Source organism: Thiomicrospira sp. (assembly GCF_014859555.1).
In the GTDB taxonomy this organism is placed as follows: Bacteria; Pseudomonadota; Gammaproteobacteria; order Thiomicrospirales; family Thiomicrospiraceae; genus Thiomicrospira.
Map to the genome: position 1 here is coordinate 1 of NZ_JACUTY010000008.1, position 52193 is coordinate 52193.

Below are 52193 nucleotides of genomic sequence, written 5' to 3' on the forward strand. Positions count from 1 at the left end.
TCAATCTCAATCTCAATCAGGATATTACCAGGCACTTGAAGGATTAGTTAACCAGGATCAAGCCTTTTATTGCGACTGCACGCGCAAACAGATTTTTGCACGCGACCCGCAAGGCCTGTACAAAGGTTATTGTCGTGAGAGAAAGCTAACGGCCTCAGATCGACACGCCGTGCGCTTTAAATCCCCCAATCAGCTTATGACTCTAACGGATTTAATTCAGGGCCAGGTTGAGCTTAATCTGGCTAGCGCATTAGGAGATTTTGTATTAAAGCGGCGCGATGGTTATTTTGGTTATCATCTGGCCTGCGTGGTGGATGATTTAGCGCAGGGTGTAACCCATGTCATCCGAGGTTCAGATTTACTTGAAGCCTCCTTTGCACAAACCTTAGTTTGTCAGGCGCTGACAGATACACAACTGCAGTATGGTCATCACCCCGTCGCCGTCAACTGCGCGCAGGTTAAATACAGTAAATCGGCTCACAGCCCCGCCATTGAACCGAAACAAGCGAATGAGCAATTATGCGAAGCATTGAGGTTTTTAAATCAATCTCCACCGCAATATTTAAAGCAGGCTAACTTAAATGAGATTTGGCATTGGGCCATTATTAACTGGAATTTAAGCCTTATTCCACCCAAAGGCAAAATTGAAACATGAGTATTACCCAAGCAAACCAAGCCTTAATTAATTGGCTAAGTTATGCGCCCAACTATTCAGACAGTGGTGAACAAATTCAGCGCATTGAAACACATATTTCATGTGTTTTCCTAACTGGTCAGTATGCTTATAAACTTAAAAAGCGCGTGAACTTTGGCTTTTTAGACTTTACCCAGTTGAGCCAACGACAGCATTTTTGTGAAATGGAGGTGGAATTAAACCGCCGCACGGCCCCTCAGCTTTATTTAAGCGTTGTGCCGATCTACCAACACCCAGAACACCCAGATCAGATTAGTTGGGCACCACAACCAGGCCTGGTGGTGGCCGATTATTTAGTTAAGATGAATCAATTTGATCCCGAAATGGTCCTCAGCCGTTATTTGCTGCATACGCCCTTATCCGATTCACAAATCAGCCAATTAGCCAACGCAATCGCCCGACTCCACCAACAGGCCGAATCGATTCCGGCTGGCGACTTCTTAGGTTCACCGGCTTGTGTGCTCGAACCTATGACGGACAATTTTCCCTCTTTACTGGCGTTATTAGACTGCCCCCAACTTAAAACCACTCAGGACGATTTTGACTGCCAGACTTTACGAGATCGACTCAATCAGTTAGAACTTTGGACGCGTAACCAGCACACTTTGTTAGCGCCTATGATTGAACAACGCCAACAACAAGGCCATGTGCGTGCTTGTCATGGCGACCTGCACCTAGACAATATTACGCTGATAAACGATCAGCCGGTGTTGTTTGATGGGATTGAGTTTAACGATCAATTTCGTTGGATTGATACCTTAAGTGATTTAGCTTTCTTGTTGATAGATTTAGATTTTCGACAAAAACCTGCCTTAGCTTTATCAATTTTAAATCGTTATTTACAACAAACCGGTGACTATGCTGGCCTGGTTTTATTGCGTTTTTATCAAACCTATCGCGCCCTAGTACGCGCCAAAATTACCGGCTTGCGTTACCAGCAACTCGACCCGACTTCAGCTGAAGCACGTTATGTTTTAACCACGATGGTGGCTTATATTGATTTAGCCGAACATTATGCTTACTTACATCAAGCCAGCCCAACCTTGTTTATTATGCAAGGTATATCGGGCTCGGGCAAAAGCTATTATGCCGAACAAATCCACCAACAAGTCGGCGCTTTGGTAATCAGCTCTGATCGCGAACGTAAACGCCTTTATGGCATTCAAAACACCACGCGTGTATCGGATGCTGAAAAATCGGCTTTATATAGCCCACACATGAACCAAGCAACCTATCAAGCCTTGTACCAGGCCTGCCAATCGGCTTTACAGTCCGGCTTGAGTGTGGTGGCCGATGCGACGTTTTTACAAGCCAAACACCGCGAGCGTTTTATCGAAATGGCTGAATCTGCTCAACGCCCGTATTTAATTATCAGCCTAGAACCCGATGCCGATTTAGCCGAGCAACGCATTGCTGAACGCGAACAGCTTAATCTAGACCCTTCTGATGCGGATGCGCAAGTCATGCGCCGCCAACTTGACCAGTTTGAAGCACCTTTAGCCTGCGAACATAGCCTCAGTATTAAGATGGGTTCAGAATTGCCAAGCCTTAAGGATTACCTAAATCAGCCGATAACGCCTTTAGTTAAAGAAATAATCGGATAAATTATATGTTTTTAAATCCATTGAAATGGGTGATGATTTCAAGTTTAGTGTCAATCAGCTTTTTATCGACACCCTATGCCCTCGCCCAAACACCGCCCCAACAAGCCGAGTTATTGGGTATTAAGCTGACCGAGGCCGACATGCAATCGGTACGCACACATTTAGCTAATCTGGGTGGATTTAAACAAGATCGCGCCACCGCTGACCATCGTAATATGGATAAATTTTTTGCTTACTCCAATTTACGCGACAGTTATTACGTGCAATTTCGTTATGATGCCAATGGCAAAGTAGTCTCCGCCAAACGCCTTCTGCGGCGCTCAGGCACACACTTTAATAACGATTATCGCGATGTGGAAACCCAACAAGTAGCGCGACAACTCATTCAAACCTATGGTCAACCTAATCAAGTTATCCGTAAAAGCTTAAATGGCTTACCCAGTTACGCCTCGTTTGTTTGGCAAGACGACCAAGTTAGGATTACAGTGGACCGAGTGGGCAGTGATCGCTACGCACCGATATTTATTGAATATGAAGTTACCACGGATCCTTATGTGGCTAAACAAGAAGAAAATGAAAACCAAAACCCAATCAATAATGTGCTTTAGAAAATAACTGGAAAGCGCGATAAGCACTTGTTTTCAAACCCAAGCAGTTTTAGTATATTAAATTAGAAGTGAATAAAACACCTGCCAGAGCGGCAAGCTTTAACTAAAGGATACGCCATGAATATTTCTGGATCGGCGATGCACAATGCCTACACTGGCATTCAAACGGGGTTCAAAAACCTTGAATTAAATAGTCAAAAAATTGCCAGCCCGAATGTGCCCGACAAAGCTGAACCGCTGATTATGCATAAGCTGGATGCGAATCTGGTGGAAACCTCAGCCAAAGTGATCAAAACCAGTGATGAAATGCTGGGCACCTTACTTGATGTCATGGCTTAATTTCTAACCAAACCCTGCAAACAAATCAATAACCACCAGGCCTGGTGGTTAGCTAGCACTTAACAAATAACTCTCCGGCTTGCCAAACAAGTAGCCTTGCAAATTATCAATTTCGAGATGTTTTACATAGTCGTATATACTTTCATCCGCCACGAATTCCGCCACGGTTTGAATATTGAGTTTGCGTGCAAAGTTAATAATGGTTTCAGTAATAACTTGGGACGATTTATTGTGTTGAATATCGCGAATAATCGAACCATCAATCTTAATAAAATCAATATCTAAACGCATAATGTAAATAAAGTTTGAATAGCCAGCGCCAAAGTCATCAATTGCGATTTTTACTCCGTACTGCTTCACTTCCCGAATGAAGTGATTCACCAGGTCGTAGTTTTGAATCCCTTCGGATTCAACGATTTCAAAAATCACACGTTCAGCAAAAAGACATGCGCGCACTTTGTCAACAATCCAAGCACTGGTGATCGGGTCGACAATATCCTCAATCGATAAATTAATCGAAAAGCATTCCGGCTCATCTGCAAACTTTGCAAAGGCTTTTTCTAGCATACGCCGAGTTAATTGCGGATAAAGCTTAAGTTTTTTGGCGGTTTCCAAAAAGTTATAAGGTGCGACGATTTGACCATCAGTCTCAACAATGCGAACCAAGCATTCATAATAATCAACTTTTAAGGTTTTCGCGTTGACCACCGGCTGAAAAAACGGCACCAAGCGATCTTCTTCCATTGCGCTACGTAAGCGTTTAATCCAGACTAAGTTATTTTCATAACTCTGTTTAATGTTTAAACTCGATTCGTAAAACACAAAGGGTTTACGTTGTTTTTTCGCCATTTTAAGCGCCATATCAGCCGCCACTAATGCATCTTTTGTCTGGTTATTGAGTAAGTCTGAAGATGCTAAACCAGCCGTTAAGGTTAGGTTAATTTGCGCCACACCGACTTTAAAGCTGCGAGCCGATACCACTTCCAGCAAACTTTGTACAAACTGCTCCAGTTTTAAACGCGACCAATCGTTTTTAATCACAATCGCGAACTCATCCACCGGCAACTTATATACCTGAGCGGGTAAACCTAAAGTCAATTCGACCAGCTTACGCGCCAGTACTTTCAATAACTTATCGGCCAAATAATGGCCATAGAATGTATTGATTTCGTTAAAACTGTCGATATTAAATAAAATAATGTGTTCTGATTGATTTGAGGCTTCTGCGTCGGCTAACAGTTTAATTCGATTGGGCAATTCGGTTAACGAATCATAATGCAACCGATGACTTAAGGCTTGGGTGGTTTCCATTAAAGGGGTCACATCATGGCTAATATTAACCAACTCAATGACCTCACCAGATTCATTGCAAATCGGAACAATACAGGCTTCGATATAAAATATACTGCCTGTTTTGGTTAACATGGTAACCATGCCATTCCAGTATGTGCCGGTTAATACCATTTCGGTGATTTCGGGCACGGCTTGCTTTGACTCGGCTGTCCACAAAAACGTACATTCCTGACCAATTAATTCTTCTCGGCTATAGCCAGAACGCTCGCAAAGTGAGTCATTGACTTCTATAACACGTTTATCCAATCCGCACTTACTCACCATACTGCTGACATCAATCGCTTTTTTATAACTGGATAACACCGCCATCTGATCATTTAGAATCTGGGTGCGCTCAGACACAATATCTGATAAATATTGGTTGTAGTGTTCGAGTTCTTGGGAGGTTTGGGTAAGTTTATTATTGAGCTGATGGATCGGGGTTAGGTCGCGCACGCTGATAATTAAACCCACCTTGCCCTCATCGTCCACGAGGGTTTGCACGTTTTTTGAAATGTTTAGCAAAACGCCATCCGCGCGTTTAAAAATGGTTTCTTGGCCCTGACAGTAGCCTTTGGCATGTATTTCGGTTTGACACTCGGCCAAAATATTCAAGTCTTCTAAATGAGTCTTAATGTCACTGCCCACTAAGTCAGATTCGTCATACCCCATCAACTGGCAAAAAGCCGGGTTCACGTAACTAATCTTTAAATCACTATTAAGGGTAAACACACCGTCTGGAAAGTTTTCCATAATGTGTTTGAGAAGGGTCAAACTAGTCTGAGCTTGTGGTTGAATCATGATTTGGCAAGGCCTAAATATATTTTATACAACGTGAATTCATATTAACCTCAGTCAAAATAGGGGGCAAACAAATCTACTATCACCACAATCACTAATAGCCAGATAAGTTTATTCTCGACTAATCGGATAATAAAAACAATTTTATTCGAATAAAAAACGCATAAATAATACTAACATAGTTTAACTCAAAATGGTTCGCCCAACCGGTTAGGTCTGTTAAAATGCAGTGCCTAATAACTAACTGATCATTACCCATGCTGAAGCCGCCTCGTATTACGCAACGCCCTTTAAATGCCACTAGCTTTGAAGCGGCTAAAGCCCTTGGTTTAACTGATCTGCAAGCACGACTCGTTGCTCAGCGTTTAGAATCGACCGATCAAATTGAAGCGATTATTACGCCACAGCTTAAGCACCTGCAACACCCCAATCAACTCAAAAACTCACACCAAGCCGCGCAATTAATTGCCGATGCGATTCAGTCGGATGGGTTAATAGTATTGGCTACGGATTATGACACGGATGGGGTCACCTCGGCCTGGGTGGCGAATCGTGCGTTAATTGATCATTTTAATGTGAATCCAGCACGTATTATTCACCTGATAGGTGAACGCAAAAACGGCTATGGCATTACCGATGCAATGTGTGATGAAATTTTAAGTTTAGAGCAGAGTGTCGATTTAGTGATATCGGCCGATCAGGGGTCAAGTGACCAACCGCGCATTCAGCGTTTGGCGCAAGCGGGTATAAAAGTGTGTGTAACCGATCATCACAACATCCCCGCCGAAGGCCCGCCGGCGAGTGCTACCTGTACCGTTAATCCACAACAAAGCGGTTGTGAATACGACAAAACCATTGCGGGTTGTTTTGTTATTTTCTTGGTCATGACTCAGGTTCGTAATGAGTTGATAACGCGCGGTATTTTACCCAAAGAAGCGCCCTCTTTAAAAGATTTAACCTTACATGTTGCACTCGGCACCATTGCCGACAGCGTGAGTTTAAAAAGCCCAAATAACCGCGCGATTGTGTTGGCCGGCTTGCAACAAATTAATCAATTCGAACACCCCGCATGGCAAGCCTTTCGTAAACTAAATAACAATTCAGATCGGCCTTACAATGCCGAGTTTTTAGCCTTTCAGGTCGCTTCGCGCATTAATGCCGCCAGCCGTGTCAATGACGTTACCCAGGCCTTTCATTTTTTAAATGCCGACCATGTCGACCAGGCCTGGTTACATCTTCAACAACTTGAAACCGATAACCAAGAACGTCGCCAACAACAAGAAGGTTTAATGCGGCAAGCCATGCAAAAAGCACACGACTTGTACCATGATAAACGCTTTAGTTTAGCGATTTCCTTAGAAGGTAACGCGGGCATTCAAGGCATTGTCGCCACCCGTGTGGGTGAGAAATTTGGTTTACCTTGCGTGGCGATGACCGACTTAAATGATGGTACTTTAGCTGGCAGCGGACGCGGCATAGTGCCGGAATTTGATTTAATTCGTGCCTTTAATTGGATTGAAGACCAACACCCTGGTCTATTTTTAGCCAAAGGGGGGCATAAAGGTGCGGCGGGTTGTCAGATTAATCTGAGCGATTTTACGATCTTTCAGCAAGCGCTAGAAGCCGCCGCACAGCAACAACTGGGCGACACCACCCCTACACCATTAATTGAAACCGATGGTGAGCTTGAAGGTCATCTATTTACGCCAGAATTAATGGATGAGTTAGAACGACTCGAGCCTTATGGTCGAGAATGGCCGCAACCCCAGTTTAATGGGCGGTTTAAAGTTTTAGATATCAAACAGATTGGCCAAGCCCAAACCCATTTAAGTTTGCGACTCGTACCTGAAAACAGTCGCACGCCGGTTAAAGCGATTTACTTTGGCGCACTCGATGATAGCCAACAAACCTTGCCTTACAAACAAAACGATTGGATTGAGTGTGTTTATCAGCCGACTCTAAACCAATATATGGGACGCACGTCCCTGCAACTGCGTTTGCAGTTCGCCTTTAAGGTTTAATAACCCGCCTTTTGATCTATTCAGGCCATAAAAAAACCGCAGGAAAATCACTTCGCCTGCGGTTTTTGATATCAAATAATCTGTTCGACTACTTAAAGAAGCTCAAAATCTCGGTTTCAATATTCTGTTTATCAATGACTTTAGCCTGTGTGGCCGGCAAATCAAATAAACGCGAAATTTGCTGTGGAATCGGGATTTGACCTTTATCGGCTATGCGTTTTAACGCGTCGATATCGGAGGTAATCTCACCACCAAACAAGGTTTTGGCAATTACTGGTGAAAATTTAGTCCACTCTGCAGTTGAATAAGCAATGGTTTTGAGCTTTTGATCTCGTTTGGTATCGTACACTTTTAAACAGGTTGCAGTATGTGGGTCCATTAAATAGCCGTCTTCATAGGCTTGTTTAATGTAATCTTGACCTTCTTGGTCGGTACAAAAGTCGGCCGCGAAAATACCTTGAACCGTCGCTAACTCATCGGTAGTTAGTTGATAAAACTTATCTTTATCCAACGCCAACATAAGTTGTTTGGTGCGCTCAGCACCGAATAAATCAAACAAAATACGTTCGATGTTAGATGATTTCAAAATATCCATCGCTGGAGAAGTTGTAGCTATCACACCACTCTCTCTTAAATCGTATTTACCTTGTTCAATAAACTGGGTTAAGACATTGTTTTGATTAGAAGCGATTAAAATTTTCTCAACCGGTAAGCCCATTTTATAAGCGTAATAACCCCCTAACGCATTACCAAAGTTACCACTTGGTACATCTAAATAAACCTTATCGCCCAAGCTAATTTCTTGCTGACGTACCAGCTCTAAGTAGCTGTGGATGTGGTAAATGGTTTGGAAAATAATACGACCGAAGTTGACCGAATTAGCCGCCGAAACCTGCACACCCTGCTGCATTAAAGTATCGCGGAAACTGGTTGAAACTAATAAAGATTTCAGCGCGGTTTGGGCATCATCAAAATCGCCTTTAATGCCAATCACTTTTAGGTTTTCACCACTTTCAGTCACCATCTGCAAGCGCTGTACGTCTGAGGTGCCGCCGTCTGGATACATACAAACCACTTGTACATTTGGTTTGTTTCGGAAAGTATCTAATGCCGCAGGGCCTGTGTCGCCACTGGTCGCCGCTAAAATTAAGAATTTTTCGTTGCGTTTTTGCGCCACTGCGGATAACACCGTGCCAAACGGTTGCAACGCCATATCTTTAAACGCACGCGTTGGGCCGTGATAAAGCTCACTGACAAACAAATCATCACGCACTTTAACCACTGGCACGGGGTTTGCCGGATCATCAAACTGATCATAAAGCGCAAGTGCTTGATCAATCACAGGTTGGTCAATGTCGACTTCAAATTCAGCCAATACCGCTTTCGCCAGAGTTTTATAATTTGAATTTAAGTGGGTCTTTAAAAAATCCAACCCCAGCACCGGTAAGCTTTTGGGTGAATAAAGTCCGCCAAACGAAGACATCGGACTTAAAATAGCTTGTGAAAACGTGACTTCTTTTGGAAAGTGACCGTCGTTACCGCGTGTTTCTATAAAATTCATGAGTTCTTGCCTTGCGTGCTGACGAATTCGCCAGATTTCAAAATAATGCGCGGATTATACCAAAAACCCGCTCAATCGCTAAATTCATGTGATCTAAGTGCTTTAGACTAGGATTTAAGTGGATTGCGCCAGCGTCGCCAGAAACGGCGTAAATGTGAAGGTTCAATTAAAAAACCTTTGGTGTCGCCTAAGTCAATAAATAGAGAGTGAATACGAGCTTGCTTAAGATCCTCCAACAAGCCCTGCATCCAGTCTTTCTCTAGCTTTAACAGCAGTTGATTATCTGTAGTCTCTGTATCTGGTTCCATTAACGGCTTTAAATCCAGCGTAATCAAATGCGCTTGTTGTGTTCTATCCAAGCACCAGGCCTGGTGATCACTTGGGGTTTTCTGAAATTGAGCTTGAGCTAAATTTGCTAGGCCTTTTAAATAAGCATGATGACCCCAAATTTTCGCTTGCGGGCGCATTTGAATAGTATCCAGCTTAATTTGACCTTCGCCCCACACCCAAACACTGTTAATTTCAGCTTGGCCAAGTTCGCGCCGCGCCAGATTAACCGGATGCTGATAAAACAACATTTGAACTTCATTCATCAAGGTTCGCCAATAAGAACCAGCATGGCCGCTTGGGTAAAGCCCGTGTAAGTTGCGATAGTTGGCTTGTGCCAAATCGGTGGTTTGCAGATCCACCGCTTGCGGTAAACGCATATACCAGGAATCATTAGCGCCCCACTCCAGCTTGACGCCATCTTCGGCGAAATGTTGGTTAAACGCGTCTAACAAGGCTTGTGATTCGACTTGTGTAATGTCAAGATCTTGAGCCGAAACCAATACCAAGGTATCGCGATCTGGAATCATCTGAACCGGATCCACTTTTAACCAAAAAGCCTGCGGATCGAAGTCGGCCAGCTCGACCGAGGCCATAGTGGCCGCGGCACTGAGTGTTTGTGGTTGGTGAAACAGTTGACTTGCTCTTTCTATAAAAGAGTAGGGTTTAAGCGGATAAACATCGGCTTTATTTAGCAACGTTTGAAAAGCGGAGCCCGACCACCAGGCCTGCTGGTCGGGTTTAAAATGATCTAATAAACCAGGAATCCATAAGGTCACGGCCTGGTTGGTCATGTTTGAACCCCTCAAAAATCGCTAACGCGGATTTTGGTGATTTTGCCTTCGACGTCATCCAGACCTTCCAGCACCGCCAAGGCTTCACCAAACTGACCTTCATTAACCACATTAGTGGTTAACACCACCAAGGCAAACTCAGGCTCGTCGCCGATAGGTTCTTGATGCAAATGTTCAATACTAATATCGCAGTCCGCTAAGGTTTGCGACAAACGCGCCAACACACCCGGTTGGTCCTTAACCATAAAACGCACATAAAACGCGGTGTCAATATCATCAATCGACATAATATTCGCGTCTTTGTATATTGCATCGGCTTGATAACCTAGGCCTGGTACATGGGCGTCAAATGGCGCATCCCAGCAACGAGCTAAATCCATCAAATCCGCCATGACAGCCGAAGCGGTTGCTCCGCCACCGGCCCCAGCGCCGTAATACATGGTAGAACCCACATGGTTGCCGTGAATCAATACCGCGTTCATCACACCATTAACATCCGCCAATAAAACTTTTTTAGGGACTAAGGTTGGATGAACACGTAATGAGAATCCATTATCGTCGCCCCGACTCGCAATACCCAAGTGTTTGATTTCATAACCAAATAGATTGGCAAAACGCACATCATCGCCACTAATATGACTAATACCTTCAGTATAAACCCGCGAATAACTCAGTTCGATACCAAATGCGAGTGACGCTAGAATCGTTAACTTGTGCGCCGCATCAATACCTTCGACATCATAAGTCGGATCGGCTTCGGCATAACCTAAATCTTGAGCGGTTTTTAATACGGCTGAAAAATCGGCATTAGGCTTTTTCATTTCGGTCAAAATGTAGTTGCCTGTGCCGTTAATGATGCCCGCTAACCAGTCAATCTGGTTACCGGCTAAACCTTCACGTAAGGCTTTAATAATTGGGATACCACCCGCTACAGAGGCTTCGTAATAAATTTGCACCTGATGCTTTTCGGCTAACTCAAACAGTTCGTTCCCGTGTAACGCAATCATGGCTTTGTTTGCGGTCACAATGTGTTTGCCGTTTTTAATCGCTTGTTCGACCAAATCACGTGCCAAAGTCGTGCCGCCCATTAATTCAACGACAACTTGAATATTTGGGTTTTGCACGACTTCAAACGGATCATCGGTTAACGGAATATCACGCGTATCAATTCGACGAGGTCGATTTAAATCTCTGACTGCAATACTGCCAATCTCAAAACGCTTACCTAAGCGACGTTCAATTTCGGTTGAACTGGTACGTAAAATATTAACTAATCCACTGCCAACCGTGCCTAGCCCTAAAAGTCCTAGTGTTATTGCCTTCAAACTATACTCCTTGGATCAAGCCGTCTTTTTTGAACATCTCACGAATTCCCCGAATGGCTTGACGGGTACGGTGTTCATTTTCGATTAAACTGAAGCGCACATGACCATCGCCATAAGTACCAAAACCAACGCCCGGTGACACGGCGACCTTTGCTTCAATCAAGAGTTTCTTTGAGAATTCAATTGAACCTAATTCACGGTAGGCTTCTGGGATCGGTGCCCATAAAAACATGGTCGCCTTTGGATAGTCCACTTCCCAACCAATCGCGTTTAAGCCTTGGCAAAGCACATCACGACGTAGTTTGTACATATCACAGATTTCTTGCACACAATCTTGTGGGCCTTCTAAGGCCGCAATCGCCGCCACTTGAATCGGTGTAAAGGTGCCATAATCCAAGTAAGATTTCATACGCTTAAGCGCATTCACTAGGGTTGGGTTACCAACCATAAAACCAACCCGCCAGCCTGGCATGTTATAGCTTTTTGATAAAGTATAAAATTCAACTGCAATATCTTTTGCACCTTCAACTTGCATAATAGAGGGCGCAACATAACCGTCAAATACAATGTCGGCATAAGCCAAATCGTGAATAACCCAAATATTGTGCTCTTTGGCAATTTCAATCACGCGCTCAAAAAAGGCCAAATCAACCGTTTGAGTAGTTGGGTTACCAGGAAAGTTCAACACCAACATTTTGGGTTTGGGCCAGGAATCTTGAATCGCTTTTTGCAACTCTTCAAAAAAATCGACGTTCGGCGACATTTCAACATGACGAATATCCGCACCCGCAATTACAAAGCCGTAAGGGTGAATCGGATAAGCCGGATTCGGCACTAAAACCGTATCGCCCTGCTCAACCGTCGCCAAAGCCAAATGCGCCAAGCCTTCTTTTGAACCAATTGTAACCACGGCTTCCTTGTCGGGGTCTAAATCCACGTCAAAACGGGTTTTATACCAGTTACAAATCGCCTTACGTAAACGTGGAATACCCTGCGATACCGAGTAGCGATGCGTGCCTTCACGCTGAACCACTTCAACTAATTTGTCGACAATGTGTTTTGGTGTGTCCTGATCCGGATTCCCCATGCCGAAGTCGATAATATCTTCGCCTCGACGACGGGCCTCGGCTTTTAACTCGCCAACAATATTAAACACGTAAGGTGGTAGACGTTTGATTCTTTGAAATTCGCTAGTCACGAAAAGGCCTTTTCAAGATTGCTGCAAAAATTGCGAGATTGTTTAAAAAACTGATGGTCAAAATGACGTTATTAAGCCGATAAATGATACAGAATCTATTAGATTCGTCAATTGAATTTCGGGTAAAACTAGGATTAAATAGAGACTTCACTTATAAAAGAAGCATCCAATGAAATTTACGGAACATCGCGACCCTAAAATCAACATGATTAACGGCTATGCAGCAGGCCTAGTATCCGTTAATAACCAGGATTACCAAACCAGTTGCATTATTACTCAACAAAATCTCAATCCAGATTGGTCGGTCAAAAATTTGGACGACTTGACCCCTGAAAAAATACAGCAACTTTTAGACTTTTCACCGGAAGTGCTGATCTTAGGTACGGGTGAAATTCAGCAGTTTCCCTCAGCTGAGATTTTTGGGTTATGTGCACAACATGGCGTCAGTTTAGAAGTTATGAACAATGCCTCAGCTTGTCGAACCTATAACGTGCTCACCACCGAAGATCGTGAAGTCGTGCTGGGATTAATATTTAATTAACCTTTGAAACCGCTTTAAATAAACTTAAAAACCAGTTACAAAACAAAGAATTGGCACAAAAACTTAAGTCATTCTATGGCTGCTTCAACAAACCTTCAGCCGCCACTTTTCGACCATGTAAACGTGCTTCAAAATACAGCTTAGGTAAACCTGTTGAACCGGAACGGCCTAAGTTGGCAATCACCTCACCCCGCTTAACGATTTGACCTTCTTTAACCTGTAAACGCTGATTGTGGGCATAAACGGTTAAATAACCATTTTCGTGACGAATAATCACCATTAAACCAAAATTACTCACACTATTATCGGCAAACACAACTTCACCGGCATCCACACTTTTGATTAAACTGCCGGTTTCAGAATAAATATTCAGGCCAGAAATGCCAGCCGAATCCTTCACATAATCAAACTTATCAAAATGTTCGACCGGCCAAACCCAATCTGGCTTTTGCACCGTAACTGAAGTCTGAGCTTTTTTATCAGGCAGATTTAACTCCTGACCTGGATACAATACATAAGGTGGAAAGATACTGTTCTTTTTAGCCAGTTCATTAAAGCTAACCTGACAACGCACCGCAACTTGGCTTAACGTATCGCCTCTAGCGACAACATAATGACCGCCTTCACATTTGCCAGCACTTTGATTTAAAGGGTTGGATTGAGCCGTTTGCCCCGCCTGAAAATAACTGCGGGGCGCTTGGCCACAGCCAAATAAACTAATGGAAATAATTCCAACCAATAACACTCTAAACATCGACATTACCTGAATACAATATACATAATCACTAATACCACAAAGGCCCAACCTAGCCACTCAACCCAGCGCCGAATCAGCGGTTCATAACGCGGGCCGCCCCATTTCATTAACCAAGCCACCAAAAAGAAGCGTGCGCCTCGGCCTACGAATGAGGCCAATAAAAATGGCACCAGCGCCATCCCAGTGGCGCCGGCACTAATAGTAAACATCTTATAGGGTAAAGGGCTAAAACCGGCGACAAATACAATCCAGACACCGTAAAGGTCAAAAAACTCCACAATTTGGTGATAGTGATGTTCATACCCGGCCGATACAATAAATGGCCACACCGACCCCAACAATAACATGCCAATCAAATAACCCAGCAAACCGCCTAAAGTTGAAAAAATCGTCGTGATCCAAGCAAAACATAATGCTTTATTCGGCTGCGCTAAACTCATCGGCATCAACATAACATCCGGTGGAATCGGAAAAAATGACGATTCGGCAAAACTCATGCCACTTAAATACCAAGGGGCTTTGGGGTGTTTAGACCAACGCAGGGTTAAATCATATAAAGGGCCAAATAATCTCACACTTCAACCCCGGTTTTTAATGGTACAAACATCACTTCTCCTAAAAAACTTTCTTTGATGCCGGTTGAGGTTTTTTCATAACCTTTTAAAACCTGCACTTCTTTACCAATTGGCAACACCAAACGCCCACCCTCGTTTAATTGATCCAGCAAACTTTCTGGTAACTTATCGGGGGACGCCGCGCATAAAATTGCGTCAAACGGGGCTTTTTGCGGCCAACCCCAATGGCCATCACTGATATCAAACTCAATATTCGTTAAACCTAATTTTTGCAAAACTTGCTGAGCGCGAATTTGCAATGGCGCAATCCGCTCAACACTATAAACCCGCTCCGCCAACAATGACAAAATCGCGGCTTGATAACCCGATCCGGTGCCAATATCCAACACCTTATGCAAAGGTCGACCCGCCCGAATCCAACGGGTCATGATCGCCACCACCCAGGGTTGCGATATGGTCTGACCATAACCGATCGGTAAAGCCGTGTCTTCGTAAGACTGCCCGGTCATGGCTTCATCGACAAATAAATGTCTTGGTACGATACGCATAACCTTTAGCACCTCGGCATCTTGAATGCCCAAAGCCATTAAACGCGCAATCAATCGATCTCGAGTACGTTGCGAGGTCAAGCCAACCCCTTGACACTGTTCAAACTCTGGCGTCGGATAAATGGGTTTTTGAGTTAGGTCTATTGCGGGCGCGGCCATTTTTTATCAATCCATTGGTGCATGGTATTCAACATCGCGTGATGAGTTAAATCAATTTGCAAGGGTGTAACTGAAACATAGCCCGATTCCACCGCATGAAAATCGGTGCCTTCGCCCGCATCCGCGGCACTGCCAGCCGGCCCGATCCAATACATCTTAACGCCTCTAGGATCGATGCCTTTTACAACCGGCTCAGAAGCATGACGTTTGCCTAGACGCGTGACTTTGACACCTTTGATTTGCTCAAAGGGTAAATCCGGTACATTGATATTTATGATCGTGTTTTGGTCTAAATCTTGAGTGTTCAAATCTTCTAGCAAATTCGCCACGATTTTGGCCGCACTAGCAAAATGTTGCTCACCACAAAGCGATACCGCAATCGAAGGCTTTCCTAAAAACCGCCCTTCTGTGGCCGCGGCAACGGTGCCTGAATATAAAACATCATCGCCCATATTTGCGCCACTATTAATACCCGACACCACCATATCGGCACGATAAGACAAAGCGCCATTAATTCCCAAATGCACGCAATCGGTTGGTGTACCGTTAACACTATATATTTTTGGTTGATGTTGGGTAATGCGCAATGGGTCTAACAAGGTCAGTGAGTTACTGGCGGCACTGCGATTGCGATCCGGCGCGATTAAAACCAAGTCGTCAACCGATGCATGATTAATTAATGCATCAAACAAGGTTTGAATACCTGGTGCAAGATAGCCATCATCATTCGATAACAAGATGCGCATAGACCTTATATCCTTTAAAATAGAATTTGAATTACAAGGAATTATAAAGTGTCTAAGCTGTCAGAAGAAGACAAATTACTGTTTGCGCAAGCAATGGAGGGTGCGGTACCGATCAATACTTCGGAAAAAGCAACATTAGCACGCCCAAAGTTAAAAGCCAAACGACCTAAAACATCCCATATTGACCTGATTGAAGCTAACAATGTTGAGTCGGTTGAAGCCGTGAGCGCACATCAAAGTTTGTTATTTCATGAAAAAGGTTTACGTCTACAAGATCTCAGTCGATTACGCAAAGGCGAGTTCAGCATTCAAGCACGGTTAGACTTGCACGGCGATACCGAAGAGGTTGCGCAGCCGCGATTATTACAATTTATTCAACAAAGTTATTTAGCAAACTACCGATTTGCTTTAATTATTCACGGCAAGGGGTATAACTCGGATATCGACTACCCTGTACTAAAAAACCTTGTCAATCAAACCCTTAGAGCTTTACCGCAGATAGTAGCCTTTTGCAGCGCACAACAAAAAGATGGCGGAACCGGAGCAGTTTATGTGCTGCTTAAAGCGCATTAAGGTTTTAAAGAATATAAAGATTGAACACAAGCACCAGGCCTGGTGGTTGTGATTGAAAGTGATTAATCGTTGTGAATACGGTTAATGGGTTGAGGGTTTTCAATAACCGGCGTGGCCGATTGATCGGGTGACGGCGCCACTACATTAGTGGGTTTAATTTCTAATAACTGAACAAATACTTCATCTTTTGCCACCATACCCAAACGTTGACGGGCAATGGTTTCGACTGCGGTATCACCAGATTGCAAATCCAGCACTTCTTGTTTCAGCAAAGCATTCGTGTTTTGACGTTCATCAACTTGAGTTTCAAGCTCAACCAAACGCGACTGTAATGAAAAAACCTCGCCCAAGCCTCCATTAGAAGACAATAGGCGAGCTAAAGATAAAAACAGTAAGACGGCGAGGATAATTAAAAATACTCTCATCCGTCTTTACCCGATTACTTTAGGTTATAAAATGCAGACATACCAGGATAAACCGCCTTGTCACCCAAAGCCTCTTCGATACGAATCAATTGGTTGTACTTAGCAATACGATCCGAACGTGACATAGAGCCGGTTTTTATTTGACCCGCACCCGTCGCCACGGCGATATCCGCAATAGTCGCATCTTCGGTTTCACCCGAACGATGTGAAATAACCGCTGTGTAACCCGCATCTTTCGCCATTTGAATCGCACTCATGGTTTCAGTCAAAGTACCGATCTGGTTTACTTTGATTAAGATTGAGTTCGCAATGCCTTTATCGATGCCTTCTTTAAGAATTTTGGTGTTGGTTACAAACAAGTCGTCGCCGACCAACTGAACTTTTTTGCCCAGTTTTTCAGTTTGCATTTTGAAACCATCCCAATCACTTTCGTCAAAGCCGTCTTCGATTGAGATAATTGGAAAACGTTCACACCAGTCGGCATAAAAATCAACCATTTCAGCACTGGTTAAAGTACGGCCTTCAGAAGCCAATACATAGTTACCGTCTTTGTAGATTTCACTCGCGGCCACATCTAACGCAATCATAATATCTTTGCCCGCAACATAACCAGCTTGCTCGATCGCTTCTAAAATAATCGTAATCGCTTCTTCGTTAGACTTAAGGTCTGGTGCAAACCCACCCTCATCGCCCACGGCAGTATTATAACCCTTGTCATGCAATACTTTTTTCAAGGTATGGAAAACTTCGGCGCCGTAACGCAACGCTTCTGACAGACTTGGCGCGCCAACTGGTACAATCATAAATTCCTGGAAATCCACGCTATTATCTGCATGTTCACCACCATTAATGATGTTCATCATCGGAACAGGCATACGATAATCGTCATTTTTTAGGTATTCAAATAAGGCCTGACCTTTTGAAATAGCCGCCGCTTTCGCTACCGCCATAGACACGGCTAAAATCGCGTTTGCACCTAAACGGGCTTTGTTATGTGTGCCGTCAAGATCAATCATAATCTGGTCAATTTTGGCTTGAGCCGTGGCTTCTTGGCCAATTAAGGCCGTGCGGATTTCAGTGTTAATGTTATTGACGGCATTTAAGACGCCTTTGCCTAAATACTTAGACTTATCGCCATCACGTAATTCAATGGCCTCACGTGACCCTGTTGATGCGCCTGACGGAGAAGCTGCGCGACCCATAGATCCACATTCTAAAATCACATCTGCCTCAACCGTAGGATTACCACGTGAGTCGATGATCTGGCGTGCTTTGATTTCTTTAATCAATGACATCTTTTCAACCTTTTCAATAACTTAAAATTAAACTTACTATAAAACCACATCAAAAAAGCAGTATAAAACCTGCTTATTTACATCAAATCGTTTTCAACAAAACCGTATTTTTTAACCGTATCATCTAGCGCTTTTAGCACCTCCAATACCGGCTTTAAATTATGCAACGGCCACATATTTGGGCCATCGCTTTTAGCGTTAACTGGGTCTGGATGGGTTTCCATGAACACACCTGAAACGCCAGCGGCGATCGCTGCACGGGCTAACACGGGTACAAATTCACGCTGTCCACCCGATGTCGAACCTTGACCACCCGGCTGCTGAACTGAGTGGGTTGCATCAAACACGACCGGACAACCCGTCTGGCGCATAGACGCCAAACCACGCATATCTGACACTAGGGTATTGTAACCAAATGAAGTGCCACGATCACACACCATAATCTGCTCGTTGCCCACTTCGCGCGCTTTCGCGACCACTTGATCCATATCCCAAGGCGCTTGAAACTGGCCTTTTTTGATATTAACCGGAATACCTTGGCGGCATACGTTTTGAATAAAGTTAGTTTGACGCACCAAAAAAGCTGGGGTTTGCATCACATCCACCACCGACGCGACTTCGCTTAAAGGCGTATCTTCATGCACATCGGTTAAAACCGGCACACCAATTTCGTCTTTTACTTTTTGCAAAATACGCAGGCCTTCATCAATGCCTAAACCACGGAAACTAGCGGTAGACGAACGGTTCGCCTTGTCATAAGACGATTTAAAAATAAAAGGAATGCCTAGCGAGTCGGTCAACTCTTTTAACTGCCCGGCCGTATCAATCGCTAACTGCTCAGATTCAATCACACAAGGACCGGCAATTAAGAAAAACGGTTGATCAATCCCGACATTAAAATTACAAAGCTTCATATTGATTCCTTAACTATTTGTTTGTTTTAGCCGCTTGCACAAAGGCACTAAAAAGCGGATGACCGTTACGCGGCGTAGACGTAAATTCGGGGTGGAACTGGCAAGCCACAAACCAAGGATGATCTGGAATCTCAATGGATTCAACGAGATGACCATCTTGCGAATGCGCTGAAAACACCAGGCCTGCTTGCTCTAAACGACTAATATAGCCGTCGTTCATTTCATAACGATGACGATGACGTTCGCGAATTACATCTTTGGCGTAAATTCCGGCCAACTTTGTACCCGTCTTAACCACACAGTTTTGACCACCTAAGCGCATCGTACCGCCTAAATCAGAGGTTTCATTACGCTCGACTTTGTCGCCCTTCTCATCCGTCCATTCGGTAATCAAGGCCACCACAGGATGCGGTGTATTTGCATTCAGCTCAGTGCTGTGCGCCTTTTCTAAGCCTGCAACATGACGCGCGTATTCGACTACCGCCATCTGCATACCTAAGCAAATCCCTAAATAAGGCTTTTTCGATTCACGTGCATATTGAATGGCTAAAATTTTACCTTCAACCCCGCGTTCACCAAAGCCACCCGGCACTAAAATCGCGTGCATACCTTTAAGCTGATCAATGCCAACCTTTTCGAGTTCTTCTGAATCAATGTAATGAATTTTGACCCGCGTGCGCGTGTGAATGCCGGCATGCAATAAGGCTTCAATTACCGATTTATAAGCCTCGGTAAGATCCACATATTTGCCAACCATCGCAATATTGACTTCATCTTGTGCGTTGAGCTGGGCATCCACTACTTGATCCCAATCCGATAAATCAACCGGTTTAAGATCTGTCATCTGTAGTTTTTTAACCACCAAATCATCCAAACCTTGCTCATGCAACATACGCGGAACTTGATAGATAGACTTGGCATCCAGTGAGCTAATAACGGCTTTTTCTTCCACATTAGTAAATAACGCAATTTTGCGTTTTTCACTCTCACCTAATGGGATTTCAGAGCGACAAATCAACACGTCGGGCTGAATGCCGATAGAACGTAATTCTTTAACCGAGTGTTGAGTCGGTTTGGTTTTAACCTCACCTGCCACCGCAATATAAGGTAATAGGGTTAAATGCATAAACATCGCGCGTTCACGACCAACTTCAACGCCCATCTGACGAATGGCTTCGAGGAAAGGCAAGGATTCGATATCCCCCACCGTGCCGCCGACTTCGACAATCGTTACATCAAAACCATCGGAGGCTAATTTGATACGTGTTTTAATTTCGTCGGTAATGTGCGGAATCACCTGTACGGTGCCGCCTAAATAGTCTCCACGACGTTCACGACGAATCACCGTTTCATAAACCTGACCAGTCGAAAAACTATTGCGTTTACCGCATGGGCGTTGCACAAAACGTTCGTAATGACCCAAGTCCAAATCCGTTTCGGCGCCATCATCGGTGACAAAGACTTCACCGTGTTGAAGTGGGCTCATGGTACCTGGGTCCACATTAATATAAGGATCCATCTTCAGCATACTGACTTTAAGGCCCCTTGCTTCTAGCAGAGCACCTAAAGACGCGGCGGCAATGCCTTTACCCAAAGAAGACACTACACCACCGGTTACGAATATAAATTTAGTCATTATTCACACTTTGTAGATAATTTAGAGAAGCTCGCCAACTATTCCTTTTAAGACGACCGGCGATTTCAGAGCTCAGAATGGAAACAAATTTTAACCTAAAAGCCGCCTGGCTTCAATTTAAACCCACTAAGTTTAATGCTTTTTCATCAGATTTCGCCTGAAACCCATCTAAGGTTCGATAACCAACAATCACCGCGAGTTTAGAATTAATTTCGACCACCGGCCAATTATGACGTTGCCAAGGTGGAATTTTCTGGGTTTGAAACCATTTTTTAAGTGAATCGCGATTTATCTCATCGTCTTCATGCAGCGAACGTAGCCGGACTTCATTATCTGACTTCAACCAATATTCGGCCAAGCCTTGTCCGACCGTTGGCTGCAACTTAATGCCATGCTTTTCCCAGTCCGAATCCTGCTGGATCAAAACATTAAACGGTGGCTTGATCGCGGAGTCATCAAGCAGGTAAATCCAGTTCTGATAACGTCGGATTTCGGTTTGCTTAAGTTTTCGTTTGGGTTGCGCGTTTGAATTTTCGTTAAACGCGTCAAACCGCAGCCAATCTAAACTTGCCTGATCAATTGAAATTTGATGAAAATGTTTAAACCAATAACGCAATAAATTTTTTTGCCGAGTCCAACTTAGTTTTTGCAGTTCCCGCCAATTGAACCGAGCTACGTCGTGCTCAATTAGAGCTAAATCATTTTGCGCTAACTCTTGAAGCAATTCAGCCGCTTCAGCTTGATGCCTACTCGCCTGAGCTAACTTGGCTTGCGGATTCGACCAGGCCTGGTCAAGCAGGGGTAATAATTGATGGCGAATAAAATTGCGCCGAAATTCAACATACTGGTTAGTCGGGTCTTCTACCCAACGTAATTGATGCTGTTTGGCATAGGTTTGAATCGCATCATAACTTGTATTTAATAAAGGACGCACCAACCAGGCCTGGTGGTTAGCTGAGTCGGTTTGATTATTTAAGACACGCCACTGCGGCATCGCACTTAACCCCTCTAGACCTGCGCCACGCATTAAATTTAACAACAAGGTTTCGGCTTGATCTCGCTGATGATGGCCAGTGCAAATTACCTCATTAGCGCCCAGCCACTTTTCAAAAGCTTGATAACGCGCTTTTCGTGCAGCTGATTCGATATTCTGGCTTTTATCAACCGCGACATACTCAACCTGAAGTGGCACCTGAAGTTGATTACAAACCGCCTGACAATGCGTCACCCAATCATCCGCTTCGGCTTGCAAACCGTGGTGCACATGAATCGCGTTTAATTCAACTTGAACCGGTTTAAGCTCAACCAAACACTGCAATAAAACATGCGAATCCAGTCCGCCGCTGTAGGCCAGCCAGACTTTTGATGTTTGAAGCGATTGATAAAATAGTTCAACGGCTTGCGTGACGGATTGCGAGGTTTGCATGGTTTTGAACGTCCTAAAACAAAAAAAGCGCCAGTGGCGCTCTTTTCTAATGGCTTATGCTACGTCAAAATTACCGTAACCCATGTAACGGTCATAACGTCGTTGTACTAATTGTTCTGGCGATTGGCTTTTGAAATTCTTCAACTGCTCCAGAAGCGCTGCTTTTAAGTTATCCGCCGCGGTTCTTGGGTAACGGTGTGCCCCACCAATTGGCTCTTGCACAATCACATCCACTAAACCTAAACTGTGTAAGCGCGGTGCGGTCACGCCTAAAGCGGCGGCCGCATCGGGTGCATTCGCCGCACTTTTCCATAAAATGGATGCACAACCTTCGGGCGAAATAACCGAGTAAGTGCTGAACTGCATCATCATGGTGACATCACCTACACCAATGGCAAGCGCACCGCCCGAGCCGCCTTCACCAATTACGGTACAAATGATCGGTACTTTCAGTTCCGCCATTTCAATTAAGTTACGTGCAATCGCTTCACTTTGACCACGCTCTTCGGCATCAATTCCAGGATACGCGCCCGGCGTGTCGATAAAGGTCAGAATCGGCAATTTAAAACGCTCGGCCATTTTCATTAAACGCAATGCTTTACGATAACCTTCTGGACGTGGCATGCCAAAATTACGACGAATTTTTTCTTTAGTATCGCGCCCTTTTTGCTGGCCAATGACCATGACCGGCTGGCCATCAATGCGTGCTAAACCGCCTACAATGGCCGCGTCATCCGCGAACGCGCGATCGCCGTGCAACTCGGAGAAATCAGTAAAAATATGTTCAATATAGTCCAACATATAAGGACGCTGAGGATGACGTGCCAATTGTGAAATTTGCCAATCCGATAAGTTCTTAAAAATGCTTTCCGTCAAGCCGTGACTTTTATTTTCAAGTGAACTTATTTCTTGCAACAAGTCAAAATCCTGACCGCCTTCTAAATGGCGCAGTTCGTTTATTTTGGCTTCTAGCTCCGCAATCGGCTGTTCAAAGTCTAAAAAATCTAATTTCATAATCTTGTCCTGAATAGGTTAAATCTTATATTTGCGTATTCTACCAAAAAATTTAAGCCTAAAGTCGCAGGGTTTAATCAAACCTAGCGAAACGTTATAATGTGCTATTCCATTTATAACCATAAAGGTCATTCATGCCAAAAAATCGATTTTTATTAAGCGCCGCGTTGGCTCCCGCTCTATTCTTAAATACCGCACTGGTTAGTGCCGAAGCCTCAAATGACGAACTGGGGTTTCATGGTTCAGGTGAAGCTGGCTTTAATCAAAAAACCGGTAATGTGAATTCAGAATCTTTGTTAGCACGATTAAGTATAAATTACAGCCAAATACAAAACGATTATAAAGGCTTACTGGAAATCGAAAATAAAACTGAACAAGACGTCAAAGTTTCTGAGCGCTACGTTCTAGATTTGCAAGCGGATCGTTATTTTACTGAAGATAAAAACTACTATGCGTTTGTGAACGCACGTGGCGAACAAGATGAAATCGCCGGTTTGGATCAAGATGTGAGTTTAACCTTGGGTTTAGGTAAGGTGCTTTATCGAACCAGTCAAACTCGGCTCAGTACCGAACTGGGTTTGGGTTATCAAGAAGTCGATTATGTGAATGATTCTGAAAACGATTTTAACCAAACAACTGGACGTGCCAAACTTGATTTTAGCCACAAATTTAACGATAACGTTCGATTTGTACAAGATTTAACTTACTTTACCGGCGCCGAACAGTACAAAACGGAGAGCCATTCAAGTTTACGTGTAGCCTTAAACAGTAAACTCTCGGTCAGTACATCCTACAAATATCGTTACAACTCCAACCCGGCGGATGCCGCTAAAAAAACCGACACTGAAACCAGTCTGAGCTTAATTTATAGCTTTTAAACAACCAGGCCTGGTGCTTAAATTAACCACCAGGCCTGCTTTTATCAACGACTCAACGCCATTGATCCTTACTGATAAAAGGCCTGTTTCGCCTTGCGCGCTCGAGCATAAACTTGCCACATCGCTTGATGACGTTGACTACCTAAAAAGGCTTGCTGACCCAATGGAATATCCCAGGCTTGTTTTTGTTGATTTAAGTGCTGCTCAACATTTAGCACACACTCTTCACCAAACAATTGAACCATACCCACTCGATAATCTTCCCACACCAATTCTTCAAGTTTGATATCCAGCGCAAAACTGAACGCTTCATATACTTTAGCCATAGGTTTATCTGGGTGAACATAAGCTTTACAAACTTGCAAGGAATCATAGGCCGCCGAATAATCTTGCGCCGCCAACTCAACCCAAAAACGCAAATCAATTATTTTCAAATCGTTCCATAAACACCCCGCATCTGGCATTAAGCCAATCAACGAGGCCACCCCTTGATGATCACTAAAGCCAACCTCATCCAACAAATTCACTAATTCATTGGCTTCAGAACACTCTACGAAATGCTGAATTGCTTGACGTAATCGACGACCATCATTTTGATTTTTAACCAACAACTCATCCATTGGATACACTTCCGACATGCCAGGGGCAACAATACGACAGGCTTTAAAGCCGTAATGTTCATAGTCGGCTAGGTAAACATCAAAACCCTGTTGAGCGGCCAAGTCCACTAACCAAGACCATTGTTGTTCAGTCGGATAATCCCAATTCCATTCGGTAAATTCGAAGTCAGGCTGATGTGAAATAAAGCGCGCGTTAATTAAGCCACTCGAATCAATAAAATGATTCTCTAAGTTTTCAGCTTCGGCCACCGCTTGTTGATCAAAGGTAGGCACTTGAAAACCATCTAAAAAGTCTAAATGACGACCTTGCAAGGATTCGGTTAAGGTGCGCTCCAAAGCGACTTCAAATATAGGATGCGCGCCAAATGAAGCAAAACACTGGCCTTTAACTGGGTCAAACAAGGTCACATTCATGACTGGAAATTGACCACCTAACGAAGAATCTCGCACCGACACCTCTAAACCCTGCTGACGCAAAGCTGTTAGCGACTGATAAATTGAAGGGAAACGTTTTAAGACCTGATCTGGCACTTCTGGTAAGCACAGGTTTTCAGTCAGAATTTTATTTTTCACCCAACGTTCAAATATTTCAGACAAACCTTGAACACGTGCTTCTTCAAGCGTATTGCCGGCAGACAATCCATTACTTGCATACAGGTTACTCAGTAAGTTCATTGGAAAATAGCTGACTTCAGACGTTTTAGCATGGCGCATTTCAATCGCACGAATTTGATCGCCATCATCATTAAAACTTAACAAGTCTTTGGCTTGTAACTCATTATGTGGATCATAAACAGACCATAATTGTGCGTCCAGACAAGATTTATACTCATCTAGTTCAAAGCGGCGTTCGGTTGGATAATACAACCAATCTGAGCCCGCCGATTCGGCTTGTAAGTAATAATCGGAGAAAAAATAGTTGGTCGACAAACGCTCTAAATACTCCCCTAACGCACTTGCCAAGGTCGCTTTGCGGCTCGCTCCCTTTCCATTCGTAAATAAACCGGGGCATACCCGGTCATGAATATGTAATGAAAAAATATTATCGACTGGGTTTAACCATTTAACCTGATTAATTTCAAACCCTTGTTGCTGCAAAATACCCTGCATAAATTCAATTGAGTTTTCAAGGCTTTCATCCTTGCCTTTAATATATGTAACTTCGCTCACCGTTCCGCCTTATTAGTTTTTTGATTTAATGGATAAATAAATTTTTAATTTAACACCCGATTTACACGCTAGAATGAAACATGGCTTAATTGGTAAAATCTCTCAGCCATCATAACTTAGAGGACATAATCATGAAGAAACTCGCCTTACTCGTTAGTGCATCACTAACCCTCGTTATATCCAACCCAAGCTTCGCGGGAAATCCAGAAGCGGGTAAATCGTTACATGATGAAGCAAACTGTTTAAGATGCCATACCGCTCAACCTTACAACCCTGCTAAAACCAACACCTACGAAAAACTCGTGGCGGCCGTTAGTTTTTGTAATAACAATCTAAATGCCGGTTGGTTTGATGATGAAGTTGCAGATGTTGCGGCTTATTTAAACCAGAAATACTACAAACTTCCAAATTAACTCAACCATGTCTTCTCATAATAAAAAGCCAGATTACTCTGGCTTTTTATATCTGGGCACCTCGATTAAATTTTTGGTTTCCCCAGTGCTTCAAGATGTTTCGTTAAAGCTTGCACTTCTTCTGGATCAGCCTTTTCTAAATCTTCATACAATTGGTCATAAGCATCATTAACAAGCTTATCAATCGCCGTCATTAAGAAAAAGTTCCGAGAACTTGCTTTAACTTCCTCTTGAGCACGTGGTTTTTGTTGCCATAAACGCTTTAACGCAGGATCCTGCTCAAACAAGGCATCTACCTTGTCCAACAAACCATTTAAGGCCGATACGGTTTCGTATGGCCAATATGGACGTCCCCAACCATTTTCATAAAAAGCAAAACGATGCGCAATTGCTAAGTCAAACGCATCCGCCATTCCCTCTAATCCAATAGACTCCGCCGTTTTTTTAGCACGTTCTATACGCTCTGGAGCCAAGATCGGTGCATCCGACATCCAGCGACCAAACACCACCCAGGTGTTATTGCGCTCAATATACTCATATTGTCCGGTGCGATACGCCATCACATTCTCGGCTGTTACAATATATTCAAGGTTAGGTTGATCAAGTTTTCTGGTGTCTTCCCAGCGCTCCCAGCCTTCTCCGTAATCGCTTTGTCTGTCAGGTAGATTAATCGCTACCGGCGTACAAAAGGCACCGTAGTCATGACCTTCTACATAATCTTCTACTGAGATTTGGTAATCGCCCGACTCTAAAACACGCGTGACCTTACCCACAATAAAGGCATCGTCACGAATCGTAGTAGATGGAAAACCCACAAAAACACGATCGTCTAGTTTAAAATTTTGCGCGTAAACGTTACCCATTACTAAGAGCAACAGCCATAACCCAATTTTAGTTTGCTTGAAAAAAGTCACAACTTACTCCTCAATCTTAACGGCCAGCACATCACAAGCCGCTTCGTGCAAGATGGCATCAGCTGTCGAGCCAATTAAACGTTGCAAACCCGAAATGCCACGACGTCCGATCACAATCAAATCCGCATTCATCTGCTGAGCTTTAGCAATCACCTCAACTCTCGGAACACCGCTGATCACTTGGCAAGCCGTTGGCTCAATGCCATTTTGATCGGCCAAGACTTCCAAACGTTTTTGAGCGGCCTTATAAAGCTTATCGCCCAGCTCATCGTCCCAAATTCCTGGCATCCCGGTAATCGCAATATCTTCCAAAACCGGATAAGTCGGAATTTCAGTGACATGAATCACACTGAGATCCGCATCGTAAACTTGCGCCATTTGTTTAGCACGCTGTAAAGCTTGACCACTGTGTTGTGAAAAATCGATGGCCACAAGAATGGTTTTATAGTTATGCATTTTTCTTCCTTTTTTACACAGTTTCTGTGGATAAGATTGTTAGCAACTCTTTAAATCTAGCAAAAACTTCAATAAAGTCTAGTGGATGCTGGCGATTGCCCATTTTTTTGGCAATCATGAACTCACTGACGGTCTCAAATAAACTGGCTGAGGAATAAAGTCGGCCAAATACCTTGACTGTCCCACCTCACTCAAAGCCAGTCTGGCTAAGGCTTCCGCTTGAGGTACAGCCTTAACCCAATTAGCGAAACAAGCGACTAGTTCCGGGTAAGTCTCAGCAATATCACCGACACCGTTTAAACCTGCTGCAAAGGCTTTAAAGTCATCTGGCTTGACCAATTTCGGCGGTTTGGCCGTCATTTTTGCATGTTGTGGATCAAATTCACAAGACTGAACGTAAATCTCACCCATTCGAGCGTCTAAACACGCCCACCAAGTCGTTTTTCCAGTGGCTTCATAAGCTTGATAAGCTAAGGCTTTTAAAGAAGAAATCGCCAAAACCGGTTTATTCCAACCCAATGCTAAACCCTGCACCACACCTGCCGCAATTCTCAAACCGGTAAAAGCACCGGGTCCTTCGCCAAATACTAAGGCCTCAATCTGCGCTGGCTCGATACCGGCTTGTTGCATCACCTTATCAACCATCGGCAGAATAAGCTGAGCATGCTGTTGTGGCGCAAACTCAGCACAAGTGTATGCTTTATCGTTTACGATCAAACTGGCCGCGCAATTCGCTGTCGCGCTTTCTACCGCTAATACAATACTCATGCTTTACTCATCACTTTTTTAAACTCATTCCAAGTCTTGCTGGGCTTTTAATAAGGCCAAGGCTTGCTCTGGCTCAAACACCCAAGGAAAATTTGGCAAGCTATCAATAATACTCTGACCATATCGTTTAGTGGTTAAACGTGGATCACACAACATTAACACGCCTCGGTCAGTCTGGTCACGAATCAAACGTCCACTGCCTTGTTTTAAAGCCATCACCGCCTCAGGCAATTGAAAATGCGCAAAGCCGTTCAGACCTTTTTGCTTTAAATAACTTTCGCGTGCTTGCACCAATGGATCATCAGGAGGCGAAAACGGAATCCGGTCAATAATCACCAATTGTAGCGCTTTGCCTTTAACATCGACCCCTTCCCAAAAACTGCTGGTACCTAATAGTAACGCGGATTCTTCGGATTTAAAACGCTCTAATAATAGATTTTTAGGCGCTTCACCCTGTACCAACAAGGGACCCGACCAGTGTTTTTGCAAAATGGCTTGGGCTTCACCCAACGCACGAAAACTGGTAAATAATAAAAAGGCACGCCCTTGGCTGGCTTTTAGTAACGGCCAAGCGGCTCTTAAACATATTTTAATATAATTAGGATCGCGCGGCTCGGGTAAACCGAGCGGATGATAAACCACGCCTTGTTTGGCATAATCAAAGGGGCTGGGCCAAACTGCGGTTTGGGCCGTATATAAACCTAAACGTTGCTGAAAATAATCAAATTGATGACGAACACTTAGTGTGGCAGACGTAAATATCCAGGCGCCACCAATAGACTCGCGTTGACGTTTAAACGGTTCAGCCACGCTTAACGGCGTCATATTAAGCTTAAATCGGGCTTGGGAAGACTCCGCCCAGCGTACCTCGGTTTCTTTTTCGGTTTCTAACCAAGCTTTTAGCTGTTTTTCGATTTCTTGGGTGCGTTTAGCCACGGCGGCTAACAGTTTGCCGCGTTCCTCCAAACCTTTTAAGTGATCGGCTAATGCGCCCAAATGGTTTAACAGGCGCTTTAAACTGACTAAAAACACATCGGTGCTGGATAACTGTTGCCAAGTCCAGCGTTTTTCCCACTTGCCTAGGGCCTCATTCACCAGTTTGATTTGTTCGGCGAGCAAGTTAACCCGGTCAATTAAGTCTTCAGATTCGGGTGATTCTTGCAGTTTGGCTTGTTTAATATCACGACACAACTCATCGAGTTGATGGCGTGATACCGAGAAACCTAAAAACTGAGCCGCAATATCCGGAAGCTGATGAGCTTCATCAAAAATGGTAACATCTGCATTCGGCAATAATTCGCCAAAGCCTTGTTCACGCAAAGCTAGGTCGGCGCAAAACAAATGATGATTAACCACTAATACTTGGGCGTCATTGGCTTTTTGTTTCATTTGGGGATAAAAACAATCGGCTTCTTTCTGACAGCCGACCGCTTGACAGAATTCCAACCGAGCACAGACTTTTCGCCAAATAGGATCACTTTCTTCAACTTTAATGCATTCGGCTAAATCACCGGTTTTGGTTTTACCTGACCAGTCGCGAATATCCGATAATTTTTGCCAATCCGATTTATTGTTCTGTTCTTGCGTTTCGGCTAAGGCCAAGCGTTGATTGCATAAGTAGTTTTCTCGGCCTTTAAATAAAACAATTTGGCCCTTTAAACCGCATACTTTTTTAAGCAAGGGCAAATCTTTATCTACCAGCTGTTGCTGAAGTGTTTTGGTCGCGGTGGATACGATGACTTTTTTGCCTGATAACAGCGCCGGAATTAAATAGGCAAAAGTTTTGCCGGTGCCGGTGCCGGCTTCGGCAATCAACGTGGCTTCGGCTTCAATTGCTTGCGCAATCTGCTGAGCCATGTCAATTTGAGCATCACGAACGCCAAAGTCTTTGATCGTTTGCTCCAAGCCCCCGCCTGCCTTCAAAAAGGCTTCCACCTTATTTTGCAACGCCAATTTTCACCCTTCACATCCTTAAAATCGATTAAAAAGTATCCTAACCTTAACGGTTGAAGCGACTAGCATAACCAATAATCACTTTATTTCAATCAAAATCCCGATCAATACTAGACAAAGCCCCTACAAGCCAGTAGAATTCGCGTTTCAAATTTGAATCGAGTTGTGAAACTCATTAACCTAGGTAATTATCATGAAAATTTTATCTTCATTGAAATCAGCGAAAACTCGCCATAAAGATTGTCAAATTGTACGTCGTCGTGGCAAGGTGTATGTGATCTGCAAAACAAACCCGAAATTCAAAGCTCGTCAGCGTTAATATTTAACGTTTATTTGCTTTAAATAAAAAAGCCGTCCTGATCAGACGGCTTTTTTTTTGCCTAACATTTAATTTAAGACGGCATTTGTCTAAATTACTCAAAGCACCAGGCCTGGTGCTTTAGAATCCCTGTAGACATTAAATTATTAGTTAGCTAAGGCGGACAAAGTCCTTTTGAGCCTGTTGCAAGGTTTTTACAATCAAATCCGTATCTACCTTACCAATAAAGTAATTCGCGCCCATCTCAATGACCTCACGGCTATTGTTATCGCTGGTCATCGAAGTATGCACGATAATCGGTAAATTACGGGTTTTAGGGTTAACTCTTAACTCTTTAATCACCGTGTGACCCGAAGCCACAGGCATTTCCAAGTCGGTAAAAATAACCGAAATGTCGTCCAGGTTAGGTTGTTTAGCAATATAGTCCAACATTAAACGACCGTTATCAAACCCTTGTGATCGCAAACCAAGCTGCTCAAACACCATAGCCATGTATTTTTGGATCGACTTACTGTCTTCAGCAAACAAAATCTGACGTTTTTTCATGGCCGAGCTAAACTGAACTTTAGACGCATCGACTTCTTTGGCGGATGAAAATATCTTTTTCGCCATGACGGGCATGGCTTCAATCAATAGTTTCTCAATATCCAGAATATAGCACAGAGTTTCACTGCCTTCGAGATAGGTATGGTTAACAATTTGATTGCGATTAACGTCTACATTGTAGTTTCCGGCCGGATGAATATTAGTCCATTCTTTTTCTTCGACACCATGAATATGCGCGACACGCAAACCAATAAAGTTGCGACTAAAGTCGGCCACGATAATAATCGACTTTGCACGTTCTTCATCAGTCATATCGAACCCCATCCACTTGGGCAAATCAATTACCGGAAGATAGGTTCCGCGCAATTCAATCATGCCTTCAATCAGCGGATTACTATCTGGCATTTCAGACACGGGATACGCGCGGGCTTCCAAAACTTCGCGCACCTTAAATACGTTCATGCCGTAATAAGACGGTTCTCTTTGATTGGGTTGTGGAAACCGAACTTGAAAAACCATCAAACTTAACTGATTGTTTTTACTTAAATTAGCGGTCTTTTCAATTTGTTCCAGCGTTGTACTCATCCGATATCACCTGTTTTAATTAGGGTTTATTGGCCTTATCTTAATACCAATCCCCAAAGATAAAAAGCCCAGACGGCCAGAAACTAACTAATTTGATTTTTCTCAAGCCATTGTCTAACCGGCTTAAAACTGCTTCGATAGCCTTCAATTAAACCGTAACGTTCAATCGCAGCTAAATGCTCAACCGTCGGATAACCTTTATGACGATCAAATCCGTAATCGGGATATTGAGCGTGCAGTTGCATCATTTGCTCATCACGATAGACTTTGGCTAAAATCGACGCCGCACTAATTTCAGCAATTAGAGCGTCGCCTTTAACAATCGCCCGGCAGTCGCAGGATAACTCGGGACAGCGATTGCCATCCACTAGAACCACATCAAACGGCTGAGTTAAAGCTTCAACACTTTGACGCATCGCGAGCATGGTGGCTTGCAATATATTAATGTCGTCAATGGTCTTGGCACAAACCCCTATTACCGCGTAATCGAGCGCCACTTCACGAATTTTTTCAGCCATCTCGACACGTTGGACATGCGTCATTTTTTTAGAATCTTTTAATTGCAAACGACAGTCGGCTGGCAAAATAACGGCCGCCGCAACCACTTCGCCCACTAACGGGCCGCGACCAACCTCGTCTACCCCCACTCGGATAATACCAGGCCTGGTGGTTAAGGATGCCTCAAATAAACTGGCTTGCTGCATTTAATTAAGCTCAGCCCAATCAACTACCGCTTGAGCGGCCAATGAAGCACTGTCTTGTTTAAGCGCGGTTCGCTGCACACGGAAGGCTTTTAGCTGGGTTTCTCGGCGGCTTTTATCGAGCATTAAACGCCCCAATTCTAACGCAAGTTTATCGGGTGTGACATCATGTTGAATCAACTCAACAACGACATCTTGCTGAGCCAAAATATTAGGCAATCCAATCCACTTGGAGATCGCTAAACGCTTCATAATCCAATAGGAAATAGGGTGAACTTTGATCGCAATCAGCATCGGACGCATCATTAAAGCCGCCTGCAAAGTCGCCGTGCCCGAGGTTACAATCATCTGATCACAGGCTTCCATTACAGTTTGTGCTTGTTGATCTACCAATTTTATCGGTAATTTTGAGCCATAAAGTTTCACTGACACTTCAATGCGCTCACGCGCACGCTGATGTACACACGGAATGACAAACTGCATAGTGGGATGAATCAAAGCCAGCTTTTTGGCGGCTTGTATATAAATATCCACCATGCGATCAATTTCGCTCATACGTGAACCAGGCAACAGCGCTGTGACGGGTACATCCAGAGACAAGCCTAAGGTTTGACGAGCTTGCACCGCATTGGGTTCATTTGGGACTTGATTCGCTAGTGGATGACCCACAAACTTGACCGGAATCTGATAACGTTCATATATCTCGGGTTCAAATGGAAACAGCACCAACACGCCATCAACTGATTTTTTAATATTATGTAAACGTTTTTCACGCCAGGCCCATACCGAAGGCCCCACATAGTGAATGGTTTTTAAACCGGCTTGTTTAAGCTGGCGTTCAACATAGAAATTAAAATCCGGCGCGTCAATACCGATAAAAGCATCCGGTTTAAGCTCGAGTAGTTTTTGAATTAAGTGTTTTCTGAGACGGAGTAATTTTGGCAAATGTTTAAGAACTTCAAACAACCCCATTACCGAAAGCGTCTCCATTGCAAACCAACTTTCTAAACCTTCCTGTTGCATATTTGGGCCGCCAATCCCAACAAAACGTGCGTCAGGATAACGAGCTTTCAAGCCTCTTATTAAGTCAGCGCCCAATAAGTCTCCTGAGCTTTCACCGGCAACTAATGCAAAAGTGGGTTGAAATTGGTGGTCATTCATAACAGTTCATTAACGCACAATACCGCGTTCAGCCTGCTGAATGAAGTTAATCAGAGAGTCAAGTGTGCCCTTGTCATCGTTGAATGATTTGATTTGCGCTAACGCATCATCCAGCTTTAATCCACTTCGATACAATGCACGATAAGATTTTTTTACTAGGCTTAATTGATCTCGATCGTAACCGCGACGCTTTAAGCCTTCTAAATTCACCCCACGAGGTTGGGCTAAGTTTCCAGAAACCACTACATAATCGGGTACATCTTGATTGATCACACTGCCCATACCGCAAAAACTATGGGCGCCGATGTTGCAAAACTGGTGAACCAAGGTATATCCACCCAAAATAGCCCAATCGCTAACGGTTACATGACCTGCCAAAGCGGTCGCATTGGCGAAAATAGTATGGCTGCCGATGACACAATCGTGTGCGATATGCACCCCGGCCATAATCCAGTTGTCATCGCCAATCAAAGTTTCACCACGATCTTGCGTAGTACCACGATTTACCGTCACATTTTCGCGGAATGTATTGCCATTGCCAATCACTAGCGTAGTGGGCTCATCACGATATTTTTTATCTTGTGGCGCCGCGCCAATCGAGCAAAATTGGAAAAAATGGTTGGCTTGCCCTATCGTGGTTGGTCCCGTAATTACAACATGCGGCTCTAATACACAATCGGCCGCTATGACAACATTGGCTCCTATTACACAATAGGCCCCAATTTTAACGCCTTCGGCTATTTGGGCACTTTCATCAATAATGGCTGTTGGATGAATCAATCTATTACACCTTTCTTTCCGCACACATGAGATCGGCTGAGGCAATCACTTTGCCATCAATACGTGTTTCACATACAAACTTCCATATACCGCGTTTATTGCCCGTGGTACGCACTTCAAAATCCAAACGATCACCCGGAATCGCCGGTTGTCTAAAACGACAGTTATCGATGGCGGCTAGATAGTACATCGTATCACCGTCGGGTTTTACTTCTTGGGTTTTGAAAGCCAGAATGCCAGTACATTGCGCCATCGCTTCTACAATCATAACGCCCGGCATAATCGGATTATTTGGAAAGTGGCCGGTAAATTGTGGTTCATTAAACGTCACATTTTTATAAGCTTTTAAGTATTGCCCTGATTCAAACTCGGTCACCCGGTCAACTAATAAAAACGGGTAACGGTGCGGTAAGTATTCAAAAATATCTTTAACGTTAAGCATGAGTATGGATTCCAAGTTATATTATATATTCTTTACAGCAAACGAAATTTAGGTTGGATTGGTTTGCTTTTCTAACTTATTTAATCGCTGGTTTAAACCTTTGATCTTCTCAGAGAATTTAGCCAAGTTTTTGGCATAAATCGCATTCTTTTGCCACTCGGCTAATGGGACCGCCGGAAAGCCGCTGTATACACCCGATTGATGAATGCTATGGGTCGCCACCCCGCGTCCCATGATAGTCACGCCATCAGTCAACTCGATGTGGCCAACCATGCCCGATTGGCCTGCAAAGGTACAGTTTTTACCCACAACGGCACTGCCCGCAAACCCAACTTGACCGGCAATCGCGGTGCCAGAGCCAATTTTTACGTTGTGTGCAATATGCACCAAATTATCTATAATGCAGTTATCTTCGATCACCGTATCGTCAATGGCTCCGCGATCAATCGTCACGTTATTACCAATTGAAACATGGTTACCAACCAGCACTCGGCCAATCTGTGGAATTTTGACCCATTGCCCCTGATGTTTGGCCCAACCAAATCCATCCCCACCAATGACACTACCCGCTTCAACAATACAGTCTGCACCGAGCTGGCAATCTTTCATAACGGTGACATTCGGAGCCAGTCGAGTATTTTTACCCAAACTTACATCGGCTTCCAATACACAACCTGCACCAATAATGACTCGCTCAGATAACACGACATTTTCACCAATCACGACATTCGCGCCAATCGAAACATTCGGCGCCAGTCTTGCCGAATCGGCTACCACCGCACTTTCATGAATTCCACTCACATCAAGCGGTGCATAAAGTTTCTGTGCAACAAAGGCATAAGCCGCGTAAGGGTTATCGACAATAATCGCGGCATTAGGGCATGAATCAGCGTGTTTGGAATGAACTAAAATAACCGAAGCCTTAGAATTCGGCAGATCCTTTAAATACTTCTCATCCGATAAAAAACTAATATCCCCCGCTTGGGCGGTTGATAAACGCTCGATTCTATTTACTTTTAATGAAGCGTCTCCACGCAACGTTAAGTTAAAACCTTTGTGTGTTAAATAATCGACAATCTGTTGTAACGTCAGATGGTTGGAAGCTTGTGCCATATAAAACCTATTTAACGATTAAAATTAGAGCCTTGCTTTTCGAAGTCTTTACTCAAATAATCCAAAACAGCGGGCGTAAGGTCTATGCGTTTGTTGGTGTAGGCAATGCCTTCATACAAGATTAAGTCATAAGATTGGCTAGTACCTACTTCTCGGATAGCCGAGTTCACCAAACTTTGCAGTTTGGCCAACTCTTCATTACGGCGAATATTCAACAACTCTTGTACATCGTTGCGTTTACGTTGAATTTCACGTGTCAACATCTGAATTTCGCGTTCTTTAGCGCCTTGTTGCGCTTCGCTCATGGCTAAACTGTTACGCTTTAGATCATTTTTTTCTTTTTCAAGCTGGCTGTTTAGCTTTGCTAGCTCTTCTTGTTGTGGCGCAAACTCTCGTTCTAAGTTTGAACTGGCGGCTTTGGCTTGTGGCGACTGCTCTAACAACAAACCGACATTAACCACGCCCACTTTGATAGATTCATTTGCTTGTACCATCGCCGTTGAAGCTAGAAAAGCAAACGCTAACACTAAAAGTTTTTTTGCAAAATACAACATTATTTATTTTCCATTTCGATGAGTGAAAACCCGTAAATAATAAACTATCTGCGACTTTGATAACAGCGAATAATCTTTTTTATCTTTCATTATGAGTAATTAAAATGGTACACCTAAACTAAATTGGAACGATTGCAATTTATCGTCTTTTTTATAATGAACAGGTTTAGAAAAGCTGAACGCAAGTGGCCCAACTGGCGTTATCCAAGCAAAAGCTAAACCAGTAGCCGAACGGAACTCACTGGCTTCAACATCCTCAAAAGTTTCAAATACATTACCCGCGTCAAAAAACAAACTTAGTCTTAGGTTAGACGAGTCTTCAATTAATGGCATGGGGAACACAATTTCAGCCGAGGTTAAAGCTCGCATATCACCGCCTCGTGGACGATTAACATCCGTATAATAGCCACCCAGCGAGTTGGGATCAAACCCGCGCACCGAACCTATACCACCAGCATAAAAACGCTCGAAAAAGGGTAGTTTTTTAACGTCGCCATAACCCGCACCGTAAGACAAGCCAGCACCCAGTTTCAAACTAAAGTTATCGGATAAAGGATAAAACCATTTTTCTTCGGCAAACACTTTATAAAACGTCATATCCGAGCTGCCTGGTACCACCGCTTGAGCCGACAAACTGGCCGTTTGGCCCTTTGATGGGAAATAGAAACTATTACGTGTGTCATAACGCCAGCCAGCGGTAATCAATAAGTACTGGTTGTCTGCATCAAACTCGGCTAAGTGTTGCTCACAGGCTTCAAATGCCGTCAAACAACGTAGACTTTGGCTTTCGGCTCTCAAGCCGAAGTTAAGACGTGTTTGTTCACTCGTGGGGTAACCTAAGTTAACTCTTAAGCCCATTTTATCCAAGGTATAGTCGGTGATATTAAGTTCTGAGGCATCAATTTTACTATAATAAACCCCTGTTCCTAAACTCACACCATCATCTGTAAAGTATGGGTTGGTGTACCCTATATCAGCGGACTTCATCGAGGCGCTGGAATTCATGGTTAAATTCAGTTCATTACCTGTGCCTAAAAAGTTCTTTTCTGAAATACCCAGGTTAAAGCTAACCCCATCCAATTGCGAATAACCAATACCCGCCGTAAAAGAGCCAGTTGGTTGCTCTTCAACCATAATGACCAAATCCACTTCATCTTCCGACACGCGGCGCGTATCAATATTAACTCTGGAAAAATAACCTAAGCGATTTAATCGGCTGGTTGATTGACGAACGGCGGCCAATGAATAAGGTGCGCTTTCTAGCTGACGCATTTCTCGGCGCAAAACATAATCACGCGTACGAGTGTTGCCTTCAACCTCAATTTTACGAACATACACCCGGCTCTTAGGCTCTATGTAAAAATCCAAATCCACCCGTTGAGCTTTAGGATCCATTTGAGTGCGAGGTTCAACCTCTGCAAACGCATAACCTTCTTCACTTAAGCGATCTCGAATTGCGGTAATCGCGGCAATGACTTCACTTCGCGAGAATAAATCACCGCTTTCTAAGTTCGCGAGCTTAACCAACTCTTCCTCACTGAGTTTAGTGACACCACTGAACTTAATATCATTTAATCGATATTGCGGGCCTTCAGTTAAGCTCGCCGAAATAAACACTTTAGTTTTATCAGACGATAATGATACTTGCGAGGAATCAATCGAAAACTCAGCAAACCCGCGATCCATATAGAAAGACCGCAAGGTTTCCAAATCAGACTGGAGTTTAGGTCGCGCATATTTATCGCCACTGCCAATCAACACGCTTTCAGACAATAAAAATAGGCCTTTTAACCGATCATCTGGGTAGGTCGCATTACCAACCAGCGTAATACGCTCGATACTGGCCGCCTGACCTTCATCAACGGTTATTTTAAGTTCAACCCGATTACGCGGTAACTCCAGCGCTTCAATCTTAATCGCGGCCGCATAATAACCTTGGTTGTGGTATTGACGTTTCAAATCAATATTGACGCGATCCATTTCAATCGCGTTGTAAATTTTTCCCTGGCTGATGCCCAGTGATCTTAACGCTTCCATTAAGTCATCGGTTTTAATCAACCTATTACCTTTCACATCGATTTGTGCAATCGAAGGTCGCTCAGTGACCTGAATAATGAGCTCATTATTATCACCACGATAAAGCGCTATATCGTTAAAAAAACCAGTTTGATACAAGGCACGTAAACTTTCACGTTCTTTTTCAGGCGTCAATTTTTCTCCAATATTGACCGGAAGGTATGTATTCACGGTTTCAAAACCGATTCGTTCAGTACCATCAACAACAATATCGTTAATAATAAACTCATTCGCTAACAGCGTGTGTGACAAGCCTAATAGGCATAAACCTATAACAAGTTTGGGGTTGAAAAATTTCTTCAAAATTTTATCCATTTGTAATTCTGACCAAGTCATTCGTAAACGCCAAAATAGTAAGGCCAACGATTAACATCAAGCCAATCCGATAACCAATTTCCTCTACACGCTCACTTACAGGGCGACCGCGTATCATTTCGACCAGGTAATACATTAAATGCCCACCATCCAACATCGGAATAGGCAATAAGTTCAAAATCCCTAAACTTAAACTTAACAGTGCCATTAAGCTCAAAAAGCTAATCAGCCCCGATTGCAGTGCTTGGCCTGAAAAATCCGCAATACTCAATGGGCCCGATAAATGGGCTAAACCCACCTCCCCAACTAGCATTTTCTTAAACATCACCAAGGTCATATTCAATAATTTAACCGACTGATGCCAACCCTGTTCAAACGCCGCAAATAGACCGAAACGTTGAATCGTATAAAATTCGCTGTGTTGCAATTGTGTTTGGTCAACCGAGGCTCCTAAGCGCCCGATTTGTTCGCCAGCCTGCTCAACCGCTTCAAACGTGATCATTACATCATATTGTGCCTGATTTCGTTCAAATGTAATCAAATGCGATTCATTTGGGTGTGCCCGAACAAACGTGACCAAGGCTTGCCAATCATTTACCACCTGACCATTCACCGCGCTAATCCGATCCCCCGACTGCAATCCGGCTTTAAAAGCCGGCGATCCGGTTATCACCTCATCAATCCAGGGCTCTAAACTGGGTGCTTTAGGCTTAAAACCCAACTCACTTAACCAATTGGATTTGACATTATTAAGATCGAGTCCAGATAAGTTCAGTTCAATCCGTTGAGGCTGAACCAACGTTGATTCGGTGTCAAAAGGATGCAGCAATAAACTTAGGTTCGTTTTATCATGCACCAATCCCTGCAAAACCGCTTGTTGCACCTGAGGCCAGCTGGACACAGCTTGCTGATCGATCTCAACCAACCACCAGGCCTGGTGGTTATTATCTAAATCGACCATCGCACTAGCCAGCGGTGATGATTCGGTTGGTGCTTCAAATATTGGTTTTAAACTGCTTACACCGAGCATATTAATCACGGCAAACAGGAACCATGCAAACAACAAATTAATCAGCGGTCCGGCCAATACAATGGCAAAACGTTTATAAACCGATTGTTGATTAAAAGCCCGCGCCTTTTCATGTTCGGCTACCGACTCAACCCGCTCATCTAAAAACTTAACGTAACCGCCCAGCGGAATCAAGCCAATCTGATACTCGGTTTCACCGCGCTTAGTTTTATAAATCGCACGCCCAAAACCGACCGAAAACGTAAGGACTTTGACATTAAATAGACGCGCGACCGCAAAGTGCCCCCACTCGTGTATTGTCACCAATACACCTATTAGCAAGCTAAAGCCTAGCACGGCCCATAAAATACTCATATCAGTTTAAGCTCACGTAAACGACCAAAACACCCAAAATAGCGGTAACGCCAATAGTAGGCTATCAATTCGATCCAACACACCACCATGACCCGGCAGAATTTTGCCACTGTCTTTTATATTTACCTGACGTTTTAGTAGGCTTTCAAACAAGTCGCCATAAACCGACAAAGCGGCAATTAAACTCGTGATTAACACAAACACCACCAGGCCTGGCGAGTAAAAAGTTTGCGCCCATCCAAACCAAACCAGCACAGACATCAAGCCAACTAACATTACGCCACCCAGCACACCTTCCCATGTTTTACCTGGGCTGACGTGTGGCGCAAGTTTATGGCGACCAAAACGACGGCCGGCAAAATACGCGCCCGAGTCCATCACCCAAATCATCGCCATACTGAACAACACAACCCAAGCCGAATAGGCTTCTCTTAACCAGATTAAAGACAAGGCAAAACTAACCAAAAACAATAAACCAATCAGTCCAGCTGCAAATGGATTATTTAAGCCCGCTTGCCCGGCACTTAATTGATAACGTGTAACCGCCACCACCACAACAATCAGCTGAATAACCGCTAAATAGACAATCCAGTTATGCGCTTCAAAATATAAACCTATGCCAACTAAACAAGCGGTTAAGACACTAAATGCAAACCTCATAACTCGGTTGTCTAGACGCATAAATTGCGCCCATTCCCAAGCCCCTATCATCGAGACAAAAATCACCGCAACCTGCCAAGCCAATTGCTCGGCACCAAATAAGGCCCATAAAGAAACTACAATTAACACCAAGGCGGTGATCAGTCTTTGCTTTAACATTAGGATATTTGCTCACTGGTTTGGCCGAAACGGCGTTCTCTTTGGCCAAAAGAATCGATGGCCATATCTAAGCTGGCTTCATTAAAATCGGGCCATAAGGTGTCGGTAAAATAAAATTCGGCATAAGCCATTTGCCAAATCAAAAAATTGCTTATGCGCTGCTCACCGCCGGTACGAATCAAAAGATCCGGTTCCGGTAGATCGGACAAACATAAATAAGGCGCTAAATCGGCTTCAGAAAGAGCCGTCGAGGTTTGATTTGGATGCGCGGTTTGCCATGACTTAACCGCTTCTAAAATATCCCAACGCCCACCGTAGTTGGCGGCAATATTTAGAGCCAAACCGGTGTTGTTCTGGGTGAGCTGCTCGGCTTGTTGAATGTGTGACTGAATGGATTCACTAAAAGCTGAACGATCGCCAATAATCCGCAATCGCACATTGTTTTCATGTAATTTGCCGACTTCTTTTTGCAAGGCCTGCAAAAACAAATCCATCAACTTACTGACTTCATCTGGCGGACGTCGCCAATTCTCGGTACTGAAAGCAAATAAGGTTAAGGCTTTAGCGCCACGTTTGGCGCAATGCGCCACCACTTTACGCACTGCATTACGACCCTTTTGATGCCCGATATAACGCGGTAGAAATCGCTTTTTAGCCCAACGACCATTACCATCCATAATGATGCCAATATGCTGGGGAATAGGTTGTGAGGGCTCAGTCTGTGACAAGGTCAATCCTAAATATTCTAAATCGCTATATACAAGCTTATAGCCAAGCCAAAATTGATGGCAAAGAATGACAACGGCCCAGAAGGGCCGTTGATAAGTGCAGACGAAATTATGCCTTATTCAAGGCCAAAATTCGACTTATATTTCCAATAATGAGGCTTCTTTTTCACTAAGAAATTTGTCAATTTTAGCGACAAAGTCATCGGTAAGTTTTTGAATATCATCATCCGATCGACGCGCTTCATCTTCTGTAATGGCTTTATCTTTTAACAGATTCTTCACATCACCATTCGCGTCACGTCGAATATTACGAATCGCAACACGCGCATTTTCAGCTTCGGTACGCGCCACTTTTGCAAATTCTTTGCGACGTTCTTCAGTCAACATAGGCATTGGAATACGTATCATATTGCCATGCACAACTGGGTTAATACCCAAATCAGACGTCATAATGGCCTTTTCAACCTTCTGAAGCATCGGAGCCTCCCAAGGTTGAACCGTCAAAGTACGTGCGTCTTCAACATTGACATTCGCTACTTGGCTAATCGGTACATCCGAACCATAATAGTCCACCATCACGGAGTCCAAAATACTTGGATGCGCGCGTCCGGTACGAATTTTTGCAAAATTTGCTTCCAGAGTTTCAAATGACTTTTGCATTCTGCTTTTCGCATCATCACGAATTTCTTTTAACATGTTAGTCTCCTGTCGTTACTAGAGTGCCTTCATCTTCACCTAGTAAAATTCGATTAAGCGCGCCGTCTTTTAACATATCAAACACGCGTATGGGCATTGCATGGTCACGACACAAGGCAAAAGCCGCCAAGTCCATTACCTGTAAATTCTGTTGAATAACGTCCGCATAGCTCAGCTGGGCAAAACGGATGGCTTGCGGATTCTTTTTAGGGTCCGAATCGTAAATACCATCCACCTTGGTGGCCTTAAGAACAACATCCGCGCCAACTTCAATTCCACGCAATGCCGCGGCCGTATCGGTGGTAAAAAACGGATTACCGGTTCCACCAGCAAACACCAAAACCTCGCCACTCGCCAAACATTTTTGCGCATAGTTAGCATTAAAACCTTCAGCCACACCCGCTACCGCACTGGCACTCATAATACGACTTTTTAAACCAATACTTTCAAAAACATCTCGCAGAGCCAAACCATTCATTAGCGTGGCCATCATGCCCATTTGATCTGCGGTACTGCGCTCAATCGCCTTTGATTGAACCTGACCACCACGAAACACATTGCCGCCGCCAACCACAATTGCGACTTCCACACCCTGCTCGCGAATCGACTTAACTTGCTCAGCCACCTGCTGCAAAACAGCCATATCCCAGCCAAAGTCAGCCTTTCCCATCAGGACTTCACCGCTAAATTTCAATAAAATCCGAGAGTACTTTAGTTTCATGGCGAACCCTTTTATCTATTTTACACTGTGTAAAGTTTTTAAAATTACCGGCAAATGAGTAATTACACGCAATTCTAAAAACTTTCTAATTACTTCTTTCTGTTTTTATGCTTCAAGTACAAAAAAACCATAACCACCAAGTCAAGTGTTCGACTGGCCGTTATGGTTTTTATCAACTAATTAACCTCGCGCGGCTGCGGCGGCTGCGGCGGCTACTTCGTCTGCAAAGTTTAATACTTCTTTTTCGATACCTTCGCCTACTTCTAGACGAATGAAGCGAGTAACAGAAGCCTCGTTTGCTTTTAATAGTTTCTCTACGGTTTGATCCGGGTCCTTAACAAAAGGCTGACCAAGCAAGGTAATCTCTTCCAAGAATTTACGGATACGACCATCAATCATTTTTTCAATGATTTCCATTGGTTTACCGCTTTCTTTTGCCTGCTCTGTCAAGATTTCACGCTCTTTTTTAAGCATGCCTTGATCAACGTCGTCAGACGAAATCGCTTGTGGCTTAGTTGCCGCAACATGCATTGCTACGTCACGAATAAGGGCTTCATTACCGTTATTCATCGCAACCACAACACCGATTTTTTCACCGTGCTGGTAGCTACCGATTTCACCACTTGAGGTTTCAACAATCTCAACACGACGAATTTGCATGTTTTCGCCAATTTTAGCGACTAAGGCACGACGGGTTTCATCAATGGTTTTGCCAGACCCTAATGTTTGTTTTTCTAGGTCTTCAACACTCGTAAAACCTTTCTCAAGTACAACCTTAGCCACCGCATTTGCAAACGTCTGGAATTCATCAGCTTTTGCAACGAAATCTGTTTCACAGTTAACTTCAACAATCGCGGCTTTTTTCTTGTCATCAGAAATAGCAATCGCGATCACACCTTCTGAGGCTACACGACCGGCTTTTTTATCTGCCCCTGCCATGCCTTTAACGCGCAAAAATTCAATTGCCGCGTCCAAATCACCCTGATTTTCATCCAAGGCTTTTTTACAATCCATCATGCCTGCGCCGGTTCTTTCGCGCAATTCTTTTACCATCGCTGCAGAAACTGCCATGTTTAAATTCCTTCTAAATAATCTTTGCTTGGTTAGAAACAACCAGGCCTGGTATGACCAGGCCTGGTGATAATGCATTAAACCTTAATTAAACGGCTTTTTCTTCCGTCTCTACGGCTTCAACAAACTCATCGGCAGCAGAGGCTGTCGTAATACTAGCTTTCGCTTCCATTACGGTATCCGCCATTGCTTCTAAATAAAGCTTGATCGCACGTAATGCATCATCGTTACCAGGGATAATATAATCCACGCCATCTGGATTGTTGTTAGTATCAACTACACCAATAACGGGGATACCTAGTTTTTTTGCTTCCAAAATGGCAATGTCTTCGTTACCAGTATCGATAACAAAAATAGCATCCGGCATCGCACGCATATCTTTAATACCGCCCAAAGACAACTCTAACTTATCTAGCTCACGAGTTAGGGTCAAAGCTTCACGCTTAGTGATTTTGTCGAAGGTGCCATCTTGCTGCATCGCTTCAAGCTCTTTCAAACGTTTAATCGACTGTTTGATAGTTTTAAAGTTAGTCAACATACCACCTAACCAACGATGGTTTACATAAGGCATACCACAACGAGTCGCTTGCTCAGCAACGAGTTCGCGCGCCGCGCGCTTCGTACCAACAAACAAAATCTTACCTTTATTGGCGACAACTGAGCCGGCAAAGTTCAACGCATCGTTGAACATAGGAAGGGTTTTTTCAAGGTTTACAATATGGATCTTGTTACGAGCACCAAAGATGTATTGACCCATTTTTGGGTTCCAATAACGGGTTTGGTGTCCAAAGTGACAGCCCGCTTCAAGCATTTGACGCATTGTTACTTTTGCCATGTTTCTCTCCAGTTTTGGGTTAGGCCTCCGTTTACCCAGCTAAAACGAACTAAGCCAATCAATCTGAGCTTAGCACCCCGTTTTATGTTCCGGTAAACGTGTGTTTTAATTAAAGTTGCGTTATTTTCAAAACGCGTTTAAAAATAAGCGCGGAATTTATACCATAACACCCCCTAATACTCAAGCCTTCAAGCTAGAAATAACATCAAAATAGGCCTATTAATAAATATTTATTAATATCAGGCTTGTTAGCACTTTAGCTCCAGCCTAGATATCTGTTAGACTTTAATGCATATTATATTGGCTTGGAATAAACACAATCGACTATGAGTATTATCTTAAAAACCCCTCAACAAATTGAAAAAATGCGCGTAGCTGGCCGTTTAGCGGCTGATGTGCTTGAAATGTTAACCCCTCTTGTCAAACCGGGGGTCACCACCGAGGAACTTAATCAAAAAGCGCACGATTATATGACTCAGGTACAAGACACCGTGCCGGCCACGTTGAATTACCATGGGTTTCCTAAGTCTATTTGCACCTCCATTAACCAAGTCGTCTGTCACGGTATCCCCGGCGATAAAAAACTCAAAAAAGGTGACATCATTAATATAGATGTCACGGTCATTAAAGATGGGTTTCATGGCGACACCAGCATGATGTTTGAAGTCGGTGAGGTAGCACCCTTTGCCTCTCGTCTCTGTCGCATCGCACATGAGTGTTTATGGAAAGGCATCCAGCAGGTTAAACCAAGAGCCACACTTTACGATGTTGCTTTTGCGATTGAACAACATGCCCATGCCAACGATTGTTCAGTGGTTAAGGAATACTGTGGACACGGGATTGGAGAGGATTTTCACGAAGAACCTCAGGTTTTGCACTACAGTTCTCAAGAACAAAAACGCATCCTACTCAAGCCCGGCATGACATTTACAATTGAACCGATGATTAACTTGGGACGCCCAGAGGTTAAGTTACTTGGTGACGGCTGGACAGTCGTAACGAAAGACCGAACCTTATCGGCTCAATGGGAACATACATTACTTGTTACCGAGTCTGGCTACGAAATTTTCACTTTAAGAACCGGTGAGCAACCTCTTTTATAGGCTAAAGACTCAAATAATGCATTCTCAACCCGACCTGCCTAGCTTCATTAATGCGCTCAAACAACCGGATATCGCGGCGAAGGTCGGGCGCGATATGCTTCAAGGCTTTAGCACACACCAATTTAATCAATTTGACCAAGGTACGGCCGTTTCTGAATTGATTAAAGAGCGTTCAGTATTTATTGATCAAATCCTCAAAAAGATCTGGCACCACAGTTTTGATGCCGAAAACTTTGCCCTAGTGGCCGTAGGCGGATATGGACGCGGTGAACTCCACCCCCACTCGGATATTGATTTACTGATTTTATGTAAAACCCCCTTTACCGATGCCGATAAAATTAGTCAATTTATTACCCTACTATGGGACATGGGGTTTGAAGTCGGGCATGCTATTCGAACCGTTGAAGAATGCCATCAAGCCGGTTTAGATGACATCACCACCGCTACCAACTTATTAGAAGCACGTTGGATTACCGGCAGTTACGAGCTGTTTGAAGCCTTGCAAACTATTTGGAAATTAGACGACTTCTGGCCCAGTCAAGCTTTTTTTGAAGCCAAACTCACAGAGCAAGCACAGCGCCATAAACGTTTTCACGACACGGTTTACCAACTCGAACCCAATATCAAAGAAAGCCCAGGTGGTTTACGTGATATTCAAACCATTTTCTGGGTCGCAAAACGCCATTTTAACGCCACCTCCATTCACCAATTGGTTCAAAAACAATTCATCACACCCGACGAATACCGCGAATTGGACGCGGCTTACAAGTTTTTAAGCCGTGTGCGTTTTATATTACATCGCTTAAAAAATCGCCGTGAAGACCGTCTACTATTCGACAATCAACAACAAGTCGCCGAAACCTTTAACTATCAAGACACCAGTGAAAAACTAGCGGTAGAGCAGTTCATGAATAGCTACTATCGAAACTTGCGTGCGGTGGTCAAACTTAACGAAATTTTACTGCAACACTTTTATGAAGAAATCTTCACTCAACAATCCCAAAAAGTAACCAAGATTAACCAACGATTTCAACTGGTTAATAACTACCTCGACATCCGTACCGAACAAGTATTTCAACAATTTCCAAGCGCCCTGCTTGAACTCTTTATTATTGTAGAAAATGATCCCAGCATTGCCGGTATCCGAGCTCGAACGATCCGACTGTTACGTGAAAACTTACATTTAATTGATGAATCGTTTCGTAACGACCCCATTAACAAAGCTTTATTTATAGAAATATTCCGCCAACCCAAAGGGGTCAACGCGTCCTTAAAACGTATGCATAGCTACGGCATTTTGGAGGCTTATATCCCCGCTTTCCATAAAATATCTGGCCTGATGCAGTTTAATATTTTTCACGCCTATACGGTCGATGAGCACACTATATTAGTGATTCGTTATTTAAGACGTTTTTTCATCAAAGAATATGCGTTTGAATTCCCCACGGCTCATCAAGTTGCACGCTCTATTTGCAAGCCCGAAATCCTGTTTCTGGCGGGCTTATTCCACGACATTGCAAAAGGTCGAAACGGTGCTCATGAAGTATTGGGAGCCGACGATGCATTACAATTTTGCAAAGCGCATAACTTATCCGATAACGACACCAAGCTAGTGGCTTGGCTAGTACGACATCATCTTGAATTCTCAAGCGTTGCTCAGCGTAAAGATTTAAGTGATCCGAACGTCATTTTAGAATTTGCTCGCTTAGTCGGTGACCAAAACCGCCTGAACTATTTATATTTGCTAACCGTAGCCGATGTTTGCTCCACCTCGGACGATGTTTGGAACGACTGGAAAAACGCGCTATTTTTAGAGTTATTTAACGAAACCTCCAACGCGCTTGATAAAGCCCTCGAAGTTCCGAAAGACAAAACCAAAAAAGCCTTACTTCATCAAGAAAAAGCACGCGAAATCCTGGCCAAAAATGCCCTTAATGCCAGCGATTACCAAGCCTTGTGGAATAGTTTGAAAAAGACTGAGTTTTTTAATCGCCAAACACCGCTCGAAATTAGTCGAATTACACAACAACTTTATCAAACACCGCTCGAAGCAATGGCAATATCCATTACCGGAAAAACCCACCGTGGTGCGTCTGAGTTAATGATCTACATGCCTAACCGAGACTTTTTATTTGCTCAGATCACCCAAACGCTGGATAACTTAAACTTAAACATTGTAGAAGCCAAAGTCTATTCAACACGTGAAAATATGACCTTGGTTTTGGTCTACTTTTTAGATAGAGATCAAGTCGCAATTGAAGACCCGGATTTACTAGAACGAATCAAACTTAAATTGGAACACAACTTAATTGATCATCCACCGATTAAACCCTTGGTTAACCACACGAAAGAACGTCGAATCCGTCACTTTAAAACCCCCACCAAAGTTCAATTTCAAGATTTAAGCAAAAAATTCACGGAAATCACAATTTTGACAAAGGATATACCCGGTCTGCTTTCACGTGTTGGCCAAGCTTTTAGAGACTGTGAAATCCGCATGCACGATGCCAAAATTAATACGGTCGGCGAAAAAGCCGAAGACACGTTTATAATTAGCACCACACTCAATGAAGCCATCCCGGTTGAGCACCAACAACAACTCACAAAAACCTTAATGACCTATATTGAGTCCTGATCACACCAAACCAGACCCAGCATCAAGCTTAACGGCTTCAAAAAGCTCAACAGCATTGTGATCCAAATCTCTTAAAAATAAAGCCTGACGCCCTGAGCGGCTAAGCGTGTATTGAACACCTTGTTCGTCAAGCAACCGAGCAAACTCATCAATGCTGTCGACTCTTAAGGCAAAGTGCTGGTCTCGTCCACCATGCTGGGGTCGAGTTGCTTGCTCATAAGGATTCGGCAGCTGCATGATGTGCAAACTTTGCCCGTCCCCCAAACTTAGCCAATAACCGTCAAAGCCTAAATTGGGTCTATCTAAACAACTTAAGCCTAACAACCCTTGATAAAACGCCAAACTCGCCTGAGCATCTTTTACCAAAATACTGACATGGTCGAAGCCGACTACTTTCGCCACACTGCCTCCTTTTTTCTTTAGGCCATAAATCAAAAATGTTACAATTAAACAATTGTATTTTAATTAAGTAAACGGAAACTATAAATATGTCTGCGGATCTACAGCAAATTATTGAAGCGGCGTTTGAACGTCGTGCCGAAATCACGCCAAAAAATGTTGATGCGGAAACCAAACGCGCCATTCAAGAAAGCCTACATTTATTGGACAGCGGCCAAATGCGTGTGGCAGAACGTCAATCAGTCGGCAAATGGACCGTTAACGAATGGTTAAAAAAGGCGGTGTTACTGTCTTTCCGTACCGAAGATAACGTGGTAATGAACTCGTCTGAAACTCGTTATTTTGACAAGGTGCCGTCCAAATTCGCCGATTATTCACAAGCCGATTTTGAAGCGGCTGGCGTGCGTGTTGTACCACCTGCCATGGCACGTCGCGGCTCTTACATTGCACCAAGCACGGTTTTGATGCCGTCTTATGTCAACATTGGCGCTTATGTCGACTCAGGCACCATGGTTGATACCTGGGTAACGGTGGGTTCTTGTGCGCAAATTGGTAAAAACGTACACTTATCTGGCGGGGTTGGTATCGGTGGCGTACTTGAGCCATTACAAGCCGCGCCGACGATTATTGAAGACAACTGCTTTATCGGTGCACGCTCTGAAGTAGTTGAAGGCGTGATTGTTGAAGAAGGCTCTGTTATCTCGATGGGCGTTTATATAGGCCAATCAACTCGTATTTATGATCGCGAAACTGGCGAAATCCATTACGGACGAGTACCGGCTGGGTCAGTTGTGGTTTCTGGAAACCTACCATCAAAAGATGGCTCATACAGCCTATATTGTGCGGTAATCGTGAAAAAAGTGGACGCCAAGACACTCGGAAAAGTGGGCATTAACGAGTTGTTACGCGACATTTAATCACCCCCAAAAGGCGCTTTTAGCGCCTTTTTTGATTTAACCAAACATCAAGCTTAAACTCAAACAATCAAACTTTTTCTGGAACACCCTTTACATGATGACTCTCTATGGCATTTCAAATTGCGATACTGTCCGCAAGGCACGAAAATTTTTAGAGTCTGCCGGACACAGTTTTCAGCTTCATGATTTTCGCAAGGATGGATTAAACACTAAAACTATTCAAACCTGGTTAACCTATACCGACTACAGCGACCTGATCAATAAACGCAGCACTACTTGGAAACAGCTTTCCGATACCGAACAGGCTGCGATTGAGCATCAAGATCTAGCCCTATTGATCCAACACCCAACCTTAATTAAACGGCCGGTTCTGCAACTTGATCAAAGACTACTGATCGGCTTCAAATTGGAAGAATATCAAAACTTATGAGTGCCACGATTGATTTAGCCCAAGCTCTACTCCAGATCGACTCCGTGACCCCTGATGACAAAGGCTGTCAGGATTTAATTGCCGACTTTCTTAAGCCACTCGGATTTAACTGCGAACCCATGCCTTTTGGCGACGTCAGTAACCTGTGGGCACGCAAAGGAGACACCGGGCCGCTGTTTGTATTTGCAGGCCATACCGATGTTGTACCAACAGGCCCGTTAGGTAAGTGGAAGCACCCGCCCTTTTCAGCTGAAATTGATCAGGGAATGATGTATGCGCGCGGTGCAGCTGATATGAAAAGCAGTATTGCTTGTTTTATGGTTGCCACCGAGCGTTTTATTAAGAACTACCCACAACATAACGGCTCGATTGGATTCTTAATCACCAGTGATGAGGAAGGTCCGGCAATTGACGGTACTGTAAAAGTGATCGAAACACTTGAAGCGCGTAATGAAAAAATCGACTATTGTTTGGTTGGTGAACCCTCAAGTGATATTAAGCTAGGTGATTCAATTAAAAATGGTCGGCGTGGCTCATTAAATGCCAAATTGACGATTAAAGGCATACAAGGCCATATTGCCTACCCACAATTAGCCGATAATCCAGTTCACAAAGCCCTACCCGCCCTAGCCGCCTTAATCGGTATTGAATGGGATCAAGGAAATGACTATTTCCCACCGACTTCTCTGCAAATATCAAACGTTCAATCTGGCACGGGTGCGACTAATGTGATTCCGGGCGAAATAGAGGTTATGTTTAATTTCCGTTTCTCTACCGAACACACCCCTGAGTCGCTCAAACAAGGTGTAATAGATTGTTTGGCTCCCTTTAACATAGACTATCAGATTGACTGGAATTTATCAGGCTTGCCGTTTGTAACACCCGCTGAAGGCGAATTAATCCAAGCCACCTCAGATGCAATTCACCAAGTGCTAAATTATCACCCCAATCTTTCCACTGGTGGCGGTACGTCAGATGGACGCTTTATTGCCCCAACTGGCGCACAAGTGATTGAGTTTGGCCCGCTAAACGACACTATTCACAAGGTGAATGAATGTGTTAGTGTTAAGGATCTCGAATTGTTAACCGATATCTATTATCAAATGATGATTAACCTGCTCATACAAAAGGCGTAATTATGGAACTCCCTATCTGGCTGGAATATTTACTTATTGGCCTTCAAATCGGTGCCTTATTTGTTTTTATATGGCTGGTATGGCCGCTGATTAAAGGGGAAAAATGGCGTAAAAAGTTTATTGAAAACAAGCAAGCTTTTTCCATTCTGATCGTCTTCATTCTCGTATTTATATTTGTATACGGTTTAAGCTTTCTATTCGATGCATTATTTCCGGTCGAAACCCTCTATTAAAACCCATTTCTATTTAAACTTTTAAGCTCTAGTAAGGAATCGTAAAAAAATGGGCACCTCGATTAACCCAGAATGAATTCTGGCAACGCCAAGTTTGTCAGATCAAGGC

At 43.7% G+C, this 52193-nt stretch carries 52 protein-coding genes; 16 read left to right on the top strand and 36 right to left on the bottom strand.

Annotated elements, in window-relative coordinates:
- The 4 genes from IBX48_RS02565 to IBX48_RS02580 all read left to right on the top strand — a co-directional run.
- A partial coding sequence (locus tag IBX48_RS02565; RefSeq protein WP_296830391.1) for a glutamate--tRNA ligase family protein occupies positions 1-655 on the top strand: 655 nt, incomplete at its 5' end.
- Positions 652-2298 (top strand): bifunctional aminoglycoside phosphotransferase/ATP-binding protein, encoded by a 1647-nt coding sequence (locus IBX48_RS02570; RefSeq protein WP_296830393.1) that lies wholly within the window; start codon positions 652-654, stop codon positions 2296-2298. The genes IBX48_RS02565 and IBX48_RS02570, both read left to right, overlap by 4 nt.
- A 5-nt stretch (positions 2299-2303) precedes the next feature.
- Complete coding sequence (locus IBX48_RS02575; protein WP_296830396.1) at positions 2304-2906, top strand: hypothetical protein; 603 nt, start codon at positions 2304-2306, stop codon at positions 2904-2906.
- Between the two features lie 117 nt (positions 2907-3023).
- Positions 3024-3245, top strand: a complete 222-nt coding sequence (locus IBX48_RS02580) for a hypothetical protein (RefSeq protein ID WP_296830399.1) — start codon at positions 3024-3026, stop codon at positions 3243-3245.
- Between the two features lie 48 nt (positions 3246-3293).
- Here IBX48_RS02580 and IBX48_RS02585 read toward each other — a convergent pair whose 3' ends face one another.
- Positions 3294-5378 (bottom strand): EAL domain-containing protein, encoded by a 2085-nt coding sequence (locus IBX48_RS02585; RefSeq protein ID WP_296830401.1) that lies wholly within the window; start codon positions 5376-5378, stop codon positions 3294-3296.
- Positions 5379-5635: 257 nt separating this feature from the next.
- On the opposite strand from IBX48_RS02585, the gene IBX48_RS02590 reads away from it, so the two are divergent.
- On the top strand, positions 5636-7399 hold the full coding sequence (locus IBX48_RS02590) for a DHH family phosphoesterase (RefSeq protein ID WP_296830403.1): 1764 nt from the start codon (positions 5636-5638) through the stop codon (positions 7397-7399).
- 88 nt (positions 7400-7487) lie between these two features.
- Here the strand turns inward: IBX48_RS02590 and thrC are convergent, their stop codons facing one another.
- The 4 genes from thrC to alaC form a co-directional block, all read right to left on the bottom strand.
- Positions 7488-8960 carry a threonine synthase gene (gene thrC / locus IBX48_RS02595; protein ID WP_296830405.1) on the bottom strand — a complete coding sequence of 491 codons (1473 nt, stop codon included), beginning with the start codon at positions 8958-8960 and terminating at the stop codon, positions 7488-7490.
- A 107-nt stretch (positions 8961-9067) separates the two neighbouring features.
- On the bottom strand, positions 9068-10081 hold the full coding sequence (locus tag IBX48_RS02600) for a hypothetical protein (protein ID WP_296830407.1): 1014 nt from the start codon (positions 10079-10081) through the stop codon (positions 9068-9070).
- A gap of 11 nt (positions 10082-10092) precedes the next feature.
- A complete protein-coding gene (locus IBX48_RS02605) occupies positions 10093-11406 on the bottom strand; it encodes a homoserine dehydrogenase (RefSeq protein ID WP_296830409.1) in 1314 nt (437 codons plus the stop codon).
- Position 11407: 1 nt separating this feature from the next.
- Complete coding sequence (alaC, locus tag IBX48_RS02610) at positions 11408-12604, bottom strand: alanine transaminase (protein ID WP_296830411.1); 1197 nt, start codon at positions 12602-12604, stop codon at positions 11408-11410.
- A gap of 169 nt (positions 12605-12773) precedes the next feature.
- Here alaC and IBX48_RS02615 point away from each other — a divergent pair, with 169 nt between their 5' ends.
- Entirely contained in the window at positions 12774-13145 is a 372-nt protein-coding gene (locus IBX48_RS02615; protein ID WP_296830413.1) for an Mth938-like domain-containing protein, read from the top strand.
- Positions 13146-13218: 73 nt separating this feature from the next.
- Here the strand turns inward: IBX48_RS02615 and IBX48_RS02620 are convergent, their stop codons facing one another.
- Genes IBX48_RS02620 through surE form a run of 4 tightly spaced genes read right to left on the bottom strand, consistent with a single transcriptional unit; the run spans position 13219 to position 15930 of the window.
- Positions 13219-13899, bottom strand: coding sequence for a M23 family metallopeptidase (locus IBX48_RS02620; RefSeq protein WP_296830415.1), 681 nt, complete (start codon positions 13897-13899; stop codon positions 13219-13221).
- A 5-nt stretch (positions 13900-13904) separates the two neighbouring features.
- A complete protein-coding gene (locus IBX48_RS02625; protein WP_296830417.1) occupies positions 13905-14477 on the bottom strand; it encodes a VTT domain-containing protein in 573 nt (190 codons plus the stop codon).
- Positions 14474-15184: a protein-L-isoaspartate(D-aspartate) O-methyltransferase gene (locus IBX48_RS02630; RefSeq protein WP_296830419.1), complete on the bottom strand. Its 711-nt coding sequence runs from the start codon at positions 15182-15184 to the stop codon at positions 14474-14476. The genes IBX48_RS02625 and IBX48_RS02630 overlap by 4 nt, the downstream gene beginning before the upstream one ends.
- On the bottom strand, positions 15166-15930 hold the full coding sequence (surE, locus tag IBX48_RS02635) for a 5'/3'-nucleotidase SurE (protein WP_296830421.1): 765 nt from the start codon (positions 15928-15930) through the stop codon (positions 15166-15168). Before surE ends, IBX48_RS02630 begins: the two co-directional genes overlap by 19 nt.
- A gap of 48 nt (positions 15931-15978) precedes the next feature.
- Between surE and IBX48_RS02640 the strand changes: the two genes are divergently transcribed.
- Entirely contained in the window at positions 15979-16503 is a 525-nt protein-coding gene (locus tag IBX48_RS02640) for a Smr/MutS family protein (protein WP_296830423.1), read from the top strand.
- Between the two features lie 62 nt (positions 16504-16565).
- On the opposite strand, the gene IBX48_RS02645 is transcribed toward IBX48_RS02640, so the two are convergent.
- The 6 genes from IBX48_RS02645 to accA form a co-directional block, all read right to left on the bottom strand.
- Positions 16566-16928: a septum formation initiator family protein gene (locus IBX48_RS02645; RefSeq protein ID WP_296830425.1), complete on the bottom strand. Its 363-nt coding sequence runs from the start codon at positions 16926-16928 to the stop codon at positions 16566-16568.
- A gap of 14 nt (positions 16929-16942) precedes the next feature.
- A complete protein-coding gene (gene eno, locus IBX48_RS02650) occupies positions 16943-18223 on the bottom strand; it encodes a phosphopyruvate hydratase (RefSeq protein ID WP_296830427.1) in 1281 nt (426 codons plus the stop codon).
- A 77-nt stretch (positions 18224-18300) separates the two neighbouring features.
- Positions 18301-19137 carry a 3-deoxy-8-phosphooctulonate synthase gene (gene kdsA, locus IBX48_RS02655; protein ID WP_296830429.1) on the bottom strand — a complete coding sequence of 279 codons (837 nt, stop codon included), beginning with the start codon at positions 19135-19137 and terminating at the stop codon, positions 18301-18303.
- Positions 19138-19150: 13 nt separating this feature from the next.
- Entirely contained in the window at positions 19151-20773 is a 1623-nt protein-coding gene (locus IBX48_RS02660; protein ID WP_296830431.1) for a CTP synthase, read from the bottom strand.
- 112 nt (positions 20774-20885) lie between these two features.
- Positions 20886-22199, bottom strand: a complete 1314-nt coding sequence (gene tilS / locus IBX48_RS02665; RefSeq protein ID WP_296830433.1) for a tRNA lysidine(34) synthetase TilS — start codon at positions 22197-22199, stop codon at positions 20886-20888.
- Between the two features lie 54 nt (positions 22200-22253).
- Positions 22254-23213, bottom strand: coding sequence for an acetyl-CoA carboxylase carboxyl transferase subunit alpha (gene accA, locus IBX48_RS02670; protein ID WP_296830435.1), 960 nt, complete (start codon positions 23211-23213; stop codon positions 22254-22256).
- 134 nt (positions 23214-23347) lie between these two features.
- Here accA and IBX48_RS02675 point away from each other — a divergent pair, with 134 nt between their 5' ends.
- Positions 23348-24091: a DUF481 domain-containing protein gene (locus tag IBX48_RS02675; RefSeq protein ID WP_296830437.1), complete on the top strand. Its 744-nt coding sequence runs from the start codon at positions 23348-23350 to the stop codon at positions 24089-24091.
- A 68-nt stretch (positions 24092-24159) separates the two neighbouring features.
- On the opposite strand, the gene ycaO is transcribed toward IBX48_RS02675, so the two are convergent.
- Positions 24160-25881 (bottom strand): 30S ribosomal protein S12 methylthiotransferase accessory factor YcaO, encoded by a 1722-nt coding sequence (gene ycaO, locus IBX48_RS02680; protein ID WP_296830439.1) that lies wholly within the window; start codon positions 25879-25881, stop codon positions 24160-24162.
- A gap of 131 nt (positions 25882-26012) precedes the next feature.
- Between ycaO and IBX48_RS02685 the strand changes: the two genes are divergently transcribed.
- Complete coding sequence (locus tag IBX48_RS02685; protein WP_296830441.1) at positions 26013-26294, top strand: cytochrome c; 282 nt, start codon at positions 26013-26015, stop codon at positions 26292-26294.
- A gap of 65 nt (positions 26295-26359) precedes the next feature.
- On the opposite strand, the gene IBX48_RS02690 is transcribed toward IBX48_RS02685, so the two are convergent.
- The 4 genes from IBX48_RS02690 to IBX48_RS02705 form a co-directional block, all read right to left on the bottom strand.
- Entirely contained in the window at positions 26360-27208 is an 849-nt protein-coding gene (locus tag IBX48_RS02690; RefSeq protein WP_296830443.1) for a hypothetical protein, read from the bottom strand.
- A 3-nt stretch (positions 27209-27211) separates the two neighbouring features.
- Positions 27212-27664, bottom strand: coding sequence for a universal stress protein (locus IBX48_RS02695; RefSeq protein WP_296830446.1), 453 nt, complete (start codon positions 27662-27664; stop codon positions 27212-27214).
- Between the two features lie 114 nt (positions 27665-27778).
- Positions 27779-28432 (bottom strand): tRNA (adenosine(37)-N6)-threonylcarbamoyltransferase complex dimerization subunit type 1 TsaB, encoded by a 654-nt coding sequence (gene tsaB, locus IBX48_RS02700; RefSeq protein WP_296830448.1) that lies wholly within the window; start codon positions 28430-28432, stop codon positions 27779-27781.
- 24 nt (positions 28433-28456) lie between these two features.
- Complete coding sequence (locus tag IBX48_RS02705) at positions 28457-30337, bottom strand: ATP-dependent DNA helicase (protein ID WP_296830450.1); 1881 nt, start codon at positions 30335-30337, stop codon at positions 28457-28459.
- Between the two features lie 241 nt (positions 30338-30578).
- Here IBX48_RS02705 and ykgO point away from each other — a divergent pair, with 241 nt between their 5' ends.
- Positions 30579-30704: a type B 50S ribosomal protein L36 gene (ykgO, locus tag IBX48_RS02710; RefSeq protein WP_044406047.1), complete on the top strand. Its 126-nt coding sequence runs from the start codon at positions 30579-30581 to the stop codon at positions 30702-30704.
- Positions 30705-30854: 150 nt separating this feature from the next.
- Here the strand turns inward: ykgO and IBX48_RS02715 are convergent, their stop codons facing one another.
- The 15 genes from IBX48_RS02715 to rpsB form a co-directional block, all read right to left on the bottom strand.
- Complete coding sequence (locus IBX48_RS02715; RefSeq protein ID WP_296830455.1) at positions 30855-31835, bottom strand: chemotaxis protein; 981 nt, start codon at positions 31833-31835, stop codon at positions 30855-30857.
- An 83-nt stretch (positions 31836-31918) separates the two neighbouring features.
- A complete protein-coding gene (locus tag IBX48_RS02720; RefSeq protein WP_296830457.1) occupies positions 31919-32539 on the bottom strand; it encodes a ribonuclease HII in 621 nt (206 codons plus the stop codon).
- Positions 32540-33697, bottom strand: coding sequence for a lipid-A-disaccharide synthase (gene lpxB / locus IBX48_RS02725; protein ID WP_296830459.1), 1158 nt, complete (start codon positions 33695-33697; stop codon positions 32540-32542).
- Between the two features lie 9 nt (positions 33698-33706).
- Positions 33707-34477, bottom strand: a complete 771-nt coding sequence (lpxA, locus tag IBX48_RS02730; RefSeq protein WP_296830461.1) for an acyl-ACP--UDP-N-acetylglucosamine O-acyltransferase — start codon at positions 34475-34477, stop codon at positions 33707-33709.
- Between the two features lie 4 nt (positions 34478-34481).
- On the bottom strand, positions 34482-34919 hold the full coding sequence (gene fabZ, locus IBX48_RS02735) for a 3-hydroxyacyl-ACP dehydratase FabZ (RefSeq protein ID WP_296830463.1): 438 nt from the start codon (positions 34917-34919) through the stop codon (positions 34482-34484).
- Between the two features lie 48 nt (positions 34920-34967).
- A complete protein-coding gene (gene lpxD, locus IBX48_RS02740) occupies positions 34968-36032 on the bottom strand; it encodes a UDP-3-O-(3-hydroxymyristoyl)glucosamine N-acyltransferase (protein ID WP_296830465.1) in 1065 nt (354 codons plus the stop codon).
- Between the two features lie 11 nt (positions 36033-36043).
- Positions 36044-36586: an OmpH family outer membrane protein gene (locus IBX48_RS02745; protein ID WP_296830467.1), complete on the bottom strand. Its 543-nt coding sequence runs from the start codon at positions 36584-36586 to the stop codon at positions 36044-36046.
- 99 nt (positions 36587-36685) lie between these two features.
- Positions 36686-38998: an outer membrane protein assembly factor BamA gene (gene bamA / locus IBX48_RS02750; protein WP_296830469.1), complete on the bottom strand. Its 2313-nt coding sequence runs from the start codon at positions 38996-38998 to the stop codon at positions 36686-36688.
- The gene (rseP, locus tag IBX48_RS02755) at positions 38970-40361 is read right to left on the bottom strand and encodes an RIP metalloprotease RseP (protein WP_296830471.1); all 1392 of its coding nucleotides are present in this window, start codon (positions 40359-40361) and stop codon (positions 38970-38972) included. The genes bamA and rseP overlap by 29 nt, the downstream gene beginning before the upstream one ends.
- Before the next feature lie 12 nt (positions 40362-40373).
- The gene (locus IBX48_RS02760; RefSeq protein WP_296830473.1) at positions 40374-41180 is read right to left on the bottom strand and encodes a CDP-archaeol synthase; all 807 of its coding nucleotides are present in this window, start codon (positions 41178-41180) and stop codon (positions 40374-40376) included.
- On the bottom strand, positions 41180-41857 hold the full coding sequence (gene uppS / locus IBX48_RS02765) for a polyprenyl diphosphate synthase (protein WP_296830499.1): 678 nt from the start codon (positions 41855-41857) through the stop codon (positions 41180-41182). The genes IBX48_RS02760 and uppS overlap by 1 nt, the downstream gene beginning before the upstream one ends.
- Positions 41858-42046: 189 nt before the next feature.
- Positions 42047-42604, bottom strand: coding sequence for a ribosome recycling factor (gene frr / locus IBX48_RS02770; RefSeq protein ID WP_296830475.1), 558 nt, complete (start codon positions 42602-42604; stop codon positions 42047-42049).
- A 1-nt stretch (position 42605) separates the two neighbouring features.
- Complete coding sequence (gene pyrH, locus IBX48_RS02775; RefSeq protein WP_296830477.1) at positions 42606-43325, bottom strand: UMP kinase; 720 nt, start codon at positions 43323-43325, stop codon at positions 42606-42608.
- Between the two features lie 180 nt (positions 43326-43505).
- Complete coding sequence (tsf, locus tag IBX48_RS02780) at positions 43506-44396, bottom strand: translation elongation factor Ts (RefSeq protein WP_296830479.1); 891 nt, start codon at positions 44394-44396, stop codon at positions 43506-43508.
- 88 nt (positions 44397-44484) lie between these two features.
- Positions 44485-45231, bottom strand: a complete 747-nt coding sequence (gene rpsB / locus IBX48_RS02785; RefSeq protein WP_296830482.1) for a 30S ribosomal protein S2 — start codon at positions 45229-45231, stop codon at positions 44485-44487.
- Positions 45232-45557: 326 nt separating this feature from the next.
- Between rpsB and map the strand changes: the two genes are divergently transcribed.
- Both map and glnD read left to right on the top strand, forming a co-directional pair.
- Positions 45558-46334, top strand: a complete 777-nt coding sequence (gene map / locus IBX48_RS02790; protein WP_296830484.1) for a type I methionyl aminopeptidase — start codon at positions 45558-45560, stop codon at positions 46332-46334.
- A gap of 16 nt (positions 46335-46350) precedes the next feature.
- Positions 46351-48969: a [protein-PII] uridylyltransferase gene (gene glnD, locus IBX48_RS02795; RefSeq protein ID WP_296830486.1), complete on the top strand. Its 2619-nt coding sequence runs from the start codon at positions 46351-46353 to the stop codon at positions 48967-48969.
- On the opposite strand, the gene IBX48_RS02800 is transcribed toward glnD, so the two are convergent.
- On the bottom strand, positions 48970-49371 hold the full coding sequence (locus tag IBX48_RS02800; protein WP_296830488.1) for a VOC family protein: 402 nt from the start codon (positions 49369-49371) through the stop codon (positions 48970-48972). It lies immediately after the preceding gene.
- Between the two features lie 86 nt (positions 49372-49457).
- On the opposite strand from IBX48_RS02800, the gene dapD reads away from it, so the two are divergent.
- The 4 genes from dapD to IBX48_RS02820 all read left to right on the top strand — a co-directional run bounded on the left by dapD (position 49458) and on the right by IBX48_RS02820 (position 52084).
- Entirely contained in the window at positions 49458-50285 is an 828-nt protein-coding gene (gene dapD, locus IBX48_RS02805) for a 2,3,4,5-tetrahydropyridine-2,6-dicarboxylate N-succinyltransferase (RefSeq protein WP_296830490.1), read from the top strand.
- 94 nt (positions 50286-50379) lie between these two features.
- Positions 50380-50715 carry a Spx/MgsR family RNA polymerase-binding regulatory protein gene (locus IBX48_RS02810; RefSeq protein WP_296830492.1) on the top strand — a complete coding sequence of 112 codons (336 nt, stop codon included), beginning with the start codon at positions 50380-50382 and terminating at the stop codon, positions 50713-50715.
- Positions 50712-51851 (top strand): succinyl-diaminopimelate desuccinylase, encoded by a 1140-nt coding sequence (gene dapE / locus IBX48_RS02815; RefSeq protein ID WP_296830495.1) that lies wholly within the window; start codon positions 50712-50714, stop codon positions 51849-51851. The genes IBX48_RS02810 and dapE overlap by 4 nt, the downstream gene beginning before the upstream one ends.
- A 2-nt stretch (positions 51852-51853) precedes the next feature.
- Complete coding sequence (locus IBX48_RS02820; RefSeq protein WP_296830497.1) at positions 51854-52084, top strand: hypothetical protein; 231 nt, start codon at positions 51854-51856, stop codon at positions 52082-52084.
- The last annotated feature ends 109 nt before the right edge of the window (positions 52085-52193 follow it).

What these genes read in the sequence shown, in the direction of transcription:
- IBX48_RS02570 (WP_296830393.1), top strand. Translation starts at nt 652, where the DNA reads ATGAGTATTACCCAAGCAAACCAAGCCTTAATTAATTGGCTAAGTTAT.
- IBX48_RS02575 (WP_296830396.1), top strand. Translation starts at nt 2,304, where the DNA reads ATGTTTTTAAATCCATTGAAATGGGTGATGATTTCAAGTTTAGTGTCA.
- IBX48_RS02580 (WP_296830399.1), top strand. Translation starts at nt 3,024, where the DNA reads ATGAATATTTCTGGATCGGCGATGCACAATGCCTACACTGGCATTCAA.
- IBX48_RS02585 (WP_296830401.1), bottom strand. Translation starts at nt 5,378, where the DNA reads ATGATTCAACCACAAGCTCAGACTAGTTTGACCCTTCTCAAACACATT.
- IBX48_RS02590 (WP_296830403.1), top strand. Translation starts at nt 5,636, where the DNA reads ATGCTGAAGCCGCCTCGTATTACGCAACGCCCTTTAAATGCCACTAGC.
- thrC (WP_296830405.1), bottom strand. Translation starts at nt 8,960, where the DNA reads ATGAATTTTATAGAAACACGCGGTAACGACGGTCACTTTCCAAAAGAA.
- IBX48_RS02600 (WP_296830407.1), bottom strand. Translation starts at nt 10,081, where the DNA reads ATGACCAACCAGGCCGTGACCTTATGGATTCCTGGTTTATTAGATCAT.
- IBX48_RS02615 (WP_296830413.1), top strand. Translation starts at nt 12,774, where the DNA reads ATGAAATTTACGGAACATCGCGACCCTAAAATCAACATGATTAACGGC.
- IBX48_RS02620 (WP_296830415.1), bottom strand. Translation starts at nt 13,899, where the DNA reads ATGTTTAGAGTGTTATTGGTTGGAATTATTTCCATTAGTTTATTTGGC.
- IBX48_RS02630 (WP_296830419.1), bottom strand. Translation starts at nt 15,184, where the DNA reads ATGGCCGCGCCCGCAATAGACCTAACTCAAAAACCCATTTATCCGACG.
- surE (WP_296830421.1), bottom strand. Translation starts at nt 15,930, where the DNA reads ATGCGCATCTTGTTATCGAATGATGATGGCTATCTTGCACCAGGTATT.
- IBX48_RS02645 (WP_296830425.1), bottom strand. Translation starts at nt 16,928, where the DNA reads ATGAGAGTATTTTTAATTATCCTCGCCGTCTTACTGTTTTTATCTTTA.
- eno (WP_296830427.1), bottom strand. Translation starts at nt 18,223, where the DNA reads ATGTCATTGATTAAAGAAATCAAAGCACGCCAGATCATCGACTCACGT.
- kdsA (WP_296830429.1), bottom strand. Translation starts at nt 19,137, where the DNA reads ATGAAGCTTTGTAATTTTAATGTCGGGATTGATCAACCGTTTTTCTTA.
- IBX48_RS02660 (WP_296830431.1), bottom strand. Translation starts at nt 20,773, where the DNA reads ATGACTAAATTTATATTCGTAACCGGTGGTGTAGTGTCTTCTTTGGGT.
- tilS (WP_296830433.1), bottom strand. Translation starts at nt 22,199, where the DNA reads ATGCAAACCTCGCAATCCGTCACGCAAGCCGTTGAACTATTTTATCAA.
- accA (WP_296830435.1), bottom strand. Translation starts at nt 23,213, where the DNA reads ATGAAATTAGATTTTTTAGACTTTGAACAGCCGATTGCGGAGCTAGAA.
- IBX48_RS02675 (WP_296830437.1), top strand. Translation starts at nt 23,348, where the DNA reads ATGCCAAAAAATCGATTTTTATTAAGCGCCGCGTTGGCTCCCGCTCTA.
- IBX48_RS02685 (WP_296830441.1), top strand. Translation starts at nt 26,013, where the DNA reads ATGAAGAAACTCGCCTTACTCGTTAGTGCATCACTAACCCTCGTTATA.
- IBX48_RS02695 (WP_296830446.1), bottom strand. Translation starts at nt 27,664, where the DNA reads ATGCATAACTATAAAACCATTCTTGTGGCCATCGATTTTTCACAACAC.
- tsaB (WP_296830448.1), bottom strand. Translation starts at nt 28,432, where the DNA reads ATGAGTATTGTATTAGCGGTAGAAAGCGCGACAGCGAATTGCGCGGCC.
- ykgO (WP_044406047.1), top strand. Translation starts at nt 30,579, where the DNA reads ATGAAAATTTTATCTTCATTGAAATCAGCGAAAACTCGCCATAAAGAT.
- IBX48_RS02715 (WP_296830455.1), bottom strand. Translation starts at nt 31,835, where the DNA reads ATGAGTACAACGCTGGAACAAATTGAAAAGACCGCTAATTTAAGTAAA.
- IBX48_RS02720 (WP_296830457.1), bottom strand. Translation starts at nt 32,539, where the DNA reads ATGCAGCAAGCCAGTTTATTTGAGGCATCCTTAACCACCAGGCCTGGT.
- lpxB (WP_296830459.1), bottom strand. Translation starts at nt 33,697, where the DNA reads ATGAATGACCACCAATTTCAACCCACTTTTGCATTAGTTGCCGGTGAA.
- fabZ (WP_296830463.1), bottom strand. Translation starts at nt 34,919, where the DNA reads ATGCTTAACGTTAAAGATATTTTTGAATACTTACCGCACCGTTACCCG.
- lpxD (WP_296830465.1), bottom strand. Translation starts at nt 36,032, where the DNA reads ATGGCACAAGCTTCCAACCATCTGACGTTACAACAGATTGTCGATTAT.
- IBX48_RS02745 (WP_296830467.1), bottom strand. Translation starts at nt 36,586, where the DNA reads ATGTTGTATTTTGCAAAAAAACTTTTAGTGTTAGCGTTTGCTTTTCTA.
- bamA (WP_296830469.1), bottom strand. Translation starts at nt 38,998, where the DNA reads ATGACTTGGTCAGAATTACAAATGGATAAAATTTTGAAGAAATTTTTC.
- rseP (WP_296830471.1), bottom strand. Translation starts at nt 40,361, where the DNA reads ATGAGTATTTTATGGGCCGTGCTAGGCTTTAGCTTGCTAATAGGTGTA.
- IBX48_RS02760 (WP_296830473.1), bottom strand. Translation starts at nt 41,180, where the DNA reads ATGTTAAAGCAAAGACTGATCACCGCCTTGGTGTTAATTGTAGTTTCT.
- uppS (WP_296830499.1), bottom strand. Translation starts at nt 41,857, where the DNA reads ATGGATGGTAATGGTCGTTGGGCTAAAAAGCGATTTCTACCGCGTTAT.
- frr (WP_296830475.1), bottom strand. Translation starts at nt 42,604, where the DNA reads ATGTTAAAAGAAATTCGTGATGATGCGAAAAGCAGAATGCAAAAGTCA.
- pyrH (WP_296830477.1), bottom strand. Translation starts at nt 43,325, where the DNA reads ATGAAACTAAAGTACTCTCGGATTTTATTGAAATTTAGCGGTGAAGTC.
- tsf (WP_296830479.1), bottom strand. Translation starts at nt 44,396, where the DNA reads ATGGCAGTTTCTGCAGCGATGGTAAAAGAATTGCGCGAAAGAACCGGC.
- rpsB (WP_296830482.1), bottom strand. Translation starts at nt 45,231, where the DNA reads ATGGCAAAAGTAACAATGCGTCAAATGCTTGAAGCGGGCTGTCACTTT.
- map (WP_296830484.1), top strand. Translation starts at nt 45,558, where the DNA reads ATGAGTATTATCTTAAAAACCCCTCAACAAATTGAAAAAATGCGCGTA.
- glnD (WP_296830486.1), top strand. Translation starts at nt 46,351, where the DNA reads ATGCATTCTCAACCCGACCTGCCTAGCTTCATTAATGCGCTCAAACAA.
- dapD (WP_296830490.1), top strand. Translation starts at nt 49,458, where the DNA reads ATGTCTGCGGATCTACAGCAAATTATTGAAGCGGCGTTTGAACGTCGT.
- IBX48_RS02810 (WP_296830492.1), top strand. Translation starts at nt 50,380, where the DNA reads ATGATGACTCTCTATGGCATTTCAAATTGCGATACTGTCCGCAAGGCA.
- dapE (WP_296830495.1), top strand. Translation starts at nt 50,712, where the DNA reads ATGAGTGCCACGATTGATTTAGCCCAAGCTCTACTCCAGATCGACTCC.
- IBX48_RS02820 (WP_296830497.1), top strand. Translation starts at nt 51,854, where the DNA reads ATGGAACTCCCTATCTGGCTGGAATATTTACTTATTGGCCTTCAAATC.